Here is a 56,672-nt window from a genome sequence, read left to right as displayed (position 1 = left end):
CTCGCGTCGGTAGATCGCCGTCTGCTCCGCTCGGAACCGGGCGACACCATCGGCCACCCGGTCGGCATAGGCATCCAGTGCCGCCGTATCGCCGGCCAGAGACCGAGACACGGCCTCGGCAGCGTTGATGGCGGTCCAGAGAGCGGTCGTCATGCCATGAGCGGAGAGCGGATCGAACGCCGCCGCGGCATCGCCGACCGCGATCCAGTCGGGTCCGGCGGCGCGATCGAGCCAAGTCGAACCGGCGCTTGCCAGGTCGGGTGCCTGCGCGATCTCGAACCCGCCGGTGTCTATCCATTTCGAGATGTAGCAGGTGTCGGCGATCAGCCGGCCCCATGCCTCCTGATTGCGTCCCAGGCCACGTGGCAGAAGATCCGGATCGGTGTAGTGGTTGACCGCCAGACAGCCATCGGCGAGTAGGCTGGCATACCACCAACCGTCCGGGACGGCCTCGATCAGCGTGGTTCGGGTCGGATCGATATCGGATGATCTCTGCCTCAGGAAGGCGACGGCAGCGATCATCCGATCCTGGCGCCGCATGACCGTCATCCGACGTCCGATCAGGCTCGACCGACCAGTTGCGTCGACCAGCAGGCCCGCCGTCAGCGTTCCGCCGTCGATGGTTCTCAGCCACCAACCGCTATCAGTTCTGCAGGCCGTGTGGACGGACGTGGGCAGGCGTGTCGCGCCTGAATCTAACGCAAGGCCGAGCAGATCCTTCTCGAAGGCATTGCGGTCGATTGCCGTGCCGAGACCGCCTGGTAGGGCCATCGCGCTGCGTTCGAGCAGCGCCCGTGTGCCCCAATTGGAGAAACTCGTCTCCATCCGTCGATGGACCGGCCTGTCGAGAAAGCGACCCGCGCCCAGCGTTTCAAGCAACGGCCGGGCCGCTGCGGCGAGGCTCTCGCCCGCGCGCGGCCTGTCCTCGCGCGGCGGCGCGATCCAGAGAACCGGCAATCCCCGGAGACGGAGGGCGGCACTGGCTGCCGCGCCGGCGATACCGCCGCCGATAACGGCCACCGTACCTTCGGACAGGGAACGGGCCGGGTCGGCGGTCATGGCAGTTGCCCCATCCCCGGGGTCCATTTCATCCGGATCTCGATATTGCCACGGCCGACCTCGACGAAGAGATCCTCGGGGATGCCATCGGGGCGCGCACCGTCGGCGGGTCCCGGCCTCTTCACCACGAAGCCCATCTCCTGCCACAGGGTGATCATGTTGATGATGCCGTCCCAGTAGCTGGCGTTCGCGTGATAGCCGACCCCGGGAACGCCCCGCGCCCACCACACCCGATTCTCGAAGAACTTCACCCGGTCGGCATCGGAAAGGTCGGTGCGCATCAGCTGCTCGTAGAATTCCTCCGGCAGCACATCGACCGGCAGCAGGGCCGGCCACCAGACCGGGACCGGAAAGGCGTCCTGCATGGCGACCCGCTGGCAGCTGAAGGCATCTGGTTGCCAGGGAAGCCCCATCCACCGTGTCAGATCTCCCGGCATCTGCGGGCCGATCGGGATCGTCTCGTTTCCCTTGTGTTGCGTGGCAGCATCGAAATCGAGAATTCGCCCGACGTCCTGCAACAGGGACGGGCGGCTTCCCCTTGCGATGCGGAACGGCTCGGCCGCAGTGTCGGTATGGCGTCGATAGAGCGGCGCCAGTCGCAGGTAGTAGGAAAGTTCCACGCCCGGATGAAAGGCACCGCCCGAGCACGGTTCCAACGCTGCCTCAGTCAGGGCCGAGGGCTGGAGAGCCGCCGGCAATTGCTCGATCCGCTCGACGACGTCCAGGTCAGCATCAGCGAAATCGTCGACGAAATCGCCGACCGCCCAGCGTCTCAGGTACTCGTACTGAAGCTTCGGAAACTGGAACCACTGGAGCGGGCTGCCGTCATGGTCGATCCCGTCGCCGGTCATCAGGGGGATCTTGAGGTGCTCGTCCTTGTAGGCATCGTCGCCCAGATTGTCCGGGTTGCGGAAGGCGTCGAACACCGCGAGCCGCAGCGGCGCATTCTCCGGACGCGGATCCGCCAGTTTCGCGATGAAGGCCTCGCTACCGAGATCTCCGATATCGAGCCAGGCTTCGCGCAGATTTGCCGCTGCGGAGACCCATTCCATGAGGGCTGCCCGTCGGAAGGTCGGGTAGACGTGCTTGCGGAAGGATATCGGGCCTTCCGGGATCTCCTCCCAGCCCTGCTCCCAGTTGAGGCTCGCGATGACGTCGTACAGAGTGCTGATGGGCGGAATTTCAGGGGCGAAGTTCGGTCCAACGCAGGCGACCCAGGCGCCGTCCGCCTGTAACGTCCGCCGGTCGTCCAGGGTCACAGTGGCGTCCACCGGTCCATCGCACCAGTCGTCGTACCAGCCGTCATTGTCGGCGAAACTGGTGATCGGGGCGTTCTGCGGCGAGCCGGCCACACCGTCCGGCGGCATGACGATCAGCCGGCCTTTGTCGTCCGTGCGCACCTGCCCGAGTCCGACATCCAGGCTTTCCCAGAAGCGGCCGACCATCCTGTAGTCGGTCAGGTCGCCGGCCGCGTTGACATCGGTGCCGCTGATCGTCACCGGACCAGGGTCGATCACAAGCATGCGCTCCCGGTCCGCATCGCTCTGATAGGCGCGGTTGCGCTGACGTCCCGGCAAGCCCGGCGCCGCGGCTCCATTGTCGAGGGGATTGCTGAAACCGTACCAGGCCGCCTTGGTGTTGGCGACGTGGACCCGCCAGGAGATCGTCGCCTCGGTCGTGGTTATCTCGCCGATGACGCGATCCCGATCATCAAAGGCGTAAATGCGGAATCTCTGCGCCTGTTTCTTGATACGGTCGGTACCGTCCTTGAAGCCGCCCTCGGGCTGCGGCGGTACGCCGGGCAGTTCGGGGGCCAGAAACCATTTCGGACTGCCGCCGACACGGGAGATTCCCAGCGCAGGATAGATCGCCACACGTGCGATCCGTGCCCCCTCGGGCGCGGCCTCCGCCGGTGTGGTTGCGGCGACTGCCGGCTTGATCGGTAAGGGAAATCCGAGACCGGCGATCCAGGCCGCCGTTCCGGCGCCGGCCAGAAAGTCCCTCCGGCGGGTCTCTGTCTTGTCTGGCATTCCAATCCCCATGCTCTGCACGCCATTGGCTGGGGAGTATGGGGAGCCGTCGATACCGCCACCTACCGTATGTCCGGATTTCTCACACGGCATGTCCGGAATATCCGACAGCGCTCAGGATTTGGCGGTCCCAGACAGCAATGAAACAAAGCTCCTCGGTTCGATGGTGAAGGACGTCGCAAAGAGTCCTTGCATCATTAAGGGTCTTAGAGTGCGAAGAGCTGAGGAGCATCAGGCATTGGGACGTAGGCGATCATCAGGTTAGTCTTTTGACGGTGGCTGGCGGCGTTCCAGAAGATCTCTTCGGTCGGCTCTGGTTTCAGGAAGTCGGCCTGGCGGGAAGGACCAGAGATGAGGAAAAAAGCGGGCGCCGTCCTGGCACAAGAAAGCATCCCCGTTCCACACGCGCATTTCAAACTGGACGGTGTACCGGAGCGGGAACGCTTCGACGTCTGGCGTGAGAGCATCTCCTGTGTCTTCGAGGTCGAGGCTGATCGCCAGGTTCGCAACGACAATTTCCACGCTGAGATCGATGCGAACATGTTCGGCTCGATCATGCTTGCGCGCACCAGAACCCTACAGCAGCGCTGGGAACGCTCGCCCCGGCTGATGGCCCGCGACGGTATGGACCACTACATGATCCAGCTTTACGAAAAAGGCGACATGCTCTGGGAGACGAAGACCGGCACACGGAGCTTCCCGACCGATGGTCTGGTGATCTTTGATCTGGCGCAGCCGGCCGTCTCGCGGACGAACAATTTCGCGAACATCTCCCTGTTCATTCCCCGAAGCATGCTGGAGGATCAGCTCACATCGGCAGACGACCAGCACCTGCGCGTGCTCACCGGCGAAGAGCCGATGGTGCAATTGCTGCGCGACCATATGAGTTCACTCAAGGCGCTCTCGAGCCGGATGACGGCGCGGCAAGGCGCGGAGATTGCGCCGGCGACGGTGGGCCTCGCTGCGGCGTGCCTTAACGCCGCCGCATCTCCCGACAGGCCGAACCAAGCCTCCGGCGTTGCCTTCGCCAAACTGACACGCGCGCGGCGACATATCGAAGCTCGCTTGGATGATCCCGACCTGTCGGTTGATCTGATCTGCCGCAACCTGGGGATATCCCGCACCAAGCTATACGAACTGTTCGATTCCTTCGGAGGCATCGGCACCTATATCCGGGACCGACGGCTGAGACAGGCCTTGGTCGCGCTGGCAGACAAGACCCGGGCACACCACTCGACCTACGACATCGCCCTGGCGGCCGGCTACAGCAGCGATGCGGCCTTCGTCCGGGCGTTCCGCCGACGCTATGGCGTCACCCCGAACGATGTTCGCCATGCCGGATATGCCCCGAGAAGCTCAGAGCATCATGACCGACCCGGCCTGGACCGCCGTCACGAGGACTGGGTGAAGCATTTGATGATCTAGAGCCAAATCCGACCATATTGAATCATTTCATGATTCAATATGGTCGGTGAGTTTGTCTCTAAAACAATGAGATAGAGCAGAGTCACGCACGCTGACGCGATCACGAAGTGATCCCGTCACCGCACGATCTGCTCTAGATTTTAGCTTTCATTGGGTTGGGGATGAACTGCGAACGCTAAGGAGGGGTATACGCAAAATGCATAGATAAGTAGGCCAGTTGCTTCTGACGACCGAGCCGCCAGTCGATGCGACCGACTCTTAAGTGCCCGACTCTCGCCTATAGTCGAAGTTCCAACCAGATCCGTCGTTTTGCGGAACCGCATATTCGTATTTACCGGACTGATAATGCTTCGGCAGCGCCGAGCGCTGGCCAATTCTGAACTCAATCGAAAGCCGATAGTCGCCGCCTTCTGGAAGCTTTTGCGTGCTATGTAAGGTTGTCTGATGGAACAGCAACACGGAGCCAGCCGTAACAACGGGAGTCGTTACCAAAGAGTCGATCGGCGCGCCATAGATCCGCTCAAGATCCGCTTCGGTATGTACGGTCGGTCCACCCATTTTATTTTGATTAAAAGCGTTGATAAAAACCCGGATATCACATTCCGGACGCAAGAACGTCAAGCCGGGTGCGGTTTCTCCGACATCGACGGTTGGCACCCAGAAGTTGAGCGTTGTGCTCTCAGTCCCCATGAACTGACCATCGAGATGGAAAGCCAGGTGACTGTCGTACTGGCCGGGTTCATGGAAGCGAAATGCGCATTCATGCATTAAAAAGACGGGCTGATCCCGTAGTACTTTCTCCGCTACTTGCAGGCAAGGAGATGCGCAAAACATACTCATAATCGACTCGCGGATTTCAGCGCCGCGTTCACCTTTATGTTCATCGATCATCGCGAAGTTAGCGGAGTTCTGATATTCCGGTTTCATTTCATCAGGAAAAGCAGAATTGAGAAGGTCGGCGAGTTTTCCGACTTCTTGTTTTGTAAATGCATCCTTCAAAACAATAGGAAACATGGTGCCTCCATGAAATCTGCCGATACAGCATAAACCATACAGATGCCGACCGCATTGAACGCCCGGTACCCTTGAGCGCAATTGATCTGCTCCGACAGGACGCGCTGGACGGATAAGGGGCCGAGATTCGTCCTGGGTTTTCCCTTGATGATGGTGTGGCTGCCGGAGCTGAGAATCAAGCGGAACCGGCTCGAGAGCCGGTCAGGTGTGGTCCACGAGCACAGGCTTCTTTGACTTATTTTTCGCATGAGAAGCGATCAACGACGGGCGCTAGAGCATTTCCCGATCACCCGTGAGCGGGAAATGCTCGCAATCTATTGAAGATAGAGCAGAGTCACGCGAGCAGATGATTCCATCTGATCGCGATCTGCTCTAGTCAGTTGCCACAGGCTCGGGTCTTTCAGGTCCAGCGCGCCAGCCGGCCATGTTCCATCCAGGTAATTCGTTAATGAAGCCGAATATCAGAAAATACCGAGCCGGTTCATAGTGAAATTCATCGGTAAATGGTGCCAGAAATGTTTCTTCGTCGACAAAGTCATCGCGAACGAAGTACGCATTTGATCCACCGATCCCACAGCCGACAAGGGAGTATTTCTTAGATTTCATCAGTCTCGTATAAGCCGTTAGTGATGCACTAAAATGATCATCTCCCTGAAATATATGATCGGAGTTGTACGGCATCACCCAGTCGAACGGGGGAGGGAATTTCGCATTGTATTCAACGACAATAACTCTTGGGTTTACCTGATCAATTACCGAGAGTACGTGGTAGTCATTGCCATCGATATCAACGCTTAAAAAATCAATCTCCCTGTCATCGATCACGGAACTGGGCCAAATTACCGAATTGACATTATCTTTATTTATATAACAGCACTTTGCTTCAAGGCGGGTGCCAATACTATTGAGAAAATTGCCGTTAATGTAGTTAATGTTTTCTTGATTTCCATCGATCCAAATACCGGACCATCCCTGTTTAAGAAGATAGCGGGTGTTATTTTCCAGTCCATACCCGCATCCGATTTCGATGAATGTATGATTCTTGATGCCAATCCTGCGGAAAATTTCTTGTATTATGCCATCTTCATCCACTTGCCCGTATACTTTGAAGCCTGACCGTATAAGGCTTCGTGGATCTTCATATTTCTGGTCTTTTATAATATCTCTATAACATTGGTAGGCGGCTGGGATCGTGCTGTAAACGCTGTCGAATGTTTGCTGATCGGCCCATCTTCCAGTCCATCTTTGAGGGTATTGCTTCTGGTTCATCGCTCTCTCGCTAGTAGGGCCCCAGCCGCGGGCGCAGATCTGTTGGAAACTTTTAATACTCTAACCGCGGTTGATATGCCTTCGCAAATTACTCTCCAATTTGAATGGACGTTTTCGGATCAGATTTCCTGGGTCGGAAAACAAACGACGTGGAGTCCGACCGGCGACCGGCTCCCGATCCGCCACTCCCGATCCGCCGCTCCCGGTCGCCTCGACGCAAGACTGCGGCCCCGGACCATGGTGAATGGGCCTAGTCCCAGCCCTTTGCCAGCCTGCCGCTTTTCGGCTAGGGACGGGATGTCGGCGTTCCATGTTCGCCTGCCGCCGACCCCGAAACCCGGACCCGGAAGCACCCCATGGCGCGCCCCAACATCCTCATCCTGATGGTCGACCAGCTGAACGGAACCCTGTTCCCGGACGGACCGGCGCCGTGGCTGCACACCCCGAACCTGCGCCGCCTGGCGGAGCGCTCGACCCGCTTCGCCAATGCCTACACGGCCTCGCCGCTCTGCGCGCCGGGCCGGGCGTCGTTCATGTCGGGCCAGCTTCCCTCGCTGACCGGGGTCTACGACAATGCCGCCGAGTTTTCCTCGGCCATCCCGACCTATGCCCATCACCTGCGCCGGGCAGGCTACCAGACCTGCCTCAGCGGCAAGATGCATTTCGTCGGCCCGGACCAGCTCCACGGTTTCGAGGAGCGGCTGACCACGGACATCTACCCGGCCGATTTCGGCTGGACCCCGGACTACCGCAAGCCCGGGGAGCGGATCGACTGGTGGTACCACAACCTCGGCTCGGTCACCGGCGCCGGCGTGGCCGAGATCTCCAACCAGATGGAGTACGACGACGAGGTCGCCTACCACGCGGTGCGCAAGCTCTACGACCTGTCGCGTGGCCATGACGGGCGGCCCTGGTGCCTGACGGTCAGCTTCACCCATCCGCACGACCCCTATGTGGCCCGGCGCAAATACTGGGACCTGTACGAGGACTGCGAGCACCTGCAGCCCACCGTCCCGGCGATGGATTACGAAGACCACGACCCGCATTCCCAGCGGATCTTCGACGCCAACGACTGGCGCAGCTTCGATATCACCGACGAGAACATCCGCCGGTCCCGCCAGGCCTATTTCGCCAATATCAGCTATCTGGACGACAAGATCGGCGAGATCCTCGACACCCTGGAGCGCACCCGGCAGGAGGCGATCATCCTGTTCGTCTCGGACCACGGCGACATGCTCGGCGAGCGCGGATTGTGGTTCAAGATGAGCTTCTTCGACGGTTCGTCGCGGGTGCCGCTGATGATCTCCGCACCCGGCATGGCGCCGGGCCTGATCGCCGCCCCGGCCTCCACCCTGGACGTCACGCCGACCCTGGCGGAACTCGCCGGCATCTCCATGGAGGAGGTCACGCCCTGGACCGAGGGCAAGAGCCTTGTCTCCGTCCCGGGCGGCACACCGCGGCCGGGCTCGGTCGCCATGGAATACGCCGCCGAAGGCTCCTACGCCCCGCTGGTCGGGTTGCGCCGGGGCAGGTGGAAGTACACCCGTTGTGTGCTCGACCCGGAGCAGTTGTTCGATCTGGAGGCCGATCCGCACGAGCTGACCAATCTGGCCGCCGATCCGGCCCATGCCGACACCCTGGCCGAGTTCCGGGCCGAGGCGGATGGGCGCTGGGACCTCGCCCGGTTCGACGCCGAGGTGCGCTCCAGTCAGGCAAGGCGCTGGGTGGTGTACGAGGCCCTGCGCAACGGCGCCTATTACCCCTGGGACCACCAGCCGCTGCTGAAGGCGTCGGAGCGCTTCATGCGCAACCACATGGATCTCAATGTGGTCGAAGAGAACCAGCGCTTCCCGCGCGGCGAATGAGGAACCGGCAATGACCTACGACGCACAGCCCAAGGCCAGCCACTTCATCGCTGGCGAATACGTGGAAGACAGTGCCGGCGACCCTCTGGACGTGGTCTATGCCGCGACCGGCGAGACCATCGCCCGCCTGCACGCCGCCACCCCGGCGATCGTGGACAGGGCCCTGGCCTCGGCCAAGGCGGCGCAGGCCGGCTGGGCGGCGATGAGCGGAACCGAGCGCGGCCGGGTACTGCGCCGCGCGGCCGACATCCTGCGCGAGCGCAACCGCGAGCTCTCGGTGCTGGAAACGCTCGATACCGGTAAGCCGCTGTCGGAGACCCTGGTGGCGGACGCGACCTCCGGCGCCGACGCGCTGGAGTATTTCGGCGGGCTGGCCGGCAGCCTGACCGGCGAGCATATGCAGCTCGCGGGCGGCGATTTCGTCTACACCATGCGCAAGCCGCTGGGCGTGTGCGTCGGCATCGGCGCTTGGAACTATCCGACCCAGATCGCCTGCTGGAAGGCCGCCCCGGCGCTGGCCTGCGGCAACGCGATGGTGTTCAAACCGTCGGAAATGACGCCGCTCTGCACCCTGAAGGTGGCCGAGATCCTGATGGAAGCGGGCGCGCCGGCGGGGGTGTTCAACGTGGTCCAGGGCTACGGCCCGGTCGGGGCGGCGCTGACCACCGATCCGCGGGTGGCGAAAGTCTCGCTCACCGGCTCGGTGCCGACGGGGCGCAAGGTCTACACGGCGGCGGCCGAAGGCATCAAGCACGTCACCATGGAACTGGGCGGCAAGTCGCCGATCCTGGTGTTCGACGACGCCGATGTGGAGGCCGCCGTCAGCGGCGCCATCGTCGGCAACTTCTACAGCTCCGGCCAGATCTGCTCCAACGGCACCCGGGTCTTCGTACAGAAGGGGATCAAGGAGGCGTTTCTGGCGCGCCTGACCGAGCGGCTGGCCGACGCGGTGATCGGCGACCCGATGGACGAGGCGACCACCTACGGCCCGATGGTCTCCGAACGCCAGCTCAAGATCGTCGAAGGCTACATCGCCAAGGGGATCGAGGAGGGCGCGCGGCTGGTCGCCGGCGGCAGGCGGATCGACCGGTCCGGCTGGTATCTGGAGCCGACGGTCTTCGCCGATGTGACCGACGGCATGACCATCGCGCGGGAGGAGATCTTCGGCCCTGTGATGTCGGTGCTGGACTTCGCCGACGAGGCCGACGGGATCTCCCGGGCCAACGCCACCGAGTTCGGCCTGGCCGCCGGCGTGTTCACGAACGACCTCGCCCGCGCCCACCGGGTGGTCGGGCAGCTGGAGGCGGGGAGCCTGTATATCAACGCCTATAACCTGACCCCGGTGGAGGCGCCGTTCGGCGGCGTGAAGGCGTCCGGCGTGGGGCGCGAGAACTCCAAGGAGGCGATCCACCATTACTCCGAGGTGCGTTCGGTCTATGTCGCGGTGAACGCGCCGGAAGCGCCGTATTGAGGGGCAGGCCCCCTGCCACGTCCTCTCACTTCCCGGATTCATTCCGGGGCCCACGCGTCGCCCGCCTCGGGCGTGAGAGGGTCTCTCCCCGACGACTGAGGCAACCCAGGGGTAGACCCCGGAATAAATCCGGGGAGTGCAGGAATAGGAAATGGGAACGAAGAAAGGCCCGCGCCGGGGGTGGCGCGGGCCTTTCCTTTTTGGTCGCCGTCTTCCCGGGCTTGCCCCGGGATCCAGAGAGCGGCGCGATGGAACGCCTCCGATAAATCGTCGACGCTCCGGCGTGCGGCGCCCTCGACCCCGGCGCGGAGGCCGGGGAGACGGGAGAGGGCGATCTATCGCCCGCCCTCAGTCCGCCGCTTCGGCGCCGAACTCGCGGGCGAGGTCGTTGGCGATGTCCGTGCGCTCCCAGCCGAAGCCGCCGTCCTTTTCCACCGGCCGGCCGAAATGGCCGTAGGCGGCGGTACGGGCGTAGATCGGCTTCAGCAGGCCCAGATGCTCGCGGATGCCGCGCGGGGTGAGCCGCACGCGCTCGCGCAGGATCTTGCCGAGACGGTCCTCGTCGACCCGGCCGGTGCCCTGGGTGTCGACATAGACAGCGACCGGCTCCGGCACGCCGATGGCATAGGCGAGCTGGATCACGCATTTGTCGGCCAGCCCGGCGGCGACCACGTTCTTCGCCAGGTAGCGCGCGGCGTAGGCGGCCGAGCGGTCGACCTTGGTCGGGTCCTTGCCGGAGAAGGCCCCGCCGCCATGGGGGGCGGCCCCGCCATAGGTGTCGACGATGATCTTGCGACCGGTCAGGCCGGCGTCGCCGTCCGGACCGCCGATCACGAAGCGGCCGGTCGGGTTCACCAGCAGCCGGTCGTCCGGCAGGGTCCAGCCTTCCGGCAGGGCCTGGGTGACGAACGGCTTCACCATGTCGCGCACCGTGTCCTGATCGACCGCGCCGTCATGCTGGGTCGAGACCACGACGGTGTCGATGCCGACCGGCTTGCCGTTCTGGTAGCGCAGGGTGACCTGGCTCTTGCTGTCCGGGCCGAAGCGCGGCTCCTTGCCGGACTTCCGGGCCTCCGCCATCAGCCGCAGGATGCGGTGGGAGAACTGGATCGGCGCCGGCATCAGCTCTTCGGTCTCGTTGCAGGCATAGCCGAACATGATGCCCTGGTCGCCGGCACCTTCTTCGGCCTTGTTGCCGGCATCGACGCCGAGCGCGATGTCGGAGGACTGGGCGTGCAGGCGGTTGACGATCTCGCAGGTCTCCCAGTGGAAGCCGTCCTGCTCGTAGCCGATGTCCTTGATCGCCTCGCGGGCGATGCCCTCGACGTCCTTCAGCACGGCCTCGGGGCCGCGGACCTCGCCGGCGATGGTGACGTGATTGGTGGTCGCCAGGGTTTCGCAGGCGACGCGCACGTCCTCGCCGGTGGCCAGGAAGGCGTCGAGCACGGAGTCCGACACCCGGTCGCAGACCTTGTCCGGATGGCCCTCGGAGACGGATTCGCTGGTGAACAGCCACGTTCTGTCAGTCATGTCTGACGGTCCTTTGTTGTTGTCGGGAAGAGGCGCCGGGGCGGGGCTGCGGTTCTGCGCGCCACGCCCCGACGCCGAATTGTCGGGATCGCTCAGTCCGGCTTGCGGAAGATCTGGATGCCCCAGGCGAGATAGCCGGCATCGGCCGCCTTCACCCAGTTCTCCAGGCCGACGATCATCTTGTCGAGGTAGTCGACCGACGCGCCGCTGTCGCGCAGCTTGTCGTAGTTGGCCACCAGATCCTCGCGCACCCGGTCGTAGTGGGTCCGGAGCTGGTTGGTCATCTCGCGCTGCTCGACGGTCTCCAGGCCGACCGAGGAGGCCGCCTCGCGGTAGAACCGCATGGAGCCGAGCGAGGTGAGCTGGAGGCGGTCATAGACCGGCTGCAGCACGCCTTCCGGCACGTCGTCGGCCTGCATCGGGTCGGTGAAGATGAAGTAGCCGCCCGGCTTCAGCACCCGGTGCACCTCGGCCAGCACCTTGGCGCGCTGATCGGAGTGCAGGATGGCGTCCTGGCTCCACACCACGTCGTAGCTGCCTTCGGGTTCCGGGATGTCCTCGAACACGCCGTGGATGACCTTGATCTTGTCGGCCAGCCGGTCGCGCCGGATCTTGTTCCGGTTGGTGTCGTTCTGGATCTCGGAGATGTTCAGGCAGGTCGCCGTGTTGCCGTAACGCTTCACCAGACGGCGCATCGCCCCGCCATACCCGGCGCCGATGTCGAGCACCCGGGTGTTCTGGTCGAGGCCTGGCAGCGCTTCCGCCATCTTGTCGATGGTTGTGTCGCTGGCTTCGCGGATCACCCTGGTGTCGTCATAGATGCCGACATGCAGATCCTCGCCGCCCCACACCATGCTGTAGAAGGTGTCGGCGTCTTCGCTGTCGTAATAGTCCTCGGCCACGTCGCGGACATCGGTCTCGCCTTCGTCGCGACTGCCGCCGCCCCAGCGCACGACGTGCAGGGTCGACTTCTCCGCCACGTGGATGAAGAAGTCCGGCTCGGAATCCGCGTAGGTCTCCTGGAAGTCGCCATAGGTGCGCACGCGCTGGAAGCCGGCTTCCGACAGCAGGCGGCGCACGTAGTTCTTACGGATCGGGCACATGTTGAGCGTGTACTCGGAGCCGTCCGGGAAGCTGTACTTGAAGCGGGCCAGGCCTTCGTCGATATGCTCCGGCTCGGCCGTCACCTTGTCGCCGGCGTAGTAGAACTTGTGCTTGGTGCTGAAACCATGGTCGAGGATGGAGTCGTAGTTGCGCTGGTCGAGGATCAGGATCCCGTCATGCTTCAGCGCGGCATAGAACTCGGCCAGGGCACGGCGCCGGTCGGCCTCGGTGTGCAGGTGGGTGAACGAGTTGCCGAGGCAGATGATCGCGTCGTACTTGCCCTGGATGTCGCGGTTCAGCCAGCGCCAGTCGGCCTGCACCGTCTTCAGGATCAGGCCGCGGGCCTGGGCGTTCTGAAACGCCTTGGCGACCATCGCCGCCGATCCGTCGGCGGAGGTCACATTGAAGCCGGCCTCCTGCAGACGCACCGAGTGGAATCCTGTTCCGCAGGCGACGTCGAGCACGGTCTCCTTGCCGCGGGCCCGCAGCACGTCGATGAAGAACTGGCCTTCGCCCTCGGCCCGGGCGCGCCAGTCGATCAGCTCGTCCCACTTCTCCACGAAGGACATGATGTACTCGCCGCGATAGAGGTCGGTGTCGCGGTTCTCAAGCGGGTTCTCGCCATATGCCTGTTCGTCGAGTTGTAGCTCGGCGTTTGTCGTCTGTCGGGCGGTCTGCTCCATGATGGCCTCCGGTCGTTGTGGGGGACCGGGCGTCCGGGGGTGCATAAAAAGGAGCCGCCTTTGGCTCTTCCTACGGCCTCCCGGCCCGATCGCGGGTCTGGACCGTCCCGCGGTAAGGTCCGCGCGGAACGGTGATGCGAAATCTTGATCCGGTCGCGACTACCCCGGACGGCGACCTCGGAAAGGCCGCGCGGCCCGGGCCGCGGCGGTCTTGCTGGCGGGCGCTTTCGTCCCGCGTTCTTGATTTTGGCGTGACGGGGATGGGATCGCCGCCCGCAGCCTGCTGCACCGCCTCCGGACAGAGCTCGGAGACAACCGACCTAGGCGCGTGTCGGTTGCATCATGTTTAGTGTCCTAATTTCGACATAACAAGCCGGAATACGACACAAAACCGGGTTGACATCGCCTAGTGGGTTGATCGCATTCGATAAAGCCGGGCTGAAAAAATCTCATATTCTCCCGTTATTTAGCTCTGACCGGGGGTGCGTTCAGCGCCAATCGGGCACCGCGACGCACGCTGAGTGCGCCTTGGGTCGGCGAGGCGCCGCAGCGCAGCATCTAGATGCTTGCGAATGAGAGTCGCTCGCAATAAAGTCCGCAGCGACCGATTTCCGAATCAAGGAGCCGATAACATGCGCAGGCCCCCGTGCGCGATCCGCCTCGACGTCCGCCAGCCGGACGACAGGCAGCCGGACGACAGGCAACTGGGCGACCGAACAAGGGTCGGCCACGTGGTGTCGGCATGGCAGGTGGCGGCATGAACGATACGACCGATGCTGCCGCTGTGACCGACGCCGCCGATGCCGCGCTGGCCATCGGCGCGGCGGAGCCGGACTGGTTCACCAGCCTCACCGACATGCTGGCGGCGGGAGGCCCGGTGGTGGCGATCCTGCTCGCCATGTCGGTGATCGCGCTGGCCATCGTGCTGGTCAAGCTCTGGCAGTTCCGGTCGGCGCGCCTGGGCGACCGGAACTCTGTTCGCAACGCCCTGGCCCTGGTGCGGGCCGGCCGGCCGCATGACGCGCTGTCGCTGGTGCGCAGCAAGCGCAATCCGGTGGCCCAGGCGGTCGCCCGGACGCTGATCGGCCAGTTGCGCGGCCTGCCGGACCACAAGGTCCGCGAGGAGGCCGTGCGCTATGGCGGCGACATGCTGGAGGAGCTGCGGGGCTATCTGCGGCCGCTGGAGGTGATCGCCTCGCTGGCGCCGCTGCTGGGTCTGTTCGGCACCGTACTCGGCATGATCGGCGCGTTCCAGCAGTTGGAGGCGGCCGGCAACCAGGTGAACCCGGCCGTGCTGTCCGGCGGCATCTGGGAGGCGCTGCTGACCACCGCGGTCGGCCTCGCGGTCGCCATTCCGGCGGTTGCGGCCCTGAACTGGCTGGAGCGTGTCGTCGAGCGCACCGCCCACGACATGGACAGCGCCATCACGGGCGTCTTCACACAGGATCTCTCCACGATGGTGGGGGAAAGCGACGGTCATGGCTATGAGCGCGAATTCGAACGTGGACGCGGGCCTGCCCGACTACGCACCGCCGCGGCTGGCGAATAGCGGGCGGCGGCGCCGGTCGGTCATCAGCCTGACGCCGCTGATCGACGTGGTGTTCATCCTTCTGGTGTTCTTCATGCTGGCGTCCAGCTTCCTGGACTGGCGGACGATCGATCTGGCGGCTCCGGCCTCGGCCGGGGCCGGCGCGTCGATGACCGGGGCCATGCTGCTGGAGGTCCGGCAGGACGGGCTGCGCCTGAGCGGGCACATGGTCTCCCTGGACGAGGCCGAGAGCAGGATTATGGCCAAGGTGCGCGAGAAGCCGGATCAGCGGGTGCTGATCAAGCCGGCGGACGGCGTGGCCCTGCAGGACACGGTGCGCGTGCTCGACCGGCTGTCGGCGGCCGGCGTCGCCAACATGTCCTTCGTGCGCACCGGCAGCCGGTAGGAGGTGCGCCGTGTCTCTCGCCAACCAGTCTCTCGTCCAACAGTCTCTCGGGCGCCGGCGCCCGAAGAACGAGGATGACCGCATCCTGCCGCTGATCAACGTGGTCTTCCTGCTGTTGATCTTCTTCATGCTGGCCGGCCGGCTGGCGGCGTCCGACCCGTTCCGGATCGACCCGCCGGTCTCCGCCAGCGAGGGGCTGGTGACGGTGGAGGATCTGCTGGTCCAGGTGGGCGTCGACGGCCGCCTCGCCCTGAACGGTGAGGAGATGGGCGAGGAGGCGCTGGGCGCCGCCGTGGCCGGGCGGATCTCCGACGGCGGCCCGGCTCCTGTGCGGCTGAAGGCCGACGGCACGGTCCCGGCCACCCGGGTGGTCGCCATCATGGAGGTTCTGCGAACCGCCGGCGTGAAATCCGTCCAGCTCCTGACCCTCCCCGCCGGAGACGGATGATGCGGATCCGCTCGCGCCATATGGGCCTGGCGATCGGCGTCGCGCTGGCGATCCATGTCGCCGCCGCCATCGCCATGGTTCTCGAGCCGGAAAAGAAGGGTGCGGCCGCCACCGGCATGGGCGGCATCCAGGTCTCGCTCGGTCCCTCCGGCGGGGCGCCAGGCAGCGTCGCCCAGGTGGTGAGCGAGGTCGACAAGGCCGACCCCGTCGACCCGACCGCGGCCCCGGTCGCCAAGCCCGACACCGTCCGACCGGAGACGGCAGATCCCCAGGAAACACCGCCCGAAACGGCGCGGCCCAGCGAGCCACCGCCGCCGGCTCCGGTGGATGCCGCCGTCGAGACCGCCGAGGTCGTGCAGCAGGTCGACGAGGTCATCGCCATCGCCAGGCCCGAGAAGGTGGAGACCCCGCCGCCGCCGGAACCGGTGAAGATCGAGCGTCCGGAGCCGGCCGAGACGCCGGTGGAGGTGAAGCCCGAGCCGGTCACCGTCGCCCGGGTCGAGCCCGAGGCGCCGCCGTTGGAAACCCCGCCGATGCCCGTGACCCGGCCGGAGCCCCCGACGCCGCAGAAGCCTCCGAAGCCGCAGAAAACCGAGGCCGAGCCGACCCCGGCGCCGCAGCAGACCGCCGCCCTGGCGGTTGAGGCCCCGGTTGAGGCCCCGACCAGTGCCCAGGCTCAGCCCGCCGCGTCGCAGACCCAGGGCGCGGCCGGCCGCAGCGGTGTCGGTCGGTCCCCGCTGTCCGGAAGCGCTGAGTCGAGCAGCGGCGGCGGCCGGCCGGGCGTGTCGGTCGACTACGCCTCGATCCTGCAGGCCTGGCTGGAGGACCATAAGGAATACCCCCGGCGCGCCCGCAGCCGGCGCCAGGAGGGGGTGGTGATGCTGTACTTCGTCATGGACCGGGCGGGCCATGTGCTCGAGTACCGGATCGACCGCAGCTCCGGCCACGACCTGCTCGACCGCGAGGTTGAGCAGATGATCCGCCGTGCCCAGCCGCTGCCGCCTCTGCCGGCGGAGATGACCCAGGCCCGTCTGGAGCTGGTGGTTCCGGTGCAGTTCCAGCTGCGTTAGGCGCATCGCTGGGGCACGCCGATTGTCGCGACCGTCCGATCCTCTTTATCCTGGCGGAAACTGTCAGGGAGGCGGGACATGCCGGGTACCGAGGGTTCGACCAGTTATTTCACCGAGGACACCTCCGTGGAGACGGTGCTCGCCCGTATGGGGGAACCGGAGAACCCGCGCCTGGCCGAGGTCATGCGCGCCGTCATCGCCCACCTGCACGCGGTGGTGAAGGAGGTCGAGCCGACCTATGCCGAGTGGATGGCGGCGATCCGCTTCCTGACCGAGACCGGCCGGATGTGCGACGACAAGCGCCAGGAATACATCCTGCTGTCCGATGTGCTGGGCGTGTCGATGCTGGTGGATGCGATCAACACGCGGCGGCCGGAGGGCGCGACCGAGAACACGGTGCTCGGCCCGTTCCATGTGGAAGGCGCGCCCGATCTGGCCATGGGCGACACCATTTCCCAGGACGGGATCGGCGAACCGCTGGTCGTCAGCGGTCGGGTGGTGGATGGTGACGGCAGGCCGGTCGAGGGGGCGGTGATCGACACCTGGCAGACCAGCCATGACGGCTTCTACGACCTGCAGCAGCCCGGCCAGCAACCGGAGAACAATCTGCGCGGCGTGTTCCGCACCGGCGCCGACGGCCGGTTCTCCTACCGGTCGGTCAAGCCGAGTTTCTACCCCATTCCCGACGACGGCCCGGTCGGCCAGCTCCTGCACGGACTGGGCCGCGGCAACATCCGCCCGGCCCACCTGCACTATATCGTCAGCGCGCCCGGCTTCGAGACGGTGACGACCCATATCTTCGTCCATGACGACGCGTATCTGGACAGCGACGCGGTGTTCGGAGTGAAGGAGAGCCTGATCCGCACCTTCATCCGCCACGACGACCCGGCCCGGGCGGCGGAGTTCGGCGTGGCGAACCCGTTCTGGACGGTGGAGACCGACTTCGTCCTGGTGCCGGTGTAACGTCTCATAAGAAAACGGCCCGCATTGGAAGATGCGGGCCGTCTTGTGTCCGAAGAGGTGGGGTGGTCAGTCGACGCGTTTGATGCGGCCGTTCACCGTTGGCGAGATCGTGCTGCGCTGGATCACGTAGTCGATCACCTGGGTGGCCAGCAGGCCGCCGGCGTCCTTGTCCACCAGAACCTTGCTGCCCTTGAACATGCCGTAGCCGTCGCCGCCGGTGCCGACATAGTCGTTGGTGGCCAGGGTGTAGACCTTGTTGTCGTCCAGCGGCTGGTCGTGCACCAGCACCTGCAGGATGCGCTGGCCGACCGGCTTGGAGGCGTCGAAGCTGTAGGTCATGCCGGAGACTTGCGGGAACCGGCCCTGGCCGTCCTCGATGCCGCTCACCCCATGCTCCAGGGCCTCGCGGACCTGCTTGCCGGTCACCTCCAGCTTCACCGTGGTGTTGCCGAAGGGCAGCTCGGTGAGGACCATCTTGCGGGTGATCTGGGTCCCGGCGGGGTAGAGGGTGTCACCGCGGATGCCGCCGCCATTGGCGATTGCGATATCAGCGCCGGTGGCCTCGCGGCTGGCATCGGCGACCAGATTGCCGAAGGTGGTTTCCTGCGACCGGATTGCGGCCCGGCGCGTGTCCAGATCGACGCCGCTGGAGCCGATCACCTGGCCGAGTTCGCGGTCGAGGGCGGCGGTGTACTCGTCCACCTGGGCCTGGACCGTCGGCTCGGGCGTGACGTCTGCGGTCGCCACCAGGTCGAAGGACGGCGACCAGACGAGGCTCATCTTCCCGCGCTTCTCGACCTTGTCCATGACGATCACGGTCTTGGCGATGAACTCCCCCTGGGAGCCTGACGAGGCGGTCATGTCGCGGCCGTCATAGACGATGCGGGCGAGGTGGTCGTGGCCGCCCAGCACCAGATCCACGTCCTTCACCGAGCGGGTCAGGCCCCGCTCCAGGGACTCGCCGCCATGGCTGAGCACGATGACGAAGTCGGCGCCCAACTCCTTGACGGCGCCCGCGGCGGACGTCGCGGATTCGGTGTAGTCGGCGAACGCGACACCCGGCCCCGGGCTGGCCAGGAAGGTGGTGTCCGGCGTGGTCAGGCCGATCAGCCCGATCTTGTAGCCGTTCATGTCGATGATTTGCGGCCCTTTGACACCCGGGAAGGGCTTGCCGTCCAGGGTGACGTTGATGGAGATCCAGGTGAAGTCGGACTCCGCAACCCGGGCCTTCAGCACCTCGTCACCGAGGTCGAATTCGTGGTTGCCGAGGGTCGCGTATTGGATGCCGACCTGTTCGGCCAGCTCGATCATGTGCGCGCCCTTGTCGATGCCGCTCATCAGCGAGGGCGAGATCAGGTCGCCACCGAAGGTGACCAGCACGAAGGCGCCTTCCGCCTCCGCCGCCTTCTTCTCCGCAGCGATGACGGAAGCGACCTTGCCGGCGCTCTCCATCTTGTCCCAGTCGTTGAGGTGCAAAAGCACCAGTTTCAGCGGCTCGGCGGCCGCGGGTCCGGCAAGCGCGGCCACGGCCACGAGCGCGAACGTAAATGTGCGCAGGAAGGAGAACATCATCGACTCCATCGATCAGCGGAAGGCGGAAGAACCTGACTGTAACAGTAATGTAACCCGCGGGTTGCACCAACATGCGTTGGCAACCGATCGTAGCTGATGGTGGTGACGGTTTGGCGGTGGAGGGGGACCTACCGCCTCACGCTCGCGCCGCTCTGGGTGAAGAGGATCTTGCGCTCGGCGTCGTCGGGCGGGGCGGAGCGGCGGAACTCCTTGCCCAGATCGACCGCCCGCTGCACGGCGGGCCGGTCCTTGATCGCCGCCCGCCAGCGGCTCACGTTCGGATAGGCCTCCAGCGAGGCCCCCAGCGGCTTGGCGATCAGGACCCAGGGCCAGCAGATCATGTCGGCGATGGTGTAGCTGTCGCCGACGATCCACTCCCGCCCCTCCAGCCGGCGTTCCAGGACGGAGACGCAACGGTCGTATTCGTTGAGATACCGGGTCTTGGCGTAGGGCACGTCCTCCGGCGCGTAGTTCACGAAATGGCTGAGTTGGCCGGCCATCGGACCCTGGTTGCCGGTCTGCCAGAACAGCCATTCCAGCACTTCCTTCTCGCCCACCGGATCGGTGGGGATGAAGCGCCCGGTCTTGCGCCCCAGGTAGTGCATGATCGCCCCGGACTCGAAGACGGAGACCGGGTCTCCCTCCGTCCCATGGTCGACGATGGCCGGCATCCGGTTGTTCGGGCTGATCGCCAGGAATTCCGGCGTGAACTGGTCGCCCTTGGAGATGTTCAGCGGGATCAGCTTGTAGTCGGTCCCCAGCTCCTCCAGCAGGATCGCGACCTTCCAGCCGTTCGGCGTGGGCCAGTAGTAGAAGTCGATCATACCGCGTCCTCCTCCTTGGTGCCGGCCACCCCGTCGGCGCGCAGGGCGGCGATCTCGTCGGCCGTGAAACCGGCGGAGGCCAGTAGCGCGTCGGTATCGGCACCGAGGACCGGCGCGCCGTGGGACAGGTCCGGCTCGCTGACGGAGAAGGTCGCCGCCGGGCGAGCCTGGCGCACCTTGCCGGCCTGGGGGTGGTCGAGCTCGACCACGATGCCGGTCGCCCGGATCTGCGGATGGTCGATCATGGCCGAGCGGGTCAGCACCGGCGCGCAGGGCACGTCATGGGCCTCCAGCCGTTCCAGCCAATGGGCCGAGCTGTCGGTCGCCAGCACCTCCTGGGTCAGGGTGAGCCGGTCGTCGATGTTCTCGTGCCGCAGGGCCGGGGTCAGGAAGCGCGGGTCCTCCAGCCATTCGGGTCTTTCCAGGGCGGCGGTCAGCGATTTCCACTGCTTGTCGGTGTTCACCGCCACGGTGATGTGGCCGTCGGTGGTCTCGTAGATCAGGTCGATGAAGCTGGCCGCCTTCTCCTGGGCGAACTCGCCGCCGACGAAGGTCTGGCTGCCCATGTCGGAGTGCCACAGGAAGTCGATCACGCTGTCCAGCATGGAGACCTTCACGTGCTGGCCCTCGCCGGTGCGCTCGCGCTTCAGCAGGGCGGCGGTGATGGCCTGGGCGGAGGTATAGCCGGTCAGCTTGTCCGGGATGATCGTGCGCACGAGCCGCGGCCGGGCGTCGTCCGACCCGCCCTGGATCGAGGTCAGGCCCGACAGCGCCTGGACCAGCGGGTCGTAGACCGGCTTGTCGGCATAGGGGCCTTTGTCGCCGAAGCCGCTGATCGAGCAGTAGACGATGGAGGGGTTCGCCGCCCGCACCGCCGCCTGGCCCAGGCCCATGCGATCGACCACCCCGGGGCGGAAGTTCTGCACGAAGGCATCCGCGGTGGCCGCCAGCTTCAGCACCGCCGCCACGCCGCGCGGGTCCTTCAGGTTGAGGGCGACCGACTTCTTGGAGCGGTTGTTGTTCAGGAACGAGGCGGAGAAACCGCCGCGCCGGTTGGCCATGGCGCGGGTGAAGTCGCCGCCGGCCGGGTGCTCGATCTTGATCACCTCGGCCCCCTGGTCGGCCAGCATCATGGTGCCGAGCGGGCCGGAGACCACGTTGGTCAGGTCGATGATGCGGAAGCCTTCGAGCGGTCCGGCCATGGCGTGCGGTCTCCCCGTGTTGCCCTCCTGCGTGGATGCAAGGTCGTGTGCAGGCGCGCGGAGTCAACCACTGCGGCCCACGAACGGGTACCGAGAAGGCGCGGAAGAGCTATTCGCGAAATAGAATTAATCGAAGCGTCGATTGGGTCTGTTTCGGCAAGGCGGCTACCGCCCGTCGAACGAGATGGTCTTCACCAGAGCATAGACCCGGGTGCCGGGCGTGAGGCCGAGCTCGGCGACCGACTCCCGCGTGACCCGGGATCGCAGACGCACGCCGCCGGGGATCTCCACCAGGGTCTCGGCATAGGGTGCGTCCTCGGCTGCGGCGATCTCGACGATGTGGCCGGACAGCCGGTTGCGGATGCTGATCCCCTCCGGCGGCCGGGTCGCCAGCGCCACGTCGCGGGCCCGGATCCGCAGGCGCACCCGTTCGCCGACGGCCACCTCGACCCGGGGGATCGACACCGGCTGGCCGGCGAGGTCGAGGCGGGTGAGCTGATAGCCGGTGTCGTGTCCGGTCACGACGGCCGTCAGCAGCACCCCGGCCTCGAACCTGCCGGTGGCCGGCTCCAGATCCAGCCGCTCCAGGATCGATCCGACATCGCCCTCGGCGATCACCTTTCCGGCGGAGAGCATCACCATGCGGTCGGCCAGCCTGCTCACTTCGGCAAGGTCATGGCTCACATAGATCGCGGGGATCGGCAGCGCGTCGTGCAGCCGCTCGAACGTTGTGAGGATGTCGGCCCGCGACGCCTCGTCCAGGGCGGAGAGCGGCTCGTCCATCAGCAGCAGGCGCGGGGCCGACAGCAGCGCCCGGCCGATGGCGACGCGCTGGCGCTCGCCGCCGGACAGCCGGTCCGGTCCGCGCTCCAGCAGCCGCTCCAGGCCGAGCAGGGCGACGGCCTCGTCGAAGCCGATCACCGGCGTCTGATCAGCGGCGCGGCGGGCGCCGTAGAGCAGGTTGCGCCGCACCGAGAGATGCGGGAACAGGCTCGCCTCCTGGAACACGTAGCCGACCGCGCGCCGGTGGGGCGGGACGCGGAGGCCGGCCGCGTCGTCCTGCCAGGTCTCGTCGCCGACGGCGAGGCGGCCGGACAGCCGGGCCAGTCCGGCCATGGCCCGCAGGACCGTCGTCTTGCCCGAGCCGGAGGGTCCGAACAGGGCGGTGATGCCCTGCATCGGGGCGGTGAAGGCGACGTCCAGGGAGAACCCGCCCATGGTGCCGGCGAACCGCGCGTCGATGCGGTCGGACAGCGAGGTCATGACCGCGCCCGCCCGATGCGCTTCTCCAGCACCAGCATGGCCAGGATCACGGTGAAGGCGAAGGCCACCATGCCGCCCGCCAGCAGATGCGCCTCGGTCCAGCGCAGGGTCTCCACGTAGTCGTAGATGGCGATCGACAGCACGCGGGTCTCGCCCGGAATGTTGCCGCCGATCATCAGGATCACCCCGAACTCGCCCATGGTATGGGCGAAGCCGAGCACCGCGCCGGTCAGGAAGCCGCGCCGGGCCAGCGGCACCGCCACGCTCCAGAATGCGTCCCACGGCCCGGCCCGCAGGGTTGCGGCGACCTCGAGCGGCCGGTCGCCCATCGCCTCGAAGGCGTTGCGGACCGGCTGGACGACGAAGGGCAGCGAGTAGACGACCGAGCCGATCACCAGCCCGGTGAAGGTGAAGGCGAGCGACCGGGCGCCGCCCAGCGACGCGATCCAGCCGCCCGGCCCGTCGGGACCGAGCAGGATCAGCAGGTAGAAGCCGAGCACCGTCGGCGGCAGCACCAGGGGCAAGGCGACGATCGCGGCCACCGCCTCCTTCCAGCGGGCCGGCGATCGGGCGAGCCACCAGGCGATCGGCGTGGCGACCACCAGCAGGACCAGGGTGGTCACCGCCGCCAGGATCAGGGTCAGGCGGACCGGGGACCAGAGCTCGGCGAAGTCGGGCATGGGGCGCTTCCCTCAACCGCCCGGCGCGTAGCCGTATTTGTCGAGGATCGCCAGGGCCTGCGGGCCCTTCAGGAAGGCCATGAAGGCGAGGGCGGCGTCGCGGTCGGCCGCCGATTTCAGCAGCACCGCATCCTGGGCGATCGGGTCGTGCAGGTGATCCGGCACCATCCAGCGCGAGCCGTCGTCATGGCCGGCGACCTGCGAGGCGGCGACCAAGCCGAGCCGGGCGTTTCCGGTGGCGACGAACTGATAGGTCTGGGCGATGTTGGCGCCCTGCACCAGATCCTCCGCGAACCGGTCGCGCTTGCCGAGATGGGTCAGCACCTGCATCGCCGCCGCACCGTAGGGCGCGGTCTGCGGGTTGGCGATGGCGAGCTTGCCGAGGCCGTCGCCGTCCAGGGTCTCGGGGCCGGTGACCAGCCCCGTCTCGCGGCTGTACAGCGCGAGCCGCCCCTTGGCGTAGGTGAACAGGTGATCGGGGTCGCCCAGACCCTCGGCGACCGCGCGCTGCGGGCGGGTCCGGTCGGCGGCGAGGAAGATGTCGAAGGGTGCGCCGCCGGTGATCTGGGCGAAGAGCTGGCCGGTGGAGGCGAAGCTGAAGACCGCGTGATGCCCGGTCGCCGTGTCGAAGGCGGCGCCGATCTCCTTGGCCGCGTCGGTGAAATTGGCGGCGACCGCGATCCGCACCTCGCCGGCCCGCGCGGCGGCCGCCGCGGCGACGAGGAGCAGGGCGAGAAGCAATACCTGGGCGAGGCGGCTCAGCGTGGACATCGAAGTCCGATATGTCTAATTGAACATATCGGGACGGTGTCACGTCGCGAGACCCCGGTCAACCGGCGTTCGGCGGCCGGTACCCGTCCCGTCGGAGGGCTCATTCCTTCTGGAGCGCGAGCAGGCGTTGCAGCTCCGCCAGTTCGGACTTGGTGGCTGCGGCGGCCTGGTCCTCCATGCGCCGGTAGAGGTCCAGCACGGTCCGGCCAAGCTCGGTCAGCTCGGCGCCGCCCCGGGCCGATCCGCCGCGGGTCGTGGTGACCAGCGGGGTGCCGAAATCCTCCTTCATCCCTTCCACCAGGACCCAGGCGCGCTTGTAGCTCATGCCGAGACGGCGCCCGGCCGCGGCGATGGATCCGGTTTCGACGACGCCCTGCAGCAGGTCCGCCTTGCCGGGGCCGACGGCGACGTTCGGGGCGATGACCACCCTGAGGCGGGGGCCGAGAGTTTGGTTCCAGGGACGCATGGCGGGAGCTTAGCCGGTCTCAAACGCCTTGGGCAGCGCGGCGTGAATGCATCGTATGCGGCCCTTGGGCGGTAATATTAAATCCTTTGAATCCATACAGATGGATTAAATATTTCAAAACTCCTTCCCAGCGGGGTGGGGATTTTCTAGTGTTTCGTACATCGCACCGTCGGCATCAGAACAGGCGGGCGGGTTCGCAGGACCGGAAAACGGCCGCGAACCGACATAAGGAACGAAGCTAAGGGAGGCAGTTCCATGATCATCACGCGCAAGCATCTGCGCACCATGACCGCTGCGGTCGCTGGTGTCGCGGCTCTCGGCATGGCCGCCACGGCGCAGGCCAAGGTCGAGGGCGACACCATCATCCTTGGTGCGGCGATCTCGCTGACCGGCAAATACGCGACCAACGGCGTGCATGCCCAGAAGGGCTACGATTTCGCGGTCGACAAGATCAACGAGACCGGCGGCGTCACCGTCGACGGCAAGTCCTACAAGCTGAAGGTCGTCTACTACGACGACGAGTCGACCCCGGCCCGCGGCGCCGAGCTGGCCGAGCGGCTGATCAACCAGGACGGCGTCAAGTTCATGCTTGGCCCGTACAGCTCCGGCCTGACCAAGGCGATCGCGCCGGTGACCGAGAAGTACAAGATCCCGATGGTCGAGGCGGAGGGCGCCTCGCGCTCGCTGTTCACCCAGGGCTACAAGTACATGTTCGCGGTGCTCTCCACCTCCGAGCAGTACCTGGCCAGCGCCATCGAACTCGCCGCCGAAGTGGCGGAGAAGCAGGGCAAGAAGGCGTCGGACGTGACGATCGCCATGGCCTTCGAGAACGATCCGTTCTCGCTCGACGTGCGTGCCGGCGTGGTCGACGACGCCGAGAAGTTCGGCATGAAGATCGTCGTCGACGACAAGCTGCCCCGCGACCTGTCCGACATGACCTCGACCCTGACCAAGGTGAAGGCGCTGAAGCCCGACCTGCTGGTCATCTCCGGTCACTCCAAGGGGGCCGCGACCGCTGCCCGGCAGATCCAGGAGCTGAAGATCGACGTGCCGATGGTGGCGATGACCCACTGCGAGGCCGCCGACATCACCGCCAAGTTCGGGGCCGGTCCGACCGAGGGCATCCTGTGCCCGACCCAATGGTCCGAAACGCTGGCCTACAAGGACGACCTGATGGGCACTGCGGCGCAGTACAACTCTGACTTCCAGAAGGCCTATCCGGAATACTCGACGGTGCCGTATCAGACCGCCATGGCCAGCATGGCCGTGCAGGTCTGGGCCGACGCCTTCGAGCGGGCCAATTCCTTCGACACCGAGTTGCTGCGCGACGCGTTGGCGGACACCGAGATGCAGACCTTCGCCGGCAGCGTGAAGTTCTCGGAGGCCGGCAACAACATCGCCAAGCCGATGGTGCTGCGTCAGATCCAGGACGGCGAATATCTGGTGGTCGCGCCGACCAAATGGGCGGCGGCCGAGCTGCGCTATCCGCGTCAGCCCGAGTATTGATCGCACCCTGACCGACGACGGCGGGAGAACCTGCGTTCTCCCGCCGTTCGCGTTGCCGTGCACCGGGGCCGCCGGTCCGCGTGAGACCGAGCGTCCGCGCCGCCGTCCCGGAACAGGAGCGAGAGCATGATCGACAATCTCCTTCTTCTGACCCAGGTGCCGATCCTCGGTGTCGACCTGGTGATCCAGGGGCTGTTCATCGGCGCCATCTTCGCGCTGGTCGCCTATGGCCTCGCCTTGGTCTGGGGCGTGATGAACGTCAAGAACCTGGCGCAGGGCGACATGGTGATCCTCGGGGGCTACATCTCCTATCAGGCCACGCTCTGGGGCTATCACCCGATCGTCGCCCTGCCGGTCGCCATCGTCGTCATGTTCATGCTCGGCTGGCTGATCTACGCGGTGATCATCCGCCGGGTGGTCGACCGCGACATGTTCACCTCGCTGCTCGCCACCTTCGGGCTCAGCCTGCTGATCCAGCAGATCCTGAACCTGATCTACGGCCCCGAGGTGAAGGTGGCCGATGCCGGCTTCGGCGATTTCGAGCTCGGCACCTTCATCGTCATCCAGAACGTGCGGCTCTACAGCCTGCTGATGGCGGCGGCGCTGGCGCTGGCGATCGTGATCTTCATGAAGAAGTCGCGCATGGGCCAGGCGATCCGCGCCACCGCCCAAGACGCCCGCGCCGCCCGGGTTCTCGGCATCGACACCGATCAGGTCTACGCCTTCACCTACGCGCTGAACGCCGCGATCTGCGGCGCCGCCGGGGTGCTGGTGGCGATGATCTGGGTGATCCAGCCCTATTACGGGATCGTCTACTCGATCCGCGCCTTCATCATCGTGACGGCCGCCGGCCTCGGCAATCTGCCCGGCGTGATCCTGACCGGCTTCGGCCTCGGGGTCTGGGAGAACGTGGCCGGCTTCGTGTTCGGCGCCGAGTTCGCGGTCGCCGCCGTCGTCCTCATGCTGGTGGCGGTGCTGATGTACCGCCTCGTCCAGCTCTACCGCGTGCGCCAGGTGGTCCGATGACGTCCTCAGCCTCTCTCGACCTCAAGCTCTACGGGGTTCTGATCGCCGTGGCGGTGCTGGTGCCGCTGTTCGCGCCGAACTACATCCAGACCGTCGCCGTCATGTGGCTGATGATCCTGATGGCAATGACCTGGGACATCACCGGCGGGCAGATGGGTTACAACTCGCTGGGCAACGTGGTGTTCTTCGGCATCGGCATGTACGCCTCGGCGATCGTGCAGATCTCGCAGTTCAGCGACGTCGCCGACTACACCGCCTCGTTCGGCGCCATCGTCGTCGACTTCACCCCGGGCCAGTACTTCACCGGCCTCGGCCTCGGCCTGGCGGCGGGCGGGATCGCGGCCGCGATCTTCGCGCTCCTGATCGGTCCGGCGATGCTCGGGCTGCGCGGGCCGTATTTCGCCATCGGCACCCTCGGCCTCGCCATCGCCGTGGCCGAGCTGGTGTCGGGCTGGGAGTATGTCGGCGGCGGCGGCGGCATCTCCATGCCGGTCTATCCGGGTCCGCCGGCGGCCGGCCCCTTCACCTTCTACATCCTGCTCGGGCTGCTCACCCTGGCCGCGCATCTGTTCGTGCGCTGGCTCTACTCGACCCAGTTCGGCCTCGCCATCAACGCGATCCGCGACGACGAGGACAAGGCGGAGGCGATGGGCATCCACACCAACCGCTACAAGACCATCGCCTGGGCCGTCGCCGCGTTCTTCATGGGCGTGGGCGGGGCGATCTTCGGCAACATGTCCGGCTTCATCGAGCCGCTGGAGGTGGCGTTCCCGACCACCACCTTCGGCATCTTCATGGTCGCCATGGCCCTGCTCGGCGGCAAGGGGACGCTGTGGGGGCCGGTGCTGGGCGCGGTGCTGTTCCACATCGTCAAGCAGGTCACCTGGACCTATCTGCTCGGCTGGCAGTGGGTGGCGCTGGGCGCGATCATCATCATCAACATCGTCTACTTCCAGCAGGGCATCCTCGGCTGGGCCCAGGACAAGTGGCCGGAGGCCTTCGGGCTGACGGTCGACAGGGGCGGGGCGGCACGGCCGGCCGCCGGGGAGGCTGCGGAATGACCGGTGAAATCCCCAATGTCATCGAGGTCCGCGGCGTCTCCAAGTCCTATGGCGGCGTGCAGGCCAATACCGACATCTCCATCGACGTGCCGGACGGCATGATCACCGGGCTGATTGGACCGAACGGCTCCGGCAAGACCACCCTGTTCAACTCGATCGTCGGCTACCATCCGATCGACAGCGGCTCGATCCGGTTCCAGGGCAAAGAGATCTCCAAGCTGCGGGTGCCGGACATCGCCCGGCTCGGTATGCTGCGGACGTTCCAGCAGACCCGGATCTATTCGAAGATGAACTGCATGGACAACATGCAGATCTCGGTCAGCCACCGGGACACCTCGCCCTTCGCCATCTTCGCCCTGCGCGACCGGGGCGAGATCGTCGAGGAGGCCGAGCGGCTGCTGGAATTCGTCGGCCTCTACGAGAAGCGGTTCCTCATCTCCGGCGACCTGAGCTTCGGTCAGCAGAAGCTGCTCGAATTCGCCATGGCGCTGATGAACCGACCCAAGGTCCTGCTGCTGGACGAACCGACGGCGGGCATCAACCCGACCCTGATCAACGGCCTGATCGACCGGCTGAAACGGGCCAACGAGGAGCTCGGCGTCACCCTGTTCGTCATCGAGCACAACATGCGGGTGATCATGAACCTGGCCGGCAAGATCTCCTGTCTCGCCCATGGGGAGCTGCTGGCCACCGGGACACCGGACGAGCTGCAGAACGATCCCCGCGTGGTCGACGCCTATCTGGGAGCGCATTGATGAGCGAGCAGACCGGAACCGACCGCAGCACCCGCGGCTATGGCAGCGGCGACGTCTCCACCGTGATCTCGGTGGAGGACGTGACCAGACAGGCCCGGGCCATCGCCGAGCAGGGTCCGAGCGTCGCCGAGCTGGACGCCCTCTGCGTGGGCGAGCCGTTCGTCGAGATCAACGACCTGCGTGCCGGCTACGGCAAGATGCAGATCCTGCACGACTTCAACCTGCGGGTCGGCAAGGGCCAGTCGCTCTGCCTGATCGGCCCGAACGGGGCGGGCAAGTCGACGGTGCTGCATTCGGTCTTCGGCTTCACCAACATCTTCTCCGGCAGCATCGTGGTCGGCGGCACCGACGTCACCCGGATGAGCCCGCAGCAGAAGCTGCGTTCCGCCGGCATCGCCTACATCCTGCAGGACAAGTCGGTCTTCCCCGGCATGACCGTGGAGGAGAACCTGCTGATGGGCGGGTTCCTGAAGGACAAGCCGGCCGAGGCCAAGGCGGCGGCGGAGCGGGTGTTCGACAAGTACGACCGCCTCGCCGCCCGGCGCAACAAGCCGGCCGGCGTGCTGTCCGGCGGCGAGCGGCGCCTGCTGGAGATCAGCCGGGCCCTGGTGATGGAGCCCGACGTGCTGCTGGTCGACGAGCCGTCCATCGGCCTGGAGCCGCGCTTCATCGACATGGTGTTCGAGATCCTGAACGACCTGCAGCGGGTCGACGGCAAGACCATCGTCATGGTCGAGCAGAACGCCAAGAAGGGTCTGGAGTTCGCCGATCTGGGCTATGTGCTGGTCTCCGGCGAGATCGCCCTGGCCGGACGCGGCGACGACCTGCTGGAGAACCCGGAAGTCGGCCGTCTTTTCCTCGGCGGCTGATCCCTCGCCAGAAGTCCCAACAATCCGCGCATGCCGATGTTTGCGACGCTGGACAGCGTGCCGGACTGGATTGTATACAAAGATATACAAGCAGTTTGACCTAAGGTCCGGGTATCGCGGACCGGGCGCGTCGGCGCCGCAGAAGGAGAGGAAGTCATGGCTGAATGGGATGTCGTCGTTGTCGGTGCCGGTAACGCCGCACTTTGCGCTGCCCTGTCGGCGCGCGAGTCCGGGGCGTCGGTCCTGGTGCTGGAGCGTGCCGACGAGGACGAGGGCGGCGGCAACACCCGGTTCACCGCCGGCGCCATCCGCACGGTCTACAACGGGGTGGACGACCTGCGCGCCCTGATGCCGGACATCACCGACGAGGAAGTGGCGATCACCGATTTCGGCACCTACACCTCCGACCAGTTCTTCGACGACATGTTCCGGGTCACCCAGTACCGCTGCAACCCGGATCTGGCCGAGACCCTGATCACCTCGTCCTACGACACGCTGATGTGGATGAAGGGCAAGGGCGTGCGCTTCCAGCCGATCTGGGGCCGCCAGGCGTTCAAGGTCGACGGCAAGTTCAAGTTCTGGGGCGGCCTGACCGTGGAAGCCTGGGGCGGCGGCCCGGGACTGGTCGACGCACTGTGGAGTGCCGCCAAGAAGAACGGCATCGAGATCCGCTACAACACCCGGGCGCTGGCGCTGGAGTATGACGACGTCAAGGTCAGCGGCGTGAAGGTGAAGGGGCCGAACGGCGTGGAGACCATCGACGCCAAGGCGGTGGTCCTGGCCGCCGGTGGCTTCGAGGCCAATCCGGAATGGCGCACCCGCTACATGGGCCCGGGCTGGGAGCTGGCGAAGGTGCGCGGCACCCGGTTCAACACCGGCGACGGCATCCGCATGGCGCTCGACATCGGGGCCTGCCCGTACGGCAACTGGTCCGGCGGCCACGCGGTGGGCTGGGACTTCAACGCGCCGGAATTCGGCGACCTGGCGGTCGGCGACAACTTCCAGAAGCACTCGTATCCGTTCTCGATCATGGTCAATGCCGAGGGCAAGCGCTTCGTCGACGAGGGGGCGGACTTCCGCAACTACACCTACGCCAAATACGGCCGGGTCATCCTCAACCAGCCGGGCCAGATGGCGTGGCAGATCTTCGACCAGCAGACCGTCCACCTGCAGCGCGACGAGTACCGTATCCGTCAGGTGACCAAGGTCACCGGCGAGACGCTGGAGGAACTGGCCGGCAAGCTGGAAGGGGTCGACAAGAACGCCTTCCTGGCCGAGGTGAAGGCCTATAACGACGCGGTCCAGAGCGACGTTGAGTTCAACCCCAACGTCAAGGACGGCCGCGGCACCAAGGGGCTCTCGGTGCCGAAGTCGAACTGGGCGGTGCGCATCGAGCAGGGGCCGTTCGAGGCCTATCAGGTCACCTGCGGCATCACCTTCACCTTCGGCGGCCTGCGGATCGACGACCGCGGCCAGGTGGTCGATGTGGACCTGAACCCGATTCCCGGCCTGTACGCCGCCGGCGAGCTGGTCGGTGGGCTGTTCTACTTCAACTACCCGGGCGGCACGGGCCTGATGTCCGGCGCGGTGTTCGGCAAGCTGGCCGGCGCCGGTGCCGGCGAGGAGGCAACTTCGGGTCGTGCCAAGGCCGCGGAGTAAGGCATACTCGCCCCATGGCGCGGGGTCCGAAAAAGCCTGAAAAAGCAGGCAAGGAACCCGGCGGCGGTGACGCTGCCGGGCAGTCGATTACCGAGTCGCGGGGAGAGTGGGCCTACCACCGCCTGCGGCAGGCGATCCAGGCTGGCGAGCTGAAGCCGGGCGAACGGATCCGCGAGATCGAGATGGCGAAGCAGCTGGATGTCAGCCGCACGCCGGTCCGCGAGGCGCTGCGGCGGCTGGAGGCCGACGGGCTGCTTACCTTCGTGCCCTATCGCGGCATGATCATCGCCGAACTGGACCACCAGGCGGTGATGGAGCTGTACCAGATGCGCGAGGTGCTGGAGGGCACGGCGGCAGGCCTCGCCGCCCGCCATGCCTCGGAGGCCGAAATAACCCTGCTGCGCGACCTCATCGCCGCCGATCCGGGCGACGGCGACCCCAGGGCCCTGGCCACGCATAACCGGCAGTTCCACGGCACGCTCTACCGCGCCGCCCATAACCGCTATCTCCTGAAGACCTTGAACGTGCTCAGCGACGCCATGGCGCTGCTGGGCATGACCACCCTGTCGCTGACCGGCCGGTCCGGCACCGCGCGCCAGGAGCACCAGGAGGTGCTGGAGGCGATCGAGGCGCGGGATCAGGCACGGGCCGAGGCGGCGGCACGCTATCACATCCGCGAGGCCCAGCGGGCCCGCCTGCGGCTCATGTTCGACGGCCAGAAGCCCGAGGCCGACGTCGAATAGGGCTGCCGCCGAACAAACCTGCTGCCGAATAAGAAAACGGCCCGGGGATGGGATCCGCCGGGCCGTTATCCGTGTCGTGTCCGAGTGCCCTGACGGGCCGCTCCGTTACTGGAGGCGGGTCGGGATCTCCTCGATGGCGCCGGCGACCAGCTTCTTCTGGGTCGCGGCGTCCATGTTGTCCTCGATCAGGCGCCGGGTCGCGGCGACGGCAAGGTCAACCATCTGCGCCCGCACTTCCTGAAGCGCCTTGGCCTCGGCGGCCTGGATCTTCTCCATGGCGACCTGCTCGCGCCGGGCGAGAGACTGCTCCAACTTCGCCTCGGCCTCCTCGCGCAACCGCACCGATTCGGTCTTGGCGTGCTCCAGGATGGCCTCGGCCTCCTGCAGGGCGTCACGCTGGCGGCGCTGGTAGTCGGCCTTGGCGGCCTGGGCCTCCTCGCGAAGCGCCTGGGCCTCGTCGAGCTTGCGCTTGATCTCCTCGGCCCGCTTGTCGAGGCCGGCGACGATCGGGCGCCAGCCCTTCCAATAGGCCAGGGCCAGGAACAGGACGAAGGAGACGGCAACCCAGAATGTCGGATCGCTGAACATCAGGCGCCTCCCTGCATCGCGGCTTCAACCGCCTTGCCGACCTTGGCGTCGCTCACCTTGATGCCGGTCAGCTTCACCGTCGCCTCGGCGGCGGCTTCGCTGGCCACGGACTTCAGGCTCTCCAGAGCCTCGGTCCGCTGCTCGGCGATACGGGCCTCGGCGGCCTTGGTGGTCTCGGCGGTCTTCTTCGCCGCCTCGGCCTCGGCCGTGGCGTGGGAGGCCGCGATCTCGTCCATGGCCTTGCGCACAAGGGCATGGGCCTCGGACCGGGCGTCGGCGACAGCCTTCTCGTACTCGGCCTTCACCGCTTCCGCCTCGCCGCGCAGGCGGTCGGCGGTCTCGATGTCGTCCTCGATCCGCTCCTGCCGCTCTTCCAGCACGTCGGAGATGCGCGGAATCGCGACCTTCGACATGATGACGTAGAGCAGGATAAAGCTGACGATCAGCCAGAAGATCTGGGTCGGGTAGGTCGTGGCGTCGAGCTGCGGCAGGCCGCCGCCTCCGCCACCCTGGGCGTCCGTCGCCGCCCAGGACGGCACGGCTGCAGCCGCCATGGCGGCTGCGAGGCCGATGCGCCGAGACCAGCGGGTCACGCTGTTGGCGATCATGTCGTCATCCTCCTGACGGGGGTCGAGGGTGCCAGCCGGACAGCGGGCACCCGAACCGGATCAGGTGAACAGGATGAGGAACGCGATCAGCAGCGCGAACAGCGCAACGGCTTCCGTCAGGGCGAAGCCCAGAATGCCGATGCCGAAGACTTCGCCGCGGGCCGCCGGGTTACGGGCGATCGAAGCGATCAGGGTCGAGAAGATGTTGCCGATACCGACACCGACACCCATCAGGGCGATGACGGCAAGACCGGCTCCGATCATCTTGGCGGCTTCGAGTTCCATGGGTCTTATCCTTCCGTTCGTTGGGAGGTTAGAGTCAGGGTTGATGTCTCGCGACGGGACCGATCAATGCAGATGGATCGCGTCGTAGAGATAGATGCAGGTCAGGATCGTGAACACATAGGCCTGCAGCACGGCGACGAGGATCTCGAAGCCGGTCAGCGCGACGAGGACCAGCAGCGGCGCCACGCCGAACACCCCGAGGGCGACGACGAAGCCGCCGAACACCTTCATCATGGTGTGGCCGGCCATCATGTTCGCGAACAGTCGCACCGACAGGCTGACCGGGCGCGACAGGTAGGACAGGATCTCGATCGGGATCAGCAGCGGGGCCATGTAGACCGGCGCGCCCGACGGGAAGAAGAACGTGAAGAAGTGGAAGCCGTGCTTGATCAGCGCGACGATCGTGATCGCCACGAAGATCGTGATCGCCATGGCGAAGGTCACGATGATCTGGCTGGTGAAGGTGTAGCTGTACGGAATCATGCCCAGCAGATTGCCGACCAGGATGAACATGAACAGCGAGAAGATGAACGGGAAGTACGGTCGGCCTTCCGGACCGACATTCTCGCGCACCATGTTGGCGATGAACTCGTAGGACAGCTCCGCCAGCGACTGGATCCGCGTCGGGACCAGGTGACGGCCGCTCATCGACTGGGTCAGGAACACGCCGACCACGAAGGTCGCCAGGATCATGAACAGAGCCGAGTTGGTGAAGGAGATGTCCATGCCCGCGACATGGAGCTCCGGGCCAATGGTCTTGATCTGGAATTGTTCGACCGGAGACGCCACCTTCTACCCCTCTTTGTTTCCGCCGTCCGGCGATTCGCCGTCCGATTGCTGCGACCCTGTCGGGCCAACCCCGTCGGAGTCCTTGGTGTAGCCCACCGACAGACCCTGTCCGGTGGCCGCACGGTAGACGTTCATCATCCCGCCAGCGGCCCCAAGAAAGAAGAACACGATCAACATCCAGGGGGTAGTCCCCAGCCATTGATCGAGCCCGTATCCAATTGCCGCCCCCACCACGACGCCGGCCACCATCTCGACGCCGACGCGGAAGGCAACACCGATCGCGCTGTTGGGAAGACCCGGCTCCAGATCTTTGTTCAGCGACCCTTTCCCGCCGCCTCGCGCCCGCTTGACGCGGTCGGCAAGGCTGCTGAGCGAAGGAGGGGAGTTCTTGTCGTCCATTCCCCAGACCCGGAAGAGCGGGCTCCGCTAAAGTTGATCCGGACCCCGGCGCACCCATGGACGCGACGAATCCCGTGCTTGCCGGACCCCCAGCGAAGCGGCGCCACCATACGCAGGGGCCTTTGGGGTGTCAAGGCTGCGACCGCACTGCGAAAAACCGGGCAAGCGTTTGATTATAAATAAAAAATATTGCGGCTGTTTTCAGCCGGCGTCGCGCAGCCTCTCGGCGCGGGCCAGATCGACGGAGACGAGCTGGCTGACGCCGCGTTCCGCCATGGTGACGCCGAACAGCCGGTCCATGCGCGCCATGGTCATCCGGTGGTGGGTGATGATCAGGAACCGGGTGCCGGTCTCCTTCACGATGTCCTGCAGCAGCGCGCAGAACCGGTCGACGTTGGTGTCGTCCAGCGGCGCGTCCACCTCGTCCAGCACGCAGATCGGCGAGGGGTTGGTCAGGAACACCGCGAAGACCAGGGCGGCCGCCGTCAGGGCCTGCTCGCCGCCGGACAGCAGCGACAGGTGCTGCATCTTCTTGCCCGGCGGGCTGGCCATGATCTCCAGCCCGGCCTCCAGCGGATCCTCCGCCTCGGTCAGCTTCAGATGCGCCTCGCCGCCGCCGAACAGCCGCCGGAACAGGGTCTGGAAGTGGCCGTTCACCAGGTTGAAGGCGGCCAGCAGGCGCTCGCGGCCCTCCTTGTTCAGCGCGGCGATGGCGCTGCGCAGCCGCTGGATGGCGCCGATCAGGTCGTCGCGCTCGTGCTCCATGCCCTCGATCTGCTCGGTCAGTTCCTCCAGCTCGGTCTCGGCCCGCAGGTTGACGGGGCCCAAGGCCTCGCGCTCGCCGGACAGCCGGTCCAGGCTGCGCTGGGTCTGCTCGGCGTCGGGCAGGGGGGCTTCCGGATCGATGCCGGCCTTGGTCAGGATCTCGTCCGGCGCGCAGTCCAGCCGCTCCTGGATCCGCTCGCGCTCGACGCGCAGGGTCTGGTTGATCTGCTCGAGCTGGGATTCGGCGCGGATCAGCGCCTCGCGCGCCTCGCCGGCGGCGCGGTCGGCCTCGCGGGCGACCCGGTCCAGCTCGGTCTGCCGGCTCTCGGCGGAAACCAGGGCATCGGCCGCCTGCCGGCGCTTCGCCTCCGCCGCCTCGATCAGGGCCACGACCTTCTCGCGTTCCGCCGCGATCTCCTGCGGCCGCGAGGCGAGGCGGGCGATCTCCGCCTCCTCGCCTTGGCGGCGCGTATCGAGATCGGACAGGCGGGTGTCGGCCCGCTCGCGCCGCTGCTCCCAGGACTTGATCTCGCCTTCGGTGGCCGAGAGGCGGGTGCGGCGGGACTCGGCCTCGCGCACCAGCCGGTCGTGTTCGGTACGGGCTTCAACCAGCTCGGCGCGGCGCTCGGACAGGGCGGCGCGCAGCCGGGAGGAGTCCGCGCGCAGGGCCTCCACATCCGGCAGGGTCTTCAGCTCTTCCGCCGCCTGACCCTGGGCGGTGACCGCCTCCTCGCGCTCGCCGGCGAGCCGGGCGGCCCCATCGTCCAGGGCGGCGAGCTTGGTGTCGACGGCGGCGACCCGGGATTCGATCTCGGCGGCGGCGGATTTCGCCTTGGACAGGGCGTCGGAGGCCGCGTTGCGGGCGCGCCGCGCGGCCTCCACCGCGTCCTCGGCTTCGGCCAGCCGCGCCGCCGCGTGTTCGGCCTCCGAGCGGGCCACGTCCAGGGCGCCGCGGCGGTCGGCGAGCTGCCGGTCGAGCTCGGCCAGACGGTTGCGCCGTTCCAGGCGGATGGCGGCGGCACTCGGTGCGCCCGGGGTCTGCACGAACCCGTCCCAGCGCCACATGCCACCCTCTTTGGTGACGATGCGCATGCCGGGCGCGAGGGCCGGCTGGGCTGCGGCCGCGGCAGCCGGATGGGCGGCGATGCCGGTGCGGGCGAGGCGGGCGGCCAGGGCGGCGGGAGCCGTCACCTTCGGGGCCAGGGGCTCGATGCCGGCCGGCCACTCGGCCCCGCCCGTCTCCGCACCCTCGCGCCAGCCGCCGGCGGTCGGCGCGGCCTCTGCGTCGAGGGCGGGCGCCTCCAGATCGTCGCCCAGCGCCGCACCCAGGGCGGTCTCATAGCCCGGGGCGACGGTGACCGCATCGACGATGGGCGCGGCCTCGCTCTTGGCCTGCATCAGCAGGCGGCGCAGGCCGGTCGCCTCGGTCTCCAGCTCCGAGACGGCCGCGTCCATTTCCCGGGCGGCGGCACGGGCGGTCTTCTCCGCCTCCTGGGCGTCGTCGCGTGCCTCCTGGGCCGCGGGAATGCCGGCGTCGGCGGCGTCCGCCGCGGCAGCGGCCTCGGTGACGGTCTGTTCGGCGGCGGTGCGCTCGGCTTCCGGCACGGCCTGTCGAATAAGCTCGGCCCGGCGCTCGGCCAGGTCGGCCTGCTGACGGTCCAGCCGGGAGATCCGCTCCTCGGCCTGGCGCAACTGGCGTTCCAGGGCGGCGCGGCGGGCGTCGGCGACCGCGATCTCCTCGGTGGTCTTGTGGACCGCCTCCTCGGCCTCCTCGGCGTCGCGGTTGGCCTTGGTCAGGGCGGCACCGCTGGCCTCCTGGGCCTCCGCCTCGCCCTCGCCGGCGGCAATCAGTTCGTCGCGCTCGCCGGTCAGCCGGGCAAGGGCGGTCGCCGCCTCCTCCACCAGCGTCTTCTCGCGGGTCACGTCGTCGGCGATCTGGCGCAGGCGGGTCTCGGCCTCGCTGCGGGCGGTGGCGATCCGGCGTTCCTCGGCGTCCAGCTCGCTGCGGGTGACGGTCAGGTGCTGCAGCTCGGCCGAGGCCTCCGCCTCCCTCTGGCGCAGACCGGGCAGGCTGGCGGCGGAATCGGTCTGGGCGGCGCTGGCGGCGGCGGCCTCCTGGGTCAGGGCCGTCACCTTGTCGCGGGCGGCGGCCAGGGCGGCACCGGCCTTGCGCCGTTCCTCCATGGTGTGGGTCCAGCGGGCGTGCAGCACGATGGATTCGGCCTGACGGATCTTCTCGCTCAGCTCGCGATAGCGCTGGGCCTGCCGCGCCTGACGCCGCAGGGCGGCGCGCTGGCCTTCCAGCGCCTTCAGCACGTCGTCCAGCCGTTCCAGGTTCTGTTCGGCCGCCCGCAGCCGCAGTTCCGCCTCGTGCCGCCGGGTATGCAGGCCGCGGATGTTCGCCGCCTCCTCCAGCAGGGCGCGGCGGTCCGACGCCTTGGCCTGCACGATGCTGCCGATCTTGCCCTGGCTGACCAAGCCGGCGGAGCGCGCGCCGGTGGCGGCGTCGGCGAACAGGAGCTGGACGTCGCGGGCGCGGACGTCCTTGCCGTTCACCCGGTAGTGGGAGCCCTTCTCGCGCTCGATCCGGCGCACCACCTCCAGCTCGTCGGCCGAATTGAACTGGGCAGGCGCCCGGCGGTCGTCATTGGCGACGTACAGCCCGACCTCGGCCATGTTGCGGGCCGGGCGCTGTTCGGTGCCGCCGAAGATCACGTCCTCCATGCCGCCGCCGCGCATCTGCTTGGCGGAGGTCTCGCCCATGACCCAGCGCAGCGCCTCGACAAGGTTGGACTTGCCGCAGCCGTTCGGTCCCACCACACCGGTAAGCCCTTCCTCGATGAGCAGCTCGGTCGGCTCGACGAAGGACTTGAACCCGGTCAGACGCAGTTTGCTGAAATGCACCGTGGTGGGTCTCCGAAAGAGAGGTTAGGCCAGCTTGCCCTCGATCACCGTCTGGAAGGTCTCGAAGGGCTCCGCGCCGCGGATCACCTCGTCGCCGATCACGAAGGTCGGCGTGGAGTTGACGTCGTAGGTCTTCTGCGCGGCGATCCGGCCGTTCAGGATCGAATCGAGCAGGGCGTCGTCGGTCATGTAGGCGTCCGCCGTCTCCGCGGAGATGCCGGCGAGCCGGCCGATCTTCTTCAGCGCGTCGATCGGGTTCTCCGCCCGGGTCCAGGACGACTGCTGCTTGAACAGCATGTCGATCAGAGCGAAATACGGCTTGCCGTCGATCGCCCGGGCCATGGCGGAGGCGCGCAGGGCGTACTGGTCGAGCGGGAAGTCGCGCATCTCGAACTTCAGCTTGCCGGTGTCGACATAGGTCTCGACGATCGGCTTGTAGCTCTTGGCATGGAACGTCGCGCAATGCGGACAGGTGAGCGAGGAATACTCGATCATGGTCAGCGGTGCGTCGGGATCGCCGAGCACCCGCGGCTGCGACGCCGCGTCCAGATCCACCTCGACCGCCGCGTGGGCGAACGACGGGACCATCGCCGTCCCGACCAGACCCCCAGCCAGACCAAGTAACCCAAGATTTAGTGTTCTGCGATGCATGTTCCGCTCCCGGACACCAGATGTTGATGACAATACGCCGAGTCCCCTCGACGCGGCAAGTTTCCCGATTAGGGTTGGATTGCGGCCATTTTCCGGCCCTCCTTCAAGTCCCGTCGGCCGGTCCGGCCGGGGCGCGGGCGCTCACCGCCTCGCCCAGGGCCCGCAGCCGGTCCCGCAGTTCCGGATCGTGCACGCCGACCACCCGATCCAGGATGGCGGTTTTCTCGCGTTCCGCCAGGGGGCGCAAGGCCGGGCGCCGCGATTTCGGCGGCTTCGGCAGCAGCCCCTGCCGGATGGTCATCCGCGCCACCGCGGCCCAGCCGAAATGTCCGTTCACCCGCTCGATGATCTGTGGTGCCAGGTGCTGGATTTCCAGCGCGCTGCCGGGCAGGGCGACGATCTTCAGTGTGGCGCCCTCGCGCCTGCCGCGCGGAAAGTTGAGCGACTCGGGGGCGCAGCACCGCGCCAGGTCGGCCCCGACGATCTGCGCCCAGTCGCGCGGAATCCGTCCCTCCACGAAGCCGCGCTTGCGGAACAGCGGATCGGTCAGGCCCGGCGCCAGATAGGACAGGGCGCGCAGGCCGCCGCGGCGCACCTTCGTCGCTCCGTCCGTCTTGTTCGGCGCGGTTTTGTCCGGCGCGGCTTTGTCCGGCGCCGTCTTGTCGTTCGCCATCGCGACCCTCCTGTCCGGCGCGATTTCTGCACGCGTCATCCATACATATGGCGCGGTCGCCGTCACACGCTATCTTCTCCGGCGATGACACGCACCGCCGCTCAGATCTCCTCGCCCGACCTCGCCCGCCGCCTGCTCGCCTGGTACGACCGGCACCGCCGCCGCCTGCCGTGGCGGGCCGAGCCGGGCGAACTGGCCGACCCGTACCGGGTCTGGCTCAGCGAGATCATGCTGCAGCAGACCACGGTGGCGACGGTCGGTCCCTATTTCCAACGCTTCACATCGCGATGGCCGTCGGTCAAGGCGCTCGCGGCGGCCGATCTGGACGAGGTGCTGACCGAATGGGCCGGGCTCGGCTACTACGCCCGGGCGCGCAACCTGCACCGCTGCGCCGGCGTGGTGGCCATGGAACACGGGGGCCGATTTCCCGACACCGAGACGGGGCTGAAGACCCTGCCGGGGGTCGGCGACTACACCGCCGCCGCAGTCGCCGCCATCGCCTTCGGCCGGCCGGCGACGATCCTGGACGGCAATGTGGAGCGGGTGATCGCCCGCCTGCGCCTGGTCACCGACCCGCTGCCCGGCGCCAAGCCCAAGCTGAAGGCGCTGGCGGCGCAGATCACCCCGACGGAGCGGGCCGGCGACTATGCCCAGGCGATCATGGATCTGGGGGCCACCGTCTGCACCCCGCGCAAGCCGAAATGCCTGACCTGCCCCTGGTCGGACGCCTGCGCGGCGCGGGTGGAGGGCGTGGCGGAGGAGCTGCCGGCCAAGACCCCGAAGAAGGCCAAGCCGACCCGGCGCGGCACCTGTTTCTTCCTGGTCGATGCCGATGGCGCGGTCCTGCTGCGCCGCCGGGTGGAAAGCGGGCTGCTCGGCGGCATGCAGGAGGTGCCCTCCTCTCCCTGGCTGGAAGAGGCGGAGACGGTGGTGGTTCACGATCATGCGCCGGTGGCCGGGGTATCCTGGCGTGCGCTGCCGGGGATGGTACGGCACACCTTCACCCATTTCCATCTGGAGCTGACGGTTCTGGCCGGCCGGGTCGAGACCGGGCCGACGGTCGCCGATGCCCGATGGTGGCCGGTCGACCGGCTGGGCGAGGCGGCCCTGCCCACCGTCATGGCCAAGGTCGTGCGCCACGCGATGGGGCATCTGACCTAGTGCCTTTCCCGATCACCCGTGATCGGGAAAGGCTCGCACTCTATTGAAGATAGAGCAGAGTCACGCGAGCAGATGATTCCATCTGATCGCGATCTGCTCTAGGTCCGGACCGCCCCGTCCTCGTGCGCCTCCAGCTCGAAGGCGGCGGCCATCAGCGCCTTGGTGTAGTCGCGCTTGGGGGCGTCCATCACCTGGTCGGTGGGGCCGTGCTCGACCACCTTGCCGTCGCGCATCACATAGACCCGGTGCGACATGGCGCGCACCACCTTCAGGTCGTGGCTGATGAACAGATAGGCCAGCCCGTGCTTCTCCTGCAGGTCGCGCAGCAGCTCGACGATCTGCGCCTGCACGCTCATGTCCAGGGCCGAGGTCGGCTCGTCCAGCACCACCAGCTTCGGGCGCAGCACCATGGCGCGGGCGATGGAGATGCGCTGGCGCTGGCCGCCGGAGAACTCGTGCGGATAGCGGTCGCGCAGGGCGGGATCGAGCCCGACCTCGCGCAGCACCTCGTCGATCCGCCGATCCCTGTCCTCCTCGCTCTTCAGGCCGAGTTCGGAGAGGTCGTGCACGCCCATCCCCTCGCCGACGATCTCGGCGATGGAGAGCCGCGGCGACAGGCTGCCATAGGGGTCCTGGAAGACGATCTGCATGTCCCGGCGCAGGGCGCGCAGCTCGCGCTTGCCCATGCCCTGGACCTCGCGGCCGAGGAAGGTGATCCGGCCGGTACAGGCCGTCAGGCGCAGGATCGCCATCGCCAGGGTGGTCTTGCCGGAGCCCGATTCGCCGACGATGCCCACGGTCTCGCCCTGCTTCACGCCGACGGTGACGCCGTCCACCGCCTTCACGTGGCCGACCGTGCGTTTCAGGAAACCGCGCTGGATCGGGAACCAGACCCGCACGTCGGAGGCCTGGAGCACGGTCTTCGCCCGCTCCGCCACCGGCTGCGGCGCGCCTTTGGGTTCGGCCGCCAGCAGTTTCCGGGTGTAGGGATGCTGGGGGTCGGTGAAGACCCGCTCGGCCGTGCCGTGTTCGACGATCTCGCCGTCGGTCATCACGCAGACCCGGTCGGCCACCTTGCGCACGATGCCCAGGTCGTGGGTGATCAGCAGCACTGCCATGCCGAGTTCCCGGCGCAGCCGGTCGAGCAGGGCCAGGATCTGCGCCTGGATGGTGACGTCCAGGGCCGTGGTCGGCTCGTCGGCGATCAGCAGGTCCGGCTCGTTGGCCAGCGCCATGGCGATCATCACCCGCTGGCGCTGTCCGCCGGAAAGCTGGTGCGGATAGGAGGGGAGCCGGCTTTCCGGATCCTTGATGCCGACCAGATCCAGCAGTTCGAGAATCCGCGCGCGGGCCGCGTCGCCCTTCAAGCCCTTGTGCAGCTCCAGGATCTCGCCGATCTGCTTCTCCACCGTGTGCAGCGGGTTCAGCGAGGTCATGGGCTCCTGGAAGATCATGGCGATCTCGTTGCCGCGGATCCGCATCAGGGTGCGCTCGTCCGAGCCCATCAGCTCCTCGCCCTTCCAGGTGACGCTGGAGGCCTCGCCGTGATGGGCAAGCGGATAGGGCAGCAGCCGGACCGTCGACAGCGCCGTCACCGACTTGCCGGAGCCGGACTCGCCGACGATCGCCAGGGTCTCGCCCTTGGCGATCTCGAACGAGACGCCGCGCACGGCCGGCGCGTTGAGCCCGAAGCTGACCGACAGGTCGCGGACCTGCAGGATCGGGGTGTCGGCCGTCTGGTTCATGGGGCCGCGCTCATGAGGTGAAGGTCTTTCGCGGGTCGAAGGCGTCGCGCACCGCCTCGCCGACGAAGATCAGCAGGCTGAGCATGACGGCCAGCGTGAAGAAGGCGGTGAGGCCGAGCCAGGGGGCCTGGAAGTTGTTCTTGCCCTGGCTCAGCAGCTCGCCCAGGGAAGGCGAGCCGGGCGGCAGGCCGAATCCCAGGAAGTCGAGGCCGGTCAGCGCGGTGATCGATCCGTTCAGGATGAACGGCAGGAAGGTCAGGGTGGCGACCATGGCGTTGGGCAGCACGTGGCGCACCATGATCACCCGGTCGCTGACCCCGAGCGCGCGGGCGGCGCGCACGAAGTCGAAATTGCGGGCGCGCAGGAACTCCGCGCGGACCACGCCGACCAGACTGGTCCACTGGAACAGCAGCAGCAGAAACAGCAGGGTCCAGAACCCGGGCACGATCAGCGCCGACAGGATGATCAGGATGTAGATGAAGGGCATCCCGCCCCAGATCTCGATGAAGCGCTGGAACAGCAGGTCGATCCAGCCGCCGTAGAAGCCCTGGACCGCGCCGGCGGCGATGCCGATCACCGAGGCGCAGATCGTCAGCGCCACGCCGAACAGCACCGAGATGCGGAAGCCGTAGATCACCCGGGCGACCACGTCGCGGGCCTGGTCGTCGGTGCCGAGCCAGTGCCGGGCGTCCGGCGGGGTCGGGGCCGAACTGCCGAGATCGAGGTCCACCGTGTCGTAGGCGAAGGGGATCACCGGCCAGACCATGAACCCCTTCTCGTTGATCAGCTCGGCGACGAAGGGGTCGCGGTATTCCGCCTCGGTCGGGAAATCGCCGCCGAAGGTGGTCTCGGGATATTCGGCGAAGATCGGCACGTAGAGGCCGCCGTCATAGGCCACGAGCACCGGCTTGTCGTTGGCGATCACCTCGGCGAACAGGCTGAGGACGAACAGGACCAGGAAGATCCAGAGGCTCCAGAACCCCCGCCCGTTGCGCCGGAAGTTCTCCCAGCGCCGCCGGTTCAGCGGCGAGACCCTGAGGCCCAGGACCCGGGGTATCGGACGCGCCGTCTCCTCCGCTGCGCTCATGCCGCCCTCGCCTCGAAATCGATGCGGGGATCGATGATCACGTACATCAGGTCGCCGAGCAGGTTCAGCAGCAGGCCGAGCAGGGTGAAGATGTAGACGGTGGCGAACATCAGCGGATAGTCGCGGCTGAGTGCGGCCTCGAAGCCGAGCAGGCCGAGTCCGTCGAGCGAGAAGATGATCTCGATGAACAGCGCGCCGGTGAACAGGATGCTGACGAAGGCCGACGGGAAGCCGGCGATCACGATCAGCATGGCGTTGCGGAACACATGACCGTAGAGCACCGCCCGTTCCGACAGGCCCTTGGCCTTGGCCGTCATGACGTACTGCTTGTTGATCTCCTCCAGAAAGGAGTTCTTGGTCAGCATGGTCAGGCTGGCGAAGCCGCCGACCACCATGGCGGTGACCGGCAGCACCATGTGCCAGGCGTAGTCGACGGCCTTGCCCCACAGCGATAGCTGCGCCCAGTTGTCGGACACTAGGCCGCGCAGGGGAAACCACTGGAAGTAGCTGCCGCCGGCGAACAGCACGACGAGCAGCACGGCGAACAGGAAGCCGGGGATGGCGTAGCCGACGATCACCACGCCGCTGGTCCAGACGTCGAACGGTGTGCCGTCGCGCACCGCCTTGCGCACCCCCAGCGGGATGGAGATCAGATAGACCAGCAGGGTGGTCCACAGCCCCAGGGAGATCGAGACCGGCATCTTGTCCAGGATCAGCTCGATCACCGATCCGCTCTTGAAGAAGCTCTCGCCGAAATCGAAGGTCGCGTAGCTCACCAGCATCTGGATGAAGCGCTCGTGCAGCGGCTTGTCGAAGCCGAACTGCCGTTCCAGACGCTCGATCAGTTCGGGATCGACGCCGCGTGCGCCGCGGCTGGTGCTGTCGCCGGAGGACTGGGCGGTGTCGCCGCTGTTCGTGCCGGACACCCGGGCCGTGGCGTCTGTGTTCAGTCCCTGCATCTGGGCGATGACCTGATCGATCGGTCCGCCGGGCGCGAACTGAACGATCACGAAGTTCAGCACCATGATCGCGAACAGGGTCGGGATCATCAGCAGCAGGCGCCGGAATATGTAGGCGGTCACGGCGGGGCTCCGTCAGGGACCGGGGTCAGTCGGCCGGGGGCGGTTGGCCGGACTCGGTTGGCCGGGCTCAGTTGGCATTGCGCTTCCATTTGCGCACCGCCGCGTCCTTCTCGGGATCCACCCACCAGGTATCGGTGAAGCCGGTGGTGAGCGTCGGCTTTGTGTCCGGCCGGCCGAACCGGTTCCAGTAGACGATCTTGTCGGTGCGGCTGTGGAAATGCGGCACCAGGTAGTAGTTCCACAGCAGCACCCGATCGAGCGCCCGGGTCGCGGTGATCAGGGCGTCGCGGTCCTTGGCCGTCACCACCTGGCGCACCAGCGCGTCGACCGCCGGGTCGGCGATGCCGATGATGTTGCGCGAGCCCGGCTGGCTGGCGCGCGACGAGCCCCAGAAATCGACCTGCTCGTTACCCGGCGACAGCGACTGCGGGAACACGCCGATGGTCATGTCGAAGTCGAAGTCGCGCAGCCGGTTCTGGTACTGCACCGGATCGACCGTCCGCACGGTGGCCTTGATCCCCAGGCGCTCCAGGTTCTTGGCGAACGGCAGGGTGAAACGCTCGGAGGCCGCGCTGCCCAGCAGGATCTCGAACTCGAGCGCGGTCCCGTCCGCGTTCTTCATCACCCCGTCCTGGAGGCTCCAGCCGGCCTCGCGCAGAATCTCCAGACCCTCGCGCAGGTTCCCCCGGTTGTTGCCCGACCCGTCGGTCGCCGGGATGTGGAACTCCTCGGTGAAGACCTCCGGAGGGATCCGGTCGCGCAGGGGCTCCAGCAGCTCGAGCTCCGCCTCGCTCGGCAGGCCGGAGGACGCGAGGTCCGTATTGGCGAAATAGCTCTCGGTCCGGGTATAGGCGTCGTAGAGCAGCGCCTTGTTGGTCCACTCGAAATCGAAGGCGAGGTTGACCGCGTGGCGCACGGCCCGGTCGGCGAAGACCGGCCGGCGGATGTTCATCACGAAGCCCTGCATGCCGGAGCCGCGCTCGTGCGGCAACTCCTCCTTGACCACCATGCCGGCGTCGCGGGCCGGGAAGTCGTAGGCGGTGGCCCAGCGCTTGGAGGAGTTCTCCTGGCGGAAGTCGAAGGCGCCGGCCTTGAACGCCTCGGTGGCCACGTCGCGGTCGCGGAAATACTCGTAGCGCACGGTGCCCCAATTATAGCGGCCGACCATCACCGGGACGCTGTCGCCCCAATAGTCCTCCACCCGCTCGTAGGTCTCCGACCGGCCGAACTCGAAATCCGCCACCTTGTACGGCCCGGAGCCGAGCGGCGCCTCGCTGAGCGGGGCGGAGAAGTCCCGGTCGGCCCACCAGTGCTTCGGCAGGACGTAGAGCTGGCCGAGAATGACCGGCAGCTCGCGGTTGACCACGCCGTCCTTGAACCTGAACAGCACCCGGCGCTCGGACACCGCCTCGACGGCTTCGACGTCGCCGTAATAGGCGGCGTAGAACGGCGCCCCCTTCTCGACCAGCATGGTGAAGGTCCAGACCACGTCCTCGGCGGTCACCGGTTCGCCGTCATGCCATCTGGCCGCCGGGTTCAGGTTGAACGCCACCCAGCTCCTGTCCTCGGGCATCTCCACGCTCTCGGCGAGCCGGGCGTATTCGCTGGAGGCCTCGTCGAAGGTCGCTTCCAGCAGGGTGTCGTAGATCAGACCGATGCCGGCCGCCGGGGTGCCGCGGATGATGAACGGGTTGAAGCTGTCGAACGTGCCGCTCGATTCCATCGTCAGCAGGCCGCCGCGCGGCGCGTCGGGATTGACGTAGTCCAGATGTTCGAAGTCCGGCCCGTATTTGAGATCGCCATGGATCGCGATGCCGTGGCGCGGCGCGGCGGTGTAGTCCTGTGCCGCGGCCGGAGGTGCCGACGGTCCGGCGAGGGCGGCAAGGATAGCCAAGGGGATGGCGGCGAAACGGGCAATCGTCATCAATCTGGCTCTCCCGATGGGCAGTGCGTCGCCCATCATTAACATCAAGCTCTTGGCGGAAACATGGCAGCTCGACGGATAAAGTCGAGCGCCCGCGTTTCGATTGTCGGGCCGATCAGGCGGAGAGGATGGCGACGGCGGCGGCGTGCAGGGCCGGATCGCGGGCCGCGACGATGCGCGACGTGGAGCCGAGCGTGACCGGGGCGCCGGTCCAGTCGGTCAGCAGGCCGCCGGCGCCGGTCACCACGGCGGCGGGGGCGAGATAGTCGTAGTCGCTGAGGCTGGCCTCGACCACGAGATCGATGGTGCCGAGCGCCAGCAGGCCGAAATTATGACAGTCGCCGCTGAACAGGGTCAGCCCGCAGGCCTCCTTCAGCGCGGCGAAGCGCGGGGCTTCCACGGCGCTGAACATGTCCGGCGAGGTGGCGGTCAGGATCGCCTTGTCCAGCGGCTTGTGGACCGGCTTCATCAGCCCGCCGCCGTTCAGTGTGGTGGCGACCTCCGGTCCGCCGATCCAGCGCTCGTCGAGGATCGGACAGTCGATCACGCCGAGCACCGGCTCGCCCCGGCGCAGCAGGCCGATCAGGGTGCCGAAGGTCGGCCGGCCGGTGATGAAGGCCTTGGTGCCGTCGATCGGGTCGAGCGACCAGACGTATTCGGCCTCCAGGTTCTTCGGGCCGAACTCCTCGCCGGCGATGCCGTGATCGGGGAAGCGGTCCTCGATCAGCGCGCGCAGGGCCTTCTCGACGCTGCGGTCGGCGATGGTCACCGGGCTGTCGTCGGCCTTGATGTCGACGACGACGCCGGTACGGAAATAGTCACGGATGATCGGCCGGGCCGCGTCGGCCAGCTCGGCGGCGAAATCCGCCGCCGCCTCGAGGGTGAACCCGCTCATGGCCGGACCCGCGGAAGTCGGGATCAGCCGCCCGACGCCGCCTTGAACTCTTCCTCGGCCTTCTGGATCTCCTCGTCGGACGGCAGTGCCGCCGGGGAGTCGGCCATGCTGCGCAGATAGGCGATCACGTCGGCCCGCTCCGAGGCCTTCTTGAAGCCGGCGAAGTTCATCTTGGTGCCGGGCATGTAGTCCTTCGGCTTGTGCAGGAACTTGTTCAGCGAGGAATAGGTCCAGACCGCCGGGTCGGAGAAGTTCTCCATGGCGTCGGAATAGGAGTAGTCGTCGCGGTGAGCCTTGTCGGCCATCACCACGCCGTAGAGGTTCGGACCGACCTTGTTGGCGCCGCCGTTCTCGAAGGTGTGACAGGCCGCGCACTTCTTCGTCAGGCTCTCGCCCGCGGCGACGTCGGCGCTGGCCAGCATGCCGACGATCGGCTCGACCGGCTCGGGGCCGGCCGGGGCCGCCGTCTGCGACGAGGCGCCCTCGGCGACCTCGACCTTGAAGGCGTTCTCTTCCAGGGTGTTCGGATGGACCAGCGCGTCCGCGATCTTTCCGGTCGCCATCGCCAGCAGTCCCGCGCACAGGATGCCTGCGATGATCTTGTTGCCTTCGAGCGACGTCGCCATGGTGTTCAGCCCTCTTCGTATCCCACCCGGGCCTGCGTCACTGCCGTGCCGGGCCCCGCGAAAACTTGTGCGCGTAACCATAGTGGCGGTCGCCGAAACTGTCGACCATGGGGCCGACGGTTCGGCCTCAGCCGGGTCACGCGGAACACGACTTACCTTATCCCCGCGCGCTTGCGCAACTCCGCGCGATCGGCGTATCACCGCAAGCTCGCGTGGCATATCGCCGCAAACGCGTGTCCGGGGCTTTCCCGGGCCTGCAGAACAGGAGCCTTTGGCCGGCATGAATCCGATTCTCATGATCCCCGCCCGCTTGGCCTCGTCCCGCCTGCCGAACAAGCCGCTGGCCGACATTCACGGCGTTCCCATGATCGTCCAGGTGCTGCGTCGCGCCCAGGAGGCCGATGCCGGTCCCGTCGTCGTCGCCGCCGGCGACCGGGCGATCGCCGATGCCGTGGAAGCGGCCGGCGGACGGGCGGTGATGACCGATCCGGCCCTGCCCTCGGGCACCGACCGCATCCACCAGGCGCTCGGCATCATCGATCCGGACCGCACCCACGACGTGATCGTCAACATCCAGGGCGACCTGCCGGTGTTGGAGGCCAAGACGGTGCGGGCCACCATCGAGGCGCTGACCCGGATGCCGGACGCCGACTGGGGCACCGCTGCCTGCGCCATCACCGAGGCCGACGATCTCGACCCGGCCAGCGGCGTCAACAAGGTCGCCACCGCCTGGGAGCCGGACGGACTGTTCGGCCGCGCGCTGTATTTCTCCAAGCACCCGGTGCCCTGGGGCGAGGGCGAGGTGTTCCACCATATCGGCCTGTACAGCTACCGTCGCGCCGCCCTCGACCGTTTCGTGACCCTGCCGCCGTCGCCGCTGGAGATCCGCGAGCGCCTGGAGCAGCTCCGCGCCCTGGAGGCCGGCATGCGCATCGAAGTGGCGCGGGTGGAGACCATCCCCCTCGGCGTCGACACCCAGCGCCAGCTCGACCAGGCCCGCGCCCTGCTTGCCCCTTCCGGAGAGCCGTCATGACCGACCAGCCGAAAGTCGCCTATCAGGGGCAGCCCGGCGCCTATTCCCACCTCGCCTGCGTGGCGGCGGCCCCGGACCATGAGCCGATGCCCTGCTACAGCTTCGAGGACATGCTGTCGGCGGTGCAGGACGGCACGGCCGACCTCGCCATGGTGCCGGTGGAGAACTCGGTGGCCGGCCGGGTCGCCGACATCCACCACCTGCTGCCCGAGTCCGGCCTGTTCATCATCGGCGAGCATTTCCAGCGGGTGAACCACATGCTGCTGGGCCTCAAGGGCGCGACCCTGGCAGGGTTGAAGGAAGTCCACGCCCACCCGCAGGGGCTGGCCCAGTGCCGCAAGCTGATCCAGCAATATGGCCTGAAGCGCATGCAGCACGCCGACAACGCGGGCGCGGCGCGGGATGTGGCCGAGTGGAGCGACCCGTCGATCGCCGCCATTGCCTCGTCGCTCGCGGCCGAGGTCTACGGGCTGGAGATCCTGGCGGATTCCGTGGAGGATTTTGAGCATAACACCACCCGCTTCCTGGTGATGTCCCGCGCGCCCAAGCTGCCGCCGGTGACCACCGACAAGGTGGTGACCACCATTGTCTTCCGGGTCCGCAGCGTGCCGGCGGCCCTGTACAAGGCGCTGGGCGGTTTCGCCACCAACGGCATCAACCTGACCAAGCTGGAAAGCTATCTGGTCGGCGGTTCGTTCGAGGCGGCCCAGTTCTATGTCGACGCCGAGGGCCATCCCGACGAGCGGAACATGGCCCTGGCCCTGGAGGAGCTGAAGTTCTTCTGCCCGCCGGACGCCGTGCGGATCCTGGGCACCTATCCGATGAGCCCGTTCCGCGCCAGCGCGGCCCGGCCCGAGGGGGATTGAGGACGGGGCCCAATTCGCCTCCCCCACCCGTCATCCCGAAACGAGTTCGGGATGACGGGTGGGGTAAGGGCCGTTTTGCAGGCCCGGCCGTTCAATCCTCGACCGCCGCCAACCGCGGCGGGCTGGGCGCTGCATCCGTAATCGCCCCTGGCTGTTCCAGTTCGATTTCCTGAATCCGCTCGCTGCGCTTGGTGACCTTGTCGGTGGAGATCCGGATCTGGCGGATGTCGTCGGTCGCCTGATTGAAATGCCGGTCGAGTTTGCTCACCCGGTCATCAAGCCGGACGATGTCGTCCAGCAATCGGCCGACCTCCGCCTGGATCACATGCGCCTGCTCGCGCATGGAGGCGTCCTTCAGCACCGCGCGCACCGTGTTCAGCGTCGCCATCAGCGTCGTCGGCGAGACGATCCAGACCCGGCGGCGGAAGGCGTCCTGAACCACGGTGGGCAGGTTGGCGTGCAATTCGGCATAGACCGCTTCCGAGGGCAGGAACATCAGCGCCGATTCCGCGGTCTCGCCCGGCACGATGTATTTCTCGGCGATCGCCCGCACATGCACGCCGACCTCCTGGGCCAGACGCCGGCGGGCGGCCACCCGTTCCTCGTCGGTCGCCGCCGCCTGTAGCAGGTGATAGGCTTCCAGCGGGAACTTGGCGTCGATGGCGATGGCGCCGGGCGGGTTCGGCAGGGTCAGCAGGCAGTCGACCCGGCGGTTGCCGCCGACCGTCGCCTGGAAGCTGTAGGCGCTGGGCGGCAGGGCCTGGGTGACCAGATCGTTGAGCTGGATCTCGCCGAACGCCCCGCGGGCCTGCTTGTTCGACAGGATCGCCTGCAGCCCGTCCACCTGGGTCGACAGCTCGGTGATGTTCTTCTGCGCCCGGTCGATGACGGCGAGCCGTTCCTTCAGGTCGCCCATTGTCGTCTCGGTGGATTTCGACGACTTCTCCAGGCCCTCGCCGATCCGCTTGGTCACGTCGGCCAGACGTTCTTCCAGCTTCTTGGCGATCTCGCGTTCCTGGACCTGCAGCGCTTCCGCCATGCGCGCCTGGGCGGCGGACTGGCTTTCGGCGATCTGGGCGAGGCGGCCGGACAGCTGCTCCTGGCTGGTCGACAGCCGTTCGGTCAGCTCCGCCTGGCGCCGGTCACGCTCGGCCAGGACCTCTTCCAGGCCGCTACCGGCTCGCTGACGCAGCAGAAGGACGGCCGCGACCCCGAGGACGGCGGCGATCAGGGCGAGGAGAAGAATATCGGTTCCTGTCATGTTCTCACGCTAGCACGCCGACGCCGGGCCGTGCGCGCCGCGCGTGCAAGCCATCGGATTCTTGACGATTTCGCGGAGTTCCCCTAACTCCACCGCATTCCGACACTGGCGAATCGACCGGACATACCGACATGGCGAAGCGGCCGATCATCTGGGCACCCGATCCCGTTCTGAAAACCAAGTGCACGCCGGTGTCGGCGGTGGATGACGAGATCCGCGCCCTGATGGACGACATGCTCGACACCATGTACGCGGCACCGGGCATCGGGCTGGCGGCGCCGCAGGTCGGCGTGACCAAGCGGGTGATCGTCGTCGACGTGTCGGAGAAGGACGAGCCGAACGCCCCGATCTGCCTCGCCAATCCGGAGATCGTCTGGAAGTCCGACGAGACCGCGCCGCACGAGGAGGGGTGTCTCTCGCTGCCCGACCTCTATGCCGATGTGGAGCGTCCGGTGGCGGTGAAGGTGCGCTATCTCGACCGCGACGGCGCCAGCCAGGAACTGGCGGCCGACGGCCTGCTGGCGATCTGCCTGCAGCACGAGATCGACCATATCGACGGCATCCTCTTCGTCGATCATCTCTCCGCGTTGAAGCGGAACATGTTCCTCAAGAAGATGGTCAAGGCGAAGAAGACCCGCGCGCGCGAAGAGGCGGCCTGAGCCCGCCATGGCCCGCGCGTCATGACATCGGCGGACACAACGCCCCTGCGCATCGCCTTCATGGGCAGCCCGGATTTCGCGGTCCCCAGCCTGCGGGCCCTGGTCGAGGCCGGCCACGAGGTGGTCTGCGTCTATGCCCAGCCGCCGCGCCCGGCCGGCCGCGGCCAGAAGGAGCGTCTGACCCCGGTGGACGAGGCGGCGATCGAGCTCGGCATCCCGGTGCGCACGCCGCGCAGCCTGCGCGGACCCCAGGAACAGGCGGCGTTCGCCGCCCTGGATCTCGACCTCGCGGTGGTCGCCGCCTACGGGTTGATCCTGCCCAGGGAGATCCTGGACGCGCCGCGGCTCGGCTGCGTCAACGTCCATGCCTCCCTGCTGCCGCGCTGGCGCGGGGCTGCCCCGATCCAGCGCGCGATCCTGGCCGGCGACGCCGAGACCGGCGTCACCATCATGCAGATGGATGTGGGGCTGGACACCGGTGACATGCTGCTGAGCCGGTCGGTGCCGATCACGGCCGAGACCACGGGCCAGAGCCTGCACGACCAGCTCAGCCTGCTGGGTGCGGAGCTGATCGTCCCGGCGGTCGCAGCTCTGGCCCAGGGCGCGCTGGTCGGCACGCCGCAGCCGGAGGAGGGCGTCACCTACGCCAAGAAGCTGGAGCGCGACGAGGGCCGGCTCGACTTCCACCGTCCGGCGGTGGAGCTGGAGCGGCTGGTCCGCGCCTTCGACCCCTGGCCCGGCGCCTTCTTCGAGCACGAGGGCACGCGCATCAAGGTGCTGGCGGCGGAAGCGTTCGATATCGGGGCGATCTCCAACATTCCCGGGACGGTGCTGGATCCTGAGCTTACGATCTCCTGCGCCGACGGGGCGTTCCGTCCGACCCGGGTGCAGCGGCCGGGCAAGGGGCCGGTGGACGTCCAGGCCTTCCTGCGCGGCTTCCAGATCCCTCCGGGGACGGTCCTGACCGGGTGATGCGGTGCCGCGTTTCAAGCTGACGATCGAGTATGACGGCCGGCCCTATATCGGCTGGCAGCGGCAGGCCGACGGCCCGACCGTTCAGGAATGCCTGGAGGACGCGGTCTTCGCCTTCTCCGGCGAGCGGGTCGAGGTCGCCGGCGCCGGGCGCACCGACAAGGGCGTGCACGCCACCGGTCAGGTCGCCCATATCGAGCTGTCCGGCACCCGGTTCGACGCCGGCACGGTGATGAACGCGATCAACGCCCTGATCCGGCCGGAGCCGATCGCCGTGGTGGCGGCCGAGGCGGCGGCGGACGATTTCCACGCCCGGTTCTCGGCCAACGAGCGGCGCTACCGCTACGAGATCCTGAACCGCCGCGCGCCGCCGGCGATCCACCAGGGCAAGGTCTGGCACGTCGCCGTGCCGTTGGACGTGGACGCCATGCACGCCGCCGCCCAGCGCCTGGTCGGACATCACGACTTCACCAGCTTCCGCGCGACCCAGTGCCAGTCGGCGTCGGCGGAGAAGACGCTGGACCAGCTCGACATCTTCCGCGAGGGCGAGGACCGGATCGTCGCCATCGCCCGGTCGCGCTCCTTCCTGCACCACCAGGTGCGCAACATGGTCGGCACCCTGAAGCTGGTGGGCGAGGGCAAGTGGACCGAGGACCGGGTGTCGGAAGCCCTGGCCGCCCGCCGCCGCGCCGCCGCCGGCCCGACCGCCCCGGCGGACGGGCTCTATCTGACGGGCGTGGGATATCCGGACGAAATCGAAGCCAAACCCCAGGCCGGGCACAAACCTCAAACCCAATGATCGTCATCCCGGGAGACCCCGGACCCGATCCGGGAGCTGCCCGGGACCCAGCCTGCGGCAAACGCTTGAATTACGGTCCCGGCCTCGCCCCGGGTCGAGCCCGGGGACGATCCGGGATGACGGGGGCGTGTTTTAGGGTGAACCGCCTACCCCAGCAGATCCGCCACCGCCTTGCGCAGCACCGCTTCGTCTTGCGGGTTCAGGTTCGGGTTGCCGGCGCGGTGGCCCCAGTCCGATACGATGGGGCGGAACTCGGCATTCGGCATCTGCGCCGTCTCGCGCTCGCTGTCCGACGCGGTGAAGTACAGGTCGGTGGTCGAGGGCATGATGATGCTCTTGGCGGTGATCGCGCCGAGCGCCTTGGCCAGGTCGCCCTTGTGGATCTCGTTGTCGGAGATGTCGGAGCGGTACCAGGTGTCGAGGCTGGCCAGCAGGTCGTCGCCGCTACGCCGCAGGAAGTTGCCCTCCCAGCTCCGCACCAGCCAGTCCTCCAGGGAGCTGAACCCTGCGCCGCGCCACAGCTCCTCGCGGTAGAAGGTCTGGCTCATCGCCCAGCCGGCATAGACCCGGCCCATGGCGCGCAGCCCGGTCACCGGCCGGTCGCGGAAATGGGTGCCGGCCCAGGCCGCGTCGGCGGTCAGGGTGGCGCGCACCCCTTCCAGGAACACCTTGTTGTGCGGCGAGGTCTTCGCACTCGTGCAGGTCGCGCAGATCCGCTGCACCATCTCCGGGAACAGGCTCCCCCAGTGCAACGCCTGCTGGCCGCCCATGGACCAGCCGTAGATCAGCGCGATGCTGTCGACCCCGAACACCTCCTGCACCAGCCGCTTCTGGGCGTGGACGTTGTCCCAATGGGTGAAGACCGGGAAGCGGCCATGCCCGAACGGTTCCGGCAGGGTGCTTGGGCTGGTCGACAGCCCGTTGGTGAACATGTTGGGGATGACGATGAACCAGTCGGTCGGATCGAGGACCCGACCGGGGCCGATCAGCCATTGGGTATCGTAATGCTGGGCGCCGTAGGAGGTCGGATAGAGCACCAGGTTCGAGCGGTCCGGCGCCAGGGTGCCGTAGGTCTTGTAGGCGAGGCGCAGATTGGGGACGGTCGCCCCGTGCTGCAGCACGGTGGGGCCGAGGTCGTAATAGGCGTAGTCCGGCATGGGGCGCTCCGGGTTCGGACGGGAGCGGCGATTAGATCACGGTTCTCGCTTTGTCCGACAGGTGGGGAAACACCTGGTGATTTTTCAAATATCATCAAAATCGCCAGGTATTCATGGCCGACGGTCCGGGGGCCCCGTTGCCTGCATCAGTCCTTCGCCCGATAGGCCGCCGGGATTGTTCGTTTGAAGTGGGTGTTGCATGGTGTCGGACCTGCCCGAGGATTTGTCGGGCAGGTCCGCGGCAGGCGCCCGGGCCGGGGGCCAGGTCGTTGACGGTGATGCCGCTTTTCGCCCTCGACCCGCAGAATCGGCGGCTCTCCCCACGGGTTCGCGTATTTCTTGACTGGGCGGCCGAGCTCTTCGCCAAGGCCATGCTTTGAGCGTCGGGATCAGCCAATGGCCGAAAGACGCAATTGGCCCAAGCGGCCATGACGGTTACCATCCTACCGTCCAAATGCCGCCACCGGCGCGCTGGGGAGGATGCTGGTTGACCATCGGAGTTGATTTCTGGATCGCTGCCGTCGTGGCGATTGGGGCAATTGCCGTATCAGCTTGGCTCTGGTGCAGACTGCGAACGCTGGCGACCGCGCAGCGGAAGTCCGCCGAGGAACTCGCCCGGCTGCGGTCCTTCATCGTCGTCTCCGCCGATTGGACATGGGAGCAGGACGACCAGTTCCGCTTCACCTACGTGTCGGAATCGGTGGCGAACGTCCTGGGGCTCAGCCCGGAGTCCTGTATCGGCAAGACCCGGCAGGAGATCGCGCCGGACTCCCTGGACCACCTCGCCTTCGCCGTCCATGAACAGCAGCAGAGCCTGCGGGCGCCGATCCGCAATCTGCGCATGCGCTACAAGCTTCCCACCGGCGAGATGCGCTATGTCGAGATCGACGGCGATCCGGTGTTCGAAGAGGGCGGCAAGTTCCTGGGCTATCGTGGGGTCGGCCGCGACGTCACCCTCCTGGTCGAGGCAGAGCGCGAGGCCTCGGAGACCCAGCGCCGGTTTCTCAGCGCCATCGAGGCCCGCTCGGAAGGCATCTCGTTCTGGGATCGAGACGACCAGCTGCGGCTCTACAACAGCGCCTATCTGACCCTGTCCCCCGGCGCCGAGACCACCCTGCGCGAAGGAGTGCGGTTCGAGGATTACATCCGCGCCTCGGTCAACAGTGGGGTCATCCCCGACGCCATCGGACGCGAGGAGCAGTGGATCTCCAACCGGCTCGAGATGCGCAAGCACGCGCCGATGAGCCACGAGATGGTCCGCGGCGAGCGCTGGCTGAAGGTCAGCGAGATGCGGACCGCCGACGGCTGGCTGCTGCAGACGGTGCTGGATATCAGCGAATCCAAGGAGCGCGAGGTCGCCATGCGCCGGGCGGTCGCCGATGCCGAGATCGCCAACCGCGCGAAGATGGAGTTCCTCGCGGTCATGAGCCACGAGTTGCGCACGCCGCTGAACGCCATCATCGGCTTCTCCGACGTGATCC

The 56,672-nt window shown here is 66.9% G+C and carries 52 protein-coding genes (2 of these 52 cut by a window edge); 23 read left to right on the top strand and 29 right to left on the bottom strand.

What is annotated here, in order from left to right; all coding sequences use genetic code 11:
* A protein-coding gene (gene goxB / locus G578_RS27365) for a glycine oxidase maturase GoxB (RefSeq protein ID WP_169400890.1) crosses the window boundary here: on the bottom strand, positions 1-1,059 show its 5' portion. It extends 111 nt beyond the left edge of the window; only the first 1,059 of its 1,170 coding nucleotides appear in the window; the start codon lies at positions 1,057-1,059; the stop codon falls past the left edge of the window.
* Positions 1,056-3,182 (bottom strand): CTQ-dependent glycine oxidase GoxA, encoded by a 2,127-nt coding sequence (gene goxA / locus G578_RS0120395; protein WP_211228968.1) that lies wholly within the window; start codon positions 3,180-3,182, stop codon positions 1,056-1,058. The genes goxB and goxA overlap by 4 nt, the downstream gene beginning before the upstream one ends.
* Before the next feature lie 258 nt (positions 3,183-3,440).
* On the opposite strand from goxA, the gene G578_RS0120390 reads away from it, so the two are divergent.
* A complete protein-coding gene (locus G578_RS0120390; protein WP_028795811.1) occupies positions 3,441-4,514 on the top strand; it encodes an AraC family transcriptional regulator in 1,074 nt (357 codons plus the stop codon).
* 258 nt (positions 4,515-4,772) lie between these two features.
* On the opposite strand, the gene G578_RS29685 is transcribed toward G578_RS0120390, so the two are convergent.
* Positions 4,773-5,528, bottom strand: coding sequence for a phytanoyl-CoA dioxygenase family protein (locus G578_RS29685; protein WP_156907404.1), 756 nt, complete (start codon positions 5,526-5,528; stop codon positions 4,773-4,775).
* Positions 5,529-5,900: 372 nt separating this feature from the next.
* Positions 5,901-6,797 carry an FkbM family methyltransferase gene (locus tag G578_RS29680; protein ID WP_156907403.1) on the bottom strand — a complete coding sequence of 299 codons (897 nt, stop codon included), beginning with the start codon at positions 6,795-6,797 and terminating at the stop codon, positions 5,901-5,903.
* 356 nt (positions 6,798-7,153) lie between these two features.
* Between G578_RS29680 and betC the strand changes: the two genes are divergently transcribed.
* Together betC and betB are read left to right on the top strand one after the other, a co-directional pair.
* Positions 7,154-8,662: a choline-sulfatase gene (gene betC, locus G578_RS0120380; RefSeq protein ID WP_028795810.1), complete on the top strand. Its 1,509-nt coding sequence runs from the start codon at positions 7,154-7,156 to the stop codon at positions 8,660-8,662.
* Between the two features lie 10 nt (positions 8,663-8,672).
* Positions 8,673-10,133, top strand: a complete 1,461-nt coding sequence (gene betB, locus G578_RS0120375; RefSeq protein ID WP_028795809.1) for a betaine-aldehyde dehydrogenase — start codon at positions 8,673-8,675, stop codon at positions 10,131-10,133.
* Positions 10,134-10,481: 348 nt separating this feature from the next.
* On the opposite strand, the gene metK is transcribed toward betB, so the two are convergent.
* Positions 10,482-11,663 carry a methionine adenosyltransferase gene (metK, locus tag G578_RS0120370; protein WP_028795808.1) on the bottom strand — a complete coding sequence of 394 codons (1,182 nt, stop codon included), beginning with the start codon at positions 11,661-11,663 and terminating at the stop codon, positions 10,482-10,484.
* A 92-nt stretch (positions 11,664-11,755) separates the two neighbouring features.
* Positions 11,756-13,450 (bottom strand): glycine/sarcosine N-methyltransferase, encoded by a 1,695-nt coding sequence (locus tag G578_RS0120365; protein WP_028795807.1) that lies wholly within the window; start codon positions 13,448-13,450, stop codon positions 11,756-11,758.
* Between the two features lie 632 nt (positions 13,451-14,082).
* Here G578_RS0120365 and G578_RS30330 point away from each other — a divergent pair.
* The 6 genes from G578_RS30330 to G578_RS0120335 all read left to right on the top strand — a co-directional run bounded on the left by G578_RS30330 (position 14,083) and on the right by G578_RS0120335 (position 17,865).
* Positions 14,083-14,211: a hypothetical protein gene (locus G578_RS30330; protein WP_281169189.1), complete on the top strand. Its 129-nt coding sequence runs from the start codon at positions 14,083-14,085 to the stop codon at positions 14,209-14,211.
* On the top strand, positions 14,208-14,999 hold the full coding sequence (locus tag G578_RS27360) for a MotA/TolQ/ExbB proton channel family protein (protein ID WP_084619057.1): 792 nt from the start codon (positions 14,208-14,210) through the stop codon (positions 14,997-14,999). Before G578_RS30330 ends, G578_RS27360 begins: the two co-directional genes overlap by 4 nt.
* Positions 14,935-15,384 carry an ExbD/TolR family protein gene (locus G578_RS0120350; protein WP_084619056.1) on the top strand — a complete coding sequence of 150 codons (450 nt, stop codon included), beginning with the start codon at positions 14,935-14,937 and terminating at the stop codon, positions 15,382-15,384. Before G578_RS27360 ends, G578_RS0120350 begins: the two co-directional genes overlap by 65 nt.
* A 10-nt stretch (positions 15,385-15,394) precedes the next feature.
* Entirely contained in the window at positions 15,395-15,832 is a 438-nt protein-coding gene (locus G578_RS27355; protein WP_038015212.1) for an ExbD/TolR family protein, read from the top strand.
* Positions 15,832-16,902 carry an energy transducer TonB gene (locus tag G578_RS0120340; RefSeq protein ID WP_028795805.1) on the top strand — a complete coding sequence of 357 codons (1,071 nt, stop codon included), beginning with the start codon at positions 15,832-15,834 and terminating at the stop codon, positions 16,900-16,902. Before G578_RS27355 ends, G578_RS0120340 begins: the two co-directional genes overlap by 1 nt.
* Positions 16,903-16,980: 78 nt before the next feature.
* Positions 16,981-17,865, top strand: a complete 885-nt coding sequence (locus tag G578_RS0120335; protein ID WP_028795804.1) for an intradiol ring-cleavage dioxygenase — start codon at positions 16,981-16,983, stop codon at positions 17,863-17,865.
* A gap of 66 nt (positions 17,866-17,931) precedes the next feature.
* On the opposite strand, the gene G578_RS0120330 is transcribed toward G578_RS0120335, so the two are convergent.
* The 7 genes from G578_RS0120330 to G578_RS0120300 form a co-directional block, all read right to left on the bottom strand.
* On the bottom strand, positions 17,932-19,434 hold the full coding sequence (locus G578_RS0120330; protein ID WP_169400889.1) for a bifunctional metallophosphatase/5'-nucleotidase: 1,503 nt from the start codon (positions 19,432-19,434) through the stop codon (positions 17,932-17,934).
* A gap of 131 nt (positions 19,435-19,565) precedes the next feature.
* Complete coding sequence (locus tag G578_RS0120325) at positions 19,566-20,261, bottom strand: glutathione S-transferase family protein (protein WP_028795802.1); 696 nt, start codon at positions 20,259-20,261, stop codon at positions 19,566-19,568.
* Entirely contained in the window at positions 20,258-21,463 is a 1,206-nt protein-coding gene (locus G578_RS0120320; RefSeq protein WP_028795801.1) for a CaiB/BaiF CoA transferase family protein, read from the bottom strand. Before G578_RS0120320 ends, G578_RS0120325 begins: the two co-directional genes overlap by 4 nt.
* 165 nt (positions 21,464-21,628) lie before the next feature.
* The gene (gene modC, locus G578_RS0120315) at positions 21,629-22,726 is read right to left on the bottom strand and encodes a molybdenum ABC transporter ATP-binding protein (protein ID WP_051245065.1); all 1,098 of its coding nucleotides are present in this window, start codon (positions 22,724-22,726) and stop codon (positions 21,629-21,631) included.
* Positions 22,723-23,406: a molybdate ABC transporter permease subunit gene (gene modB / locus G578_RS0120310; protein ID WP_028795799.1), complete on the bottom strand. Its 684-nt coding sequence runs from the start codon at positions 23,404-23,406 to the stop codon at positions 22,723-22,725. Before modB ends, modC begins: the two co-directional genes overlap by 4 nt.
* Before the next feature lie 12 nt (positions 23,407-23,418).
* Positions 23,419-24,177: a molybdate ABC transporter substrate-binding protein gene (gene modA, locus G578_RS0120305; RefSeq protein WP_028795798.1), complete on the bottom strand. Its 759-nt coding sequence runs from the start codon at positions 24,175-24,177 to the stop codon at positions 23,419-23,421.
* Between the two features lie 100 nt (positions 24,178-24,277).
* A complete protein-coding gene (locus G578_RS0120300) occupies positions 24,278-24,643 on the bottom strand; it encodes a winged helix-turn-helix domain-containing protein (protein ID WP_028795797.1) in 366 nt (121 codons plus the stop codon).
* Positions 24,644-24,898: 255 nt separating this feature from the next.
* Here G578_RS0120300 and G578_RS0120295 point away from each other — a divergent pair, with 255 nt between their 5' ends.
* The 7 genes from G578_RS0120295 to G578_RS27350 all read left to right on the top strand — a co-directional run bounded on the left by G578_RS0120295 (position 24,899) and on the right by G578_RS27350 (position 32,262).
* Positions 24,899-26,149 (top strand): amino acid ABC transporter substrate-binding protein, encoded by a 1,251-nt coding sequence (locus G578_RS0120295; protein WP_084619054.1) that lies wholly within the window; start codon positions 24,899-24,901, stop codon positions 26,147-26,149.
* A gap of 126 nt (positions 26,150-26,275) precedes the next feature.
* Positions 26,276-27,175, top strand: coding sequence for a branched-chain amino acid ABC transporter permease (locus G578_RS0120290; RefSeq protein WP_028795795.1), 900 nt, complete (start codon positions 26,276-26,278; stop codon positions 27,173-27,175).
* Positions 27,172-28,236, top strand: coding sequence for a branched-chain amino acid ABC transporter permease (locus G578_RS0120285; RefSeq protein WP_028795794.1), 1,065 nt, complete (start codon positions 27,172-27,174; stop codon positions 28,234-28,236). Before G578_RS0120290 ends, G578_RS0120285 begins: the two co-directional genes overlap by 4 nt.
* Complete coding sequence (locus G578_RS0120280; protein WP_038015211.1) at positions 28,233-28,991, top strand: ABC transporter ATP-binding protein; 759 nt, start codon at positions 28,233-28,235, stop codon at positions 28,989-28,991. Before G578_RS0120285 ends, G578_RS0120280 begins: the two co-directional genes overlap by 4 nt.
* On the top strand, positions 28,991-29,860 hold the full coding sequence (locus tag G578_RS0120275) for an ABC transporter ATP-binding protein (RefSeq protein WP_028795792.1): 870 nt from the start codon (positions 28,991-28,993) through the stop codon (positions 29,858-29,860). The genes G578_RS0120280 and G578_RS0120275 overlap by 1 nt, the downstream gene beginning before the upstream one ends.
* 156 nt (positions 29,861-30,016) lie before the next feature.
* Positions 30,017-31,519, top strand: coding sequence for an FAD-dependent tricarballylate dehydrogenase TcuA (gene tcuA, locus G578_RS0120270; RefSeq protein WP_028795791.1), 1,503 nt, complete (start codon positions 30,017-30,019; stop codon positions 31,517-31,519).
* Positions 31,520-31,605: 86 nt separating this feature from the next.
* Positions 31,606-32,262, top strand: coding sequence for a GntR family transcriptional regulator (locus G578_RS27350; protein ID WP_425425916.1), 657 nt, complete (start codon positions 31,606-31,608; stop codon positions 32,260-32,262).
* Between the two features lie 105 nt (positions 32,263-32,367).
* On the opposite strand, the gene atpF is transcribed toward G578_RS27350, so the two are convergent.
* From atpF to G578_RS27345, 8 genes are all read right to left on the bottom strand, one after another.
* Positions 32,368-32,850, bottom strand: a complete 483-nt coding sequence (gene atpF / locus G578_RS0120260) for a F0F1 ATP synthase subunit B (protein ID WP_028795790.1) — start codon at positions 32,848-32,850, stop codon at positions 32,368-32,370.
* Entirely contained in the window at positions 32,850-33,458 is a 609-nt protein-coding gene (locus G578_RS0120255; protein ID WP_051245062.1) for a F0F1 ATP synthase subunit B family protein, read from the bottom strand. Before G578_RS0120255 ends, atpF begins: the two co-directional genes overlap by 1 nt.
* A 60-nt stretch (positions 33,459-33,518) precedes the next feature.
* Entirely contained in the window at positions 33,519-33,743 is a 225-nt protein-coding gene (locus G578_RS0120250) for an ATP synthase subunit C family protein (RefSeq protein ID WP_028795788.1), read from the bottom strand.
* A 63-nt stretch (positions 33,744-33,806) separates the two neighbouring features.
* On the bottom strand, positions 33,807-34,532 hold the full coding sequence (locus G578_RS0120245) for a F0F1 ATP synthase subunit A (protein WP_028795787.1): 726 nt from the start codon (positions 34,530-34,532) through the stop codon (positions 33,807-33,809).
* A 3-nt stretch (positions 34,533-34,535) separates the two neighbouring features.
* Positions 34,536-34,931 carry an AtpZ/AtpI family protein gene (locus G578_RS0120240; RefSeq protein WP_028795786.1) on the bottom strand — a complete coding sequence of 132 codons (396 nt, stop codon included), beginning with the start codon at positions 34,929-34,931 and terminating at the stop codon, positions 34,536-34,538.
* Between the two features lie 201 nt (positions 34,932-35,132).
* Positions 35,133-38,600, bottom strand: coding sequence for a chromosome segregation protein SMC (gene smc, locus G578_RS0120235; protein WP_028795785.1), 3,468 nt, complete (start codon positions 38,598-38,600; stop codon positions 35,133-35,135).
* Positions 38,601-38,624: 24 nt separating this feature from the next.
* Entirely contained in the window at positions 38,625-39,188 is a 564-nt protein-coding gene (locus tag G578_RS0120230; RefSeq protein WP_211228967.1) for a thioredoxin domain-containing protein, read from the bottom strand.
* A gap of 166 nt (positions 39,189-39,354) precedes the next feature.
* The gene (locus G578_RS27345) at positions 39,355-39,924 is read right to left on the bottom strand and encodes a DUF721 domain-containing protein (protein WP_051245060.1); all 570 of its coding nucleotides are present in this window, start codon (positions 39,922-39,924) and stop codon (positions 39,355-39,357) included.
* 84 nt (positions 39,925-40,008) lie between these two features.
* Here G578_RS27345 and mutY point away from each other — a divergent pair, with 84 nt between their 5' ends.
* Complete coding sequence (mutY, locus tag G578_RS0120220) at positions 40,009-41,085, top strand: A/G-specific adenine glycosylase (RefSeq protein ID WP_028795783.1); 1,077 nt, start codon at positions 40,009-40,011, stop codon at positions 41,083-41,085.
* Positions 41,086-41,183: 98 nt separating this feature from the next.
* On the opposite strand, the gene G578_RS0120215 is transcribed toward mutY, so the two are convergent.
* From G578_RS0120215 to G578_RS0120190, 6 genes are all read right to left on the bottom strand, one after another.
* On the bottom strand, positions 41,184-42,830 hold the full coding sequence (locus G578_RS0120215) for an ABC transporter ATP-binding protein (RefSeq protein ID WP_028795782.1): 1,647 nt from the start codon (positions 42,828-42,830) through the stop codon (positions 41,184-41,186).
* Positions 42,831-42,840: 10 nt separating this feature from the next.
* A complete protein-coding gene (locus tag G578_RS0120210) occupies positions 42,841-43,917 on the bottom strand; it encodes an ABC transporter permease (RefSeq protein WP_051245059.1) in 1,077 nt (358 codons plus the stop codon).
* Positions 43,914-44,999 carry a microcin C ABC transporter permease YejB gene (locus tag G578_RS0120205; protein WP_028795780.1) on the bottom strand — a complete coding sequence of 362 codons (1,086 nt, stop codon included), beginning with the start codon at positions 44,997-44,999 and terminating at the stop codon, positions 43,914-43,916. Before G578_RS0120205 ends, G578_RS0120210 begins: the two co-directional genes overlap by 4 nt.
* Before the next feature lie 67 nt (positions 45,000-45,066).
* Complete coding sequence (locus tag G578_RS0120200) at positions 45,067-46,923, bottom strand: extracellular solute-binding protein (RefSeq protein ID WP_038015210.1); 1,857 nt, start codon at positions 46,921-46,923, stop codon at positions 45,067-45,069.
* 115 nt (positions 46,924-47,038) lie between these two features.
* Positions 47,039-47,818: an inositol monophosphatase family protein gene (locus tag G578_RS0120195; protein ID WP_028795778.1), complete on the bottom strand. Its 780-nt coding sequence runs from the start codon at positions 47,816-47,818 to the stop codon at positions 47,039-47,041.
* Between the two features lie 23 nt (positions 47,819-47,841).
* Complete coding sequence (locus G578_RS0120190) at positions 47,842-48,444, bottom strand: c-type cytochrome (RefSeq protein WP_028795777.1); 603 nt, start codon at positions 48,442-48,444, stop codon at positions 47,842-47,844.
* A gap of 280 nt (positions 48,445-48,724) precedes the next feature.
* Between G578_RS0120190 and G578_RS0120185 the strand changes: the two genes are divergently transcribed.
* The gene (locus G578_RS0120185; protein ID WP_028795776.1) at positions 48,725-49,477 is read left to right on the top strand and encodes a 3-deoxy-manno-octulosonate cytidylyltransferase; all 753 of its coding nucleotides are present in this window, start codon (positions 48,725-48,727) and stop codon (positions 49,475-49,477) included.
* Positions 49,474-50,343, top strand: coding sequence for a prephenate dehydratase (locus G578_RS0120180; RefSeq protein WP_028795775.1), 870 nt, complete (start codon positions 49,474-49,476; stop codon positions 50,341-50,343). Before G578_RS0120185 ends, G578_RS0120180 begins: the two co-directional genes overlap by 4 nt.
* A 91-nt stretch (positions 50,344-50,434) precedes the next feature.
* On the opposite strand, the gene G578_RS0120175 is transcribed toward G578_RS0120180, so the two are convergent.
* Positions 50,435-51,604 carry a DNA recombination protein RmuC gene (locus tag G578_RS0120175; RefSeq protein ID WP_028795774.1) on the bottom strand — a complete coding sequence of 390 codons (1,170 nt, stop codon included), beginning with the start codon at positions 51,602-51,604 and terminating at the stop codon, positions 50,435-50,437.
* Between the two features lie 131 nt (positions 51,605-51,735).
* Here G578_RS0120175 and def point away from each other — a divergent pair, with 131 nt between their 5' ends.
* Genes def through truA form a run of 3 tightly spaced genes read left to right on the top strand, consistent with a single transcriptional unit; the run spans position 51,736 to position 54,034 of the window.
* Positions 51,736-52,263 carry a peptide deformylase gene (gene def, locus G578_RS0120170; RefSeq protein ID WP_028795773.1) on the top strand — a complete coding sequence of 176 codons (528 nt, stop codon included), beginning with the start codon at positions 51,736-51,738 and terminating at the stop codon, positions 52,261-52,263.
* A gap of 21 nt (positions 52,264-52,284) precedes the next feature.
* Positions 52,285-53,235 (top strand): methionyl-tRNA formyltransferase, encoded by a 951-nt coding sequence (fmt, locus tag G578_RS0120165; protein WP_038015209.1) that lies wholly within the window; start codon positions 52,285-52,287, stop codon positions 53,233-53,235.
* Between the two features lie 4 nt (positions 53,236-53,239).
* The gene (gene truA / locus G578_RS0120160) at positions 53,240-54,034 is read left to right on the top strand and encodes a tRNA pseudouridine(38-40) synthase TruA (RefSeq protein ID WP_028795771.1); all 795 of its coding nucleotides are present in this window, start codon (positions 53,240-53,242) and stop codon (positions 54,032-54,034) included.
* Between the two features lie 146 nt (positions 54,035-54,180).
* Here the strand turns inward: truA and G578_RS0120155 are convergent, their stop codons facing one another.
* A complete protein-coding gene (locus G578_RS0120155; protein ID WP_028795770.1) occupies positions 54,181-55,191 on the bottom strand; it encodes an alpha/beta fold hydrolase in 1,011 nt (336 codons plus the stop codon).
* 487 nt (positions 55,192-55,678) lie between these two features.
* On the opposite strand from G578_RS0120155, the gene G578_RS28735 reads away from it, so the two are divergent.
* Positions 55,679-56,672 carry the 5' portion of a PAS domain-containing sensor histidine kinase gene (locus G578_RS28735; RefSeq protein ID WP_028795769.1) on the top strand. Its footprint extends 662 nt past the window's final position, so 994 of the gene's 1,656 nt are visible here — the first part of the coding sequence; the start codon lies at positions 55,679-55,681; the stop codon falls past the right edge of the window.

Source organism: Thalassobaculum salexigens DSM 19539, assembly GCF_000423805.1.
GTDB classification, from domain to species: domain Bacteria; phylum Pseudomonadota; class Alphaproteobacteria; order Thalassobaculales; family Thalassobaculaceae; genus Thalassobaculum; species Thalassobaculum litoreum.
Note: the sequence above shows the minus strand (reverse complement) of the source record. Positions and strands in the feature narration are given on the sequence as shown.

What these genes read in the sequence shown, in the direction of transcription:
- G578_RS0120365 (WP_028795807.1), bottom strand. Translation starts at nt 13,450, where the DNA reads ATGGAGCAGACCGCCCGACAGACGACAAACGCCGAGCTACAACTCGAC.
- mutY (WP_028795783.1), top strand. Translation starts at nt 40,009, where the DNA reads ATGACACGCACCGCCGCTCAGATCTCCTCGCCCGACCTCGCCCGCCGC.
- G578_RS0120200 (WP_038015210.1), bottom strand. Translation starts at nt 46,923, where the DNA reads ATGACGATTGCCCGTTTCGCCGCCATCCCCTTGGCTATCCTTGCCGCC.
- G578_RS0120335 (WP_028795804.1), top strand. Translation starts at nt 16,981, where the DNA reads ATGCCGGGTACCGAGGGTTCGACCAGTTATTTCACCGAGGACACCTCC.
- G578_RS29685 (WP_156907404.1), bottom strand. Translation starts at nt 5,528, where the DNA reads ATGTTTCCTATTGTTTTGAAGGATGCATTTACAAAACAAGAAGTCGGA.
- G578_RS0120275 (WP_028795792.1), top strand. Translation starts at nt 28,991, where the DNA reads ATGAGCGAGCAGACCGGAACCGACCGCAGCACCCGCGGCTATGGCAGC.
- metK (WP_028795808.1), bottom strand. Translation starts at nt 11,663, where the DNA reads ATGACTGACAGAACGTGGCTGTTCACCAGCGAATCCGTCTCCGAGGGC.
- modB (WP_028795799.1), bottom strand. Translation starts at nt 23,406, where the DNA reads ATGCCCGACTTCGCCGAGCTCTGGTCCCCGGTCCGCCTGACCCTGATC.
- G578_RS0120210 (WP_051245059.1), bottom strand. Translation starts at nt 43,917, where the DNA reads ATGAGCGCAGCGGAGGAGACGGCGCGTCCGATACCCCGGGTCCTGGGC.
- G578_RS0120320 (WP_028795801.1), bottom strand. Translation starts at nt 21,463, where the DNA reads ATGGCCGGACCGCTCGAAGGCTTCCGCATCATCGACCTGACCAACGTG.
- G578_RS0120295 (WP_084619054.1), top strand. Translation starts at nt 24,899, where the DNA reads ATGATCATCACGCGCAAGCATCTGCGCACCATGACCGCTGCGGTCGCT.
- G578_RS0120390 (WP_028795811.1), top strand. Translation starts at nt 3,441, where the DNA reads ATGAGGAAAAAAGCGGGCGCCGTCCTGGCACAAGAAAGCATCCCCGTT.
- G578_RS0120340 (WP_028795805.1), top strand. Translation starts at nt 15,832, where the DNA reads ATGCGGATCCGCTCGCGCCATATGGGCCTGGCGATCGGCGTCGCGCTG.
- G578_RS0120155 (WP_028795770.1), bottom strand. Translation starts at nt 55,191, where the DNA reads ATGCCGGACTACGCCTATTACGACCTCGGCCCCACCGTGCTGCAGCAC.
- G578_RS0120300 (WP_028795797.1), bottom strand. Translation starts at nt 24,643, where the DNA reads ATGCGTCCCTGGAACCAAACTCTCGGCCCCCGCCTCAGGGTGGTCATC.
- def (WP_028795773.1), top strand. Translation starts at nt 51,736, where the DNA reads ATGGCGAAGCGGCCGATCATCTGGGCACCCGATCCCGTTCTGAAAACC.
- G578_RS0120175 (WP_028795774.1), bottom strand. Translation starts at nt 51,604, where the DNA reads ATGACAGGAACCGATATTCTTCTCCTCGCCCTGATCGCCGCCGTCCTC.
- G578_RS30330 (WP_281169189.1), top strand. Translation starts at nt 14,083, where the DNA reads ATGCGCAGGCCCCCGTGCGCGATCCGCCTCGACGTCCGCCAGCCGGAC.
- atpF (WP_028795790.1), bottom strand. Translation starts at nt 32,850, where the DNA reads ATGTTCAGCGATCCGACATTCTGGGTTGCCGTCTCCTTCGTCCTGTTC.
- modA (WP_028795798.1), bottom strand. Translation starts at nt 24,177, where the DNA reads ATGTCCACGCTGAGCCGCCTCGCCCAGGTATTGCTTCTCGCCCTGCTC.
- G578_RS0120240 (WP_028795786.1), bottom strand. Translation starts at nt 34,931, where the DNA reads ATGGACGACAAGAACTCCCCTCCTTCGCTCAGCAGCCTTGCCGACCGC.
- modC (WP_051245065.1), bottom strand. Translation starts at nt 22,726, where the DNA reads ATGACCTCGCTGTCCGACCGCATCGACGCGCGGTTCGCCGGCACCATG.
- G578_RS0120190 (WP_028795777.1), bottom strand. Translation starts at nt 48,444, where the DNA reads ATGGCGACGTCGCTCGAAGGCAACAAGATCATCGCAGGCATCCTGTGC.
- G578_RS0120330 (WP_169400889.1), bottom strand. Translation starts at nt 19,434, where the DNA reads ATGTTCTCCTTCCTGCGCACATTTACGTTCGCGCTCGTGGCCGTGGCC.
- G578_RS0120180 (WP_028795775.1), top strand. Translation starts at nt 49,474, where the DNA reads ATGACCGACCAGCCGAAAGTCGCCTATCAGGGGCAGCCCGGCGCCTAT.
- G578_RS0120215 (WP_028795782.1), bottom strand. Translation starts at nt 42,830, where the DNA reads ATGAACCAGACGGCCGACACCCCGATCCTGCAGGTCCGCGACCTGTCG.
- G578_RS0120325 (WP_028795802.1), bottom strand. Translation starts at nt 20,261, where the DNA reads ATGATCGACTTCTACTACTGGCCCACGCCGAACGGCTGGAAGGTCGCG.
- G578_RS0120230 (WP_211228967.1), bottom strand. Translation starts at nt 39,188, where the DNA reads ATGGTCCCGTCGTTCGCCCACGCGGCGGTCGAGGTGGATCTGGACGCG.
- G578_RS29680 (WP_156907403.1), bottom strand. Translation starts at nt 6,797, where the DNA reads ATGAACCAGAAGCAATACCCTCAAAGATGGACTGGAAGATGGGCCGAT.
- G578_RS0120285 (WP_028795794.1), top strand. Translation starts at nt 27,172, where the DNA reads ATGACGTCCTCAGCCTCTCTCGACCTCAAGCTCTACGGGGTTCTGATC.
- G578_RS0120280 (WP_038015211.1), top strand. Translation starts at nt 28,233, where the DNA reads ATGACCGGTGAAATCCCCAATGTCATCGAGGTCCGCGGCGTCTCCAAG.
- G578_RS0120250 (WP_028795788.1), bottom strand. Translation starts at nt 33,743, where the DNA reads ATGGAACTCGAAGCCGCCAAGATGATCGGAGCCGGTCTTGCCGTCATC.
- betC (WP_028795810.1), top strand. Translation starts at nt 7,154, where the DNA reads ATGGCGCGCCCCAACATCCTCATCCTGATGGTCGACCAGCTGAACGGA.
- G578_RS0120185 (WP_028795776.1), top strand. Translation starts at nt 48,725, where the DNA reads ATGAATCCGATTCTCATGATCCCCGCCCGCTTGGCCTCGTCCCGCCTG.
- G578_RS0120195 (WP_028795778.1), bottom strand. Translation starts at nt 47,818, where the DNA reads ATGAGCGGGTTCACCCTCGAGGCGGCGGCGGATTTCGCCGCCGAGCTG.
- betB (WP_028795809.1), top strand. Translation starts at nt 8,673, where the DNA reads ATGACCTACGACGCACAGCCCAAGGCCAGCCACTTCATCGCTGGCGAA.
- G578_RS0120255 (WP_051245062.1), bottom strand. Translation starts at nt 33,458, where the DNA reads ATGATCGCCAACAGCGTGACCCGCTGGTCTCGGCGCATCGGCCTCGCA.
- fmt (WP_038015209.1), top strand. Translation starts at nt 52,285, where the DNA reads ATGACATCGGCGGACACAACGCCCCTGCGCATCGCCTTCATGGGCAGC.
- tcuA (WP_028795791.1), top strand. Translation starts at nt 30,017, where the DNA reads ATGGCTGAATGGGATGTCGTCGTTGTCGGTGCCGGTAACGCCGCACTT.
- G578_RS27345 (WP_051245060.1), bottom strand. Translation starts at nt 39,924, where the DNA reads ATGGCGAACGACAAGACGGCGCCGGACAAAGCCGCGCCGGACAAAACC.
- G578_RS0120350 (WP_084619056.1), top strand. Translation starts at nt 14,935, where the DNA reads ATGAGCGCGAATTCGAACGTGGACGCGGGCCTGCCCGACTACGCACCG.
- G578_RS27360 (WP_084619057.1), top strand. Translation starts at nt 14,208, where the DNA reads ATGAACGATACGACCGATGCTGCCGCTGTGACCGACGCCGCCGATGCC.
- G578_RS0120290 (WP_028795795.1), top strand. Translation starts at nt 26,276, where the DNA reads ATGATCGACAATCTCCTTCTTCTGACCCAGGTGCCGATCCTCGGTGTC.
- goxA (WP_211228968.1), bottom strand. Translation starts at nt 3,182, where the DNA reads ATGCCGTGTGAGAAATCCGGACATACGGTAGGTGGCGGTATCGACGGC.